Annotated in this window: 43 protein-coding genes, 1 tRNA gene and 2 pseudogenes (1 of these 46 running past the window's edge); 28 read left to right on the top strand and 18 right to left on the bottom strand. The window is 61.3% G+C overall.

The window, feature by feature from the left end:
• From ABD919_RS17315 to ABD919_RS17305, 3 genes are all read right to left on the bottom strand, one after another.
• Nucleotides 1–2,763, bottom strand: partial view of a T9SS type A sorting domain-containing protein gene (locus tag ABD919_RS17315; RefSeq protein WP_345237303.1) — the 5' portion only. Its footprint begins 1,068 nt before the window's first position; 2,763 of the gene's 3,831 nt are visible here — the first part of the coding sequence; the start codon lies at nt 2,761–2,763; its stop codon lies beyond the left edge, outside the window.
• Nucleotides 2,764–2,797: 34 nt separating this feature from the next.
• Nucleotides 2,798–4,630 (bottom strand): DUF4331 domain-containing protein, encoded by a 1,833-nt coding sequence (locus ABD919_RS17310; RefSeq protein ID WP_345237302.1) that lies wholly within the window; start codon nt 4,628–4,630, stop codon nt 2,798–2,800.
• Nucleotides 4,631–5,080: 450 nt separating this feature from the next.
• The gene (locus ABD919_RS17305; protein WP_345237301.1) at nt 5,081–6,685 is read right to left on the bottom strand and encodes a protein adenylyltransferase SelO; all 1,605 of its coding nucleotides are present in this window, start codon (nt 6,683–6,685) and stop codon (nt 5,081–5,083) included.
• 285 nt (nt 6,686–6,970) lie between these two features.
• Here ABD919_RS17305 and ABD919_RS17300 point away from each other — a divergent pair, with 285 nt between their 5' ends.
• The 8 genes and pseudogenes from ABD919_RS17300 to rplT all read left to right on the top strand — a co-directional run bounded on the left by ABD919_RS17300 (nt 6,971) and on the right by rplT (nt 17,407).
• Nucleotides 6,971–7,114, top strand: coding sequence for a hypothetical protein (locus tag ABD919_RS17300; RefSeq protein ID WP_345237300.1), 144 nt, complete (start codon nt 6,971–6,973; stop codon nt 7,112–7,114).
• A 1,298-nt stretch (nt 7,115–8,412) separates the two neighbouring features.
• Nucleotides 8,413–11,163: a DNA gyrase/topoisomerase IV subunit A gene (locus ABD919_RS17295; RefSeq protein WP_425556419.1), complete on the top strand. Its 2,751-nt coding sequence runs from the start codon at nt 8,413–8,415 to the stop codon at nt 11,161–11,163.
• 431 nt (nt 11,164–11,594) lie between these two features.
• Entirely contained in the window at nt 11,595–12,566 is a 972-nt protein-coding gene (locus ABD919_RS17290; RefSeq protein WP_345237299.1) for a tetratricopeptide repeat protein, read from the top strand.
• A 42-nt stretch (nt 12,567–12,608) separates the two neighbouring features.
• Nucleotides 12,609–13,772, top strand: coding sequence for a tetratricopeptide repeat protein (locus ABD919_RS17285; protein WP_345237298.1), 1,164 nt, complete (start codon nt 12,609–12,611; stop codon nt 13,770–13,772).
• 127 nt (nt 13,773–13,899) lie between these two features.
• On the top strand, nt 13,900–15,834 hold the full coding sequence (gene thrS, locus ABD919_RS17280) for a threonine--tRNA ligase (protein ID WP_345237297.1): 1,935 nt from the start codon (nt 13,900–13,902) through the stop codon (nt 15,832–15,834).
• A gap of 135 nt (nt 15,835–15,969) precedes the next feature.
• A pseudogene (infC, locus tag ABD919_RS17275) lies at nt 15,970–16,527 on the top strand (translation initiation factor IF-3); the annotation flags it as partial.
• 181 nt (nt 16,528–16,708) lie between these two features.
• Entirely contained in the window at nt 16,709–16,903 is a 195-nt protein-coding gene (gene rpmI, locus ABD919_RS17270; RefSeq protein WP_345237296.1) for a 50S ribosomal protein L35, read from the top strand.
• A gap of 159 nt (nt 16,904–17,062) precedes the next feature.
• Nucleotides 17,063–17,407, top strand: coding sequence for a 50S ribosomal protein L20 (gene rplT / locus ABD919_RS17265; RefSeq protein WP_331059409.1), 345 nt, complete (start codon nt 17,063–17,065; stop codon nt 17,405–17,407).
• Nucleotides 17,408–17,621: 214 nt separating this feature from the next.
• Here the strand turns inward: rplT and ABD919_RS17260 are convergent.
• Nucleotides 17,622–17,695: transfer RNA gene (locus tag ABD919_RS17260), tRNA-Met, on the bottom strand.
• 131 nt (nt 17,696–17,826) lie between these two features.
• Here ABD919_RS17260 and ABD919_RS17255 point away from each other — a divergent pair.
• From ABD919_RS17255 to ABD919_RS17215, 9 genes are all read left to right on the top strand, one after another.
• The gene (locus ABD919_RS17255) at nt 17,827–18,240 is read left to right on the top strand and encodes an START-like domain-containing protein (protein WP_345237294.1); all 414 of its coding nucleotides are present in this window, start codon (nt 17,827–17,829) and stop codon (nt 18,238–18,240) included.
• Nucleotides 18,241–18,427: 187 nt separating this feature from the next.
• Nucleotides 18,428–19,855 (top strand): LptF/LptG family permease, encoded by a 1,428-nt coding sequence (locus ABD919_RS17250; RefSeq protein ID WP_345237293.1) that lies wholly within the window; start codon nt 18,428–18,430, stop codon nt 19,853–19,855.
• 364 nt (nt 19,856–20,219) lie between these two features.
• Nucleotides 20,220–20,495, top strand: coding sequence for a 30S ribosomal protein S15 (gene rpsO, locus ABD919_RS17245; RefSeq protein WP_345237292.1), 276 nt, complete (start codon nt 20,220–20,222; stop codon nt 20,493–20,495).
• 203 nt (nt 20,496–20,698) lie between these two features.
• Nucleotides 20,699–22,870: a polyribonucleotide nucleotidyltransferase gene (pnp, locus tag ABD919_RS17240; RefSeq protein ID WP_345237290.1), complete on the top strand. Its 2,172-nt coding sequence runs from the start codon at nt 20,699–20,701 to the stop codon at nt 22,868–22,870.
• A gap of 113 nt (nt 22,871–22,983) precedes the next feature.
• A complete protein-coding gene (locus tag ABD919_RS17235; RefSeq protein WP_345237289.1) occupies nt 22,984–23,847 on the top strand; it encodes a sigma-70 family RNA polymerase sigma factor in 864 nt (287 codons plus the stop codon).
• Between the two features lie 281 nt (nt 23,848–24,128).
• Entirely contained in the window at nt 24,129–25,064 is a 936-nt protein-coding gene (gene trxB, locus ABD919_RS17230; protein WP_345237288.1) for a thioredoxin-disulfide reductase, read from the top strand.
• 156 nt (nt 25,065–25,220) lie between these two features.
• A complete protein-coding gene (locus ABD919_RS17225; RefSeq protein ID WP_345237287.1) occupies nt 25,221–26,330 on the top strand; it encodes a peptidoglycan DD-metalloendopeptidase family protein in 1,110 nt (369 codons plus the stop codon).
• A 122-nt stretch (nt 26,331–26,452) separates the two neighbouring features.
• Nucleotides 26,453–27,172 carry a bacillithiol biosynthesis deacetylase BshB1 gene (gene bshB1 / locus ABD919_RS17220; protein WP_345237286.1) on the top strand — a complete coding sequence of 240 codons (720 nt, stop codon included), beginning with the start codon at nt 26,453–26,455 and terminating at the stop codon, nt 27,170–27,172.
• 302 nt (nt 27,173–27,474) lie between these two features.
• Complete coding sequence (locus tag ABD919_RS17215) at nt 27,475–28,428, top strand: mechanosensitive ion channel family protein (protein WP_345237285.1); 954 nt, start codon at nt 27,475–27,477, stop codon at nt 28,426–28,428.
• Between the two features lie 88 nt (nt 28,429–28,516).
• Here the strand turns inward: ABD919_RS17215 and treF are convergent, their stop codons facing one another.
• The 3 genes from treF to ABD919_RS17200 form a co-directional block, all read right to left on the bottom strand.
• Nucleotides 28,517–30,061 (bottom strand): alpha,alpha-trehalase TreF, encoded by a 1,545-nt coding sequence (gene treF / locus ABD919_RS17210; RefSeq protein WP_345237283.1) that lies wholly within the window; start codon nt 30,059–30,061, stop codon nt 28,517–28,519.
• Between the two features lie 63 nt (nt 30,062–30,124).
• Nucleotides 30,125–31,456 (bottom strand): sensor histidine kinase, encoded by a 1,332-nt coding sequence (locus tag ABD919_RS17205; RefSeq protein WP_345237282.1) that lies wholly within the window; start codon nt 31,454–31,456, stop codon nt 30,125–30,127.
• Nucleotides 31,453–32,148 (bottom strand): response regulator transcription factor, encoded by a 696-nt coding sequence (locus tag ABD919_RS17200; RefSeq protein WP_345237281.1) that lies wholly within the window; start codon nt 32,146–32,148, stop codon nt 31,453–31,455. The genes ABD919_RS17205 and ABD919_RS17200 overlap by 4 nt, the downstream gene beginning before the upstream one ends.
• 300 nt (nt 32,149–32,448) lie before the next feature.
• Between ABD919_RS17200 and ABD919_RS17195 the strand changes: the two genes are divergently transcribed.
• The 5 genes from ABD919_RS17195 (at nt 32,449) to ABD919_RS17175 (ending at nt 39,532) form a co-directional block, all read left to right on the top strand.
• Entirely contained in the window at nt 32,449–33,540 is a 1,092-nt protein-coding gene (locus ABD919_RS17195) for an efflux RND transporter periplasmic adaptor subunit (protein ID WP_345237280.1), read from the top strand.
• 124 nt (nt 33,541–33,664) lie between these two features.
• Nucleotides 33,665–36,853 (top strand): efflux RND transporter permease subunit, encoded by a 3,189-nt coding sequence (locus ABD919_RS17190; protein ID WP_345237279.1) that lies wholly within the window; start codon nt 33,665–33,667, stop codon nt 36,851–36,853.
• On the top strand, nt 36,846–38,285 hold the full coding sequence (locus ABD919_RS17185) for a TolC family protein (RefSeq protein ID WP_345237278.1): 1,440 nt from the start codon (nt 36,846–36,848) through the stop codon (nt 38,283–38,285). Before ABD919_RS17190 ends, ABD919_RS17185 begins: the two co-directional genes overlap by 8 nt.
• Before the next feature lie 249 nt (nt 38,286–38,534).
• The gene (gene parS, locus ABD919_RS17180; protein ID WP_345237277.1) at nt 38,535–38,978 is read left to right on the top strand and encodes a type II RES/Xre toxin-antitoxin system antitoxin; all 444 of its coding nucleotides are present in this window, start codon (nt 38,535–38,537) and stop codon (nt 38,976–38,978) included.
• A 101-nt stretch (nt 38,979–39,079) separates the two neighbouring features.
• Nucleotides 39,080–39,532, top strand: a complete 453-nt coding sequence (locus ABD919_RS17175) for an RES family NAD+ phosphorylase (protein ID WP_345237276.1) — start codon at nt 39,080–39,082, stop codon at nt 39,530–39,532.
• Nucleotides 39,533–39,673: 141 nt separating this feature from the next.
• Here ABD919_RS17175 and ABD919_RS17170 read toward each other — a convergent pair whose 3' ends face one another.
• The 3 genes from ABD919_RS17170 to accC all read right to left on the bottom strand — a co-directional run bounded on the left by ABD919_RS17170 (nt 39,674) and on the right by accC (nt 45,956).
• Complete coding sequence (locus ABD919_RS17170; RefSeq protein ID WP_345237275.1) at nt 39,674–42,799, bottom strand: T9SS-dependent M36 family metallopeptidase; 3,126 nt, start codon at nt 42,797–42,799, stop codon at nt 39,674–39,676.
• A gap of 532 nt (nt 42,800–43,331) precedes the next feature.
• Nucleotides 43,332–43,799 (bottom strand): MlaD family protein, encoded by a 468-nt coding sequence (locus ABD919_RS17165; RefSeq protein WP_345237273.1) that lies wholly within the window; start codon nt 43,797–43,799, stop codon nt 43,332–43,334.
• Between the two features lie 645 nt (nt 43,800–44,444).
• Nucleotides 44,445–45,956, bottom strand: coding sequence for an acetyl-CoA carboxylase biotin carboxylase subunit (gene accC, locus ABD919_RS17160; protein ID WP_345237272.1), 1,512 nt, complete (start codon nt 45,954–45,956; stop codon nt 44,445–44,447).
• A 157-nt stretch (nt 45,957–46,113) separates the two neighbouring features.
• Here accC and ABD919_RS17155 point away from each other — a divergent pair, with 157 nt between their 5' ends.
• A complete protein-coding gene (locus tag ABD919_RS17155; RefSeq protein WP_345237271.1) occupies nt 46,114–46,440 on the top strand; it encodes a Tn3 family transposase in 327 nt (108 codons plus the stop codon).
• Here the strand turns inward: ABD919_RS17155 and ABD919_RS17150 are convergent.
• The 4 genes from ABD919_RS17150 to ABD919_RS17135 all read right to left on the bottom strand — a co-directional run bounded on the left by ABD919_RS17150 (nt 46,378) and on the right by ABD919_RS17135 (nt 48,544).
• The gene (locus ABD919_RS17150) at nt 46,378–46,689 is read right to left on the bottom strand and encodes a hypothetical protein (RefSeq protein WP_345237270.1); all 312 of its coding nucleotides are present in this window, start codon (nt 46,687–46,689) and stop codon (nt 46,378–46,380) included. The genes ABD919_RS17155 and ABD919_RS17150 overlap by 63 nt on opposite strands.
• A gap of 84 nt (nt 46,690–46,773) precedes the next feature.
• Entirely contained in the window at nt 46,774–46,983 is a 210-nt protein-coding gene (locus ABD919_RS17145) for a hypothetical protein (protein WP_345237269.1), read from the bottom strand.
• A 627-nt stretch (nt 46,984–47,610) separates the two neighbouring features.
• Nucleotides 47,611–47,790: a hypothetical protein gene (locus ABD919_RS17140; protein WP_345237268.1), complete on the bottom strand. Its 180-nt coding sequence runs from the start codon at nt 47,788–47,790 to the stop codon at nt 47,611–47,613.
• A 58-nt stretch (nt 47,791–47,848) separates the two neighbouring features.
• Nucleotides 47,849–48,544 (bottom strand): hypothetical protein, encoded by a 696-nt coding sequence (locus tag ABD919_RS17135; RefSeq protein ID WP_345237267.1) that lies wholly within the window; start codon nt 48,542–48,544, stop codon nt 47,849–47,851.
• A 245-nt stretch (nt 48,545–48,789) separates the two neighbouring features.
• On the opposite strand from ABD919_RS17135, the gene ABD919_RS17130 reads away from it, so the two are divergent.
• The 4 genes and pseudogenes from ABD919_RS17130 to ABD919_RS17115 form a co-directional block, all read left to right on the top strand.
• Entirely contained in the window at nt 48,790–49,062 is a 273-nt protein-coding gene (locus ABD919_RS17130; RefSeq protein ID WP_345237266.1) for a recombinase family protein, read from the top strand.
• Nucleotides 49,063–49,129: 67 nt separating this feature from the next.
• Nucleotides 49,130–50,101 (top strand): hypothetical protein, encoded by a 972-nt coding sequence (locus ABD919_RS17125; protein ID WP_345237265.1) that lies wholly within the window; start codon nt 49,130–49,132, stop codon nt 50,099–50,101.
• Nucleotides 50,102–50,638: 537 nt separating this feature from the next.
• The gene (locus tag ABD919_RS17120; protein ID WP_345237264.1) at nt 50,639–51,889 is read left to right on the top strand and encodes an aminotransferase class I/II-fold pyridoxal phosphate-dependent enzyme; all 1,251 of its coding nucleotides are present in this window, start codon (nt 50,639–50,641) and stop codon (nt 51,887–51,889) included.
• A 252-nt stretch (nt 51,890–52,141) separates the two neighbouring features.
• A pseudogene (locus tag ABD919_RS17115) lies at nt 52,142–52,312 on the top strand (histone H1); the annotation flags it as partial.
• Nucleotides 52,313–52,852: 540 nt separating this feature from the next.
• On the opposite strand, the gene ABD919_RS17110 reads toward ABD919_RS17115, so the two are convergent.
• Nucleotides 52,853–53,569, bottom strand: coding sequence for a hypothetical protein (locus ABD919_RS17110; RefSeq protein ID WP_345237263.1), 717 nt, complete (start codon nt 53,567–53,569; stop codon nt 52,853–52,855).
• Nucleotides 53,570–53,835: 266 nt separating this feature from the next.
• Nucleotides 53,836–55,146, bottom strand: coding sequence for a tyrosine--tRNA ligase (tyrS, locus tag ABD919_RS17105; RefSeq protein WP_345237262.1), 1,311 nt, complete (start codon nt 55,144–55,146; stop codon nt 53,836–53,838).
• A 192-nt stretch (nt 55,147–55,338) separates the two neighbouring features.
• Here tyrS and holA point away from each other — a divergent pair, with 192 nt between their 5' ends.
• Nucleotides 55,339–56,400 (top strand): DNA polymerase III subunit delta, encoded by a 1,062-nt coding sequence (gene holA, locus ABD919_RS17100; protein WP_345237261.1) that lies wholly within the window; start codon nt 55,339–55,341, stop codon nt 56,398–56,400.
• A gap of 137 nt (nt 56,401–56,537) precedes the next feature.
• Here holA and ABD919_RS17095 read toward each other — a convergent pair whose 3' ends face one another.
• Nucleotides 56,538–56,741, bottom strand: a complete 204-nt coding sequence (locus tag ABD919_RS17095) for a helix-turn-helix domain-containing protein (RefSeq protein ID WP_345237260.1) — start codon at nt 56,739–56,741, stop codon at nt 56,538–56,540.
• Nucleotides 56,742–56,744: 3 nt separating this feature from the next.
• On the bottom strand, nt 56,745–57,233 hold the full coding sequence (locus ABD919_RS17090) for a DUF2975 domain-containing protein (protein WP_345237259.1): 489 nt from the start codon (nt 57,231–57,233) through the stop codon (nt 56,745–56,747).
• Nucleotides 57,234–57,671 lie beyond the last annotated feature (438 nt).

Genomic DNA, 57,671 nt, shown 5'->3' with positions numbered 1-57,671 from the left:
GACCACCGCGCTGGCGTTGATGTTCACGGTGTAGCCGCTCAGCACACCCATCACGTCGGTGGCGGCGGGCACAAAGAAGCCTTTGTCAAAGTCAGACTGACCGGTGGCCACGCTGCTGGCAATGCGGGCCTCATCGTAGCCAAACACGTTGGGGAAGGGCGTCACCAGCGTGGGCGTGGGCGACGTGTTGTAGGCCTGGTTGAAAATCGGGCTGAAGCCCGGCGCGGCCAGGTCGCTGAAGGTGGTGCTTTGCACCGGCGAGCTGTAGTGGCGGTAGCCCGGCCCGGCATTGATGCTCGGGTCGATGGCGCGCTGCATCACGGCCGGGCCGCTTACCACGCCGTCGGTGTTCACCACCAGGGCCGTGCCCATGGTCGGCGTCGAGCGCAGGGTGAGCAGCTGGCTGGCGCTGGTAATCAGGTTGCCGCTGGTCAAAGCCAGGGTTTGGGCTACCGTCACGCCGCCGTTGTTGAGGGTGAGGCCGCCCCCGTTGTTCACGGTGAGGCTGCGCACCTGGGCGGGAAGGCCGGTGCCGCTGGTTTGGGCTTCGAGGCCGTTGTACTCAAAAATAGCATCGGCCGAGAAGGTGCGCGAGCCGGTCAGCTGCACCGCGCCCGTAGCGCCGGTAGCTGCAATGCCGTCGGAGTTGCACACGCGCAGGGTAGCGCCGGGCTGCAGCACGAAGCTGCCGGGGCCGGTGATGGGCAGGCAGTTGGTGGCCAGCACGCCACGGGTGTTCAGCACCCCGCCGGTTTGCACGGTCAGCGTGCCGTTCACTTGGATAGGCCCGTTAAACGACGCGATGCCGGTGCCGGTGATGGTGATGTTGTTGTAGGTGCCGGCATCTACGGGCATGTTGGTGCTCACCACCAGGTCGCGAATGGTAAGTACGTTGGTGGGGCCGCCGGCCGGGCCGGTGCCGCGCCAGGGCGTCTGTACGTAGGGGAAGGAAGTGCGGAACGTGGTGTCGTTGCGCTCCACGCCGGTGGTGAACGTTAGCTCGGCCAGCAGCTTGGGCGTAATAAGCGAGCTGCTGCCCGGCGCGAAGTCGTCGAAGGGCAAACCCACGGCGGCCAGCACCAGGCCACCCACTGCCTTCAGCTCAATCTGGTCCACGGCGTCTTCCAGGCGGCGGCCGTTGGGGAAGCCGTCCATGTTGGGAATGAACTCCAGGTTGGTGTTGGTGTTGAAGCGCGAGTCCGTAAGGCCCAGCACGGCGGCCTGCAGCAGGCCCTGGTTGCTGAAATCAGGCGAGTTACGCGGCGTGGTGGGCACGGCCATGTTCAGGCGCAGCATATCACCGCCGGGGTTGCTGCGGCCGGGGGCCGTCAGGGGCAGGAAGTTGTTGATGAACGGCTTGCCCTGCGAGAGCGGGTTCACGGCTGCGTTGCCGGCCGAGAGCGGGGTTTTGCCGGTGGCCAGCTGGTAAGGCGCCAGGTTGGGCACGCCGGTATGGAAAATGGGCTTGATGTCGGCCGAGCGGGGCTTGTCGGCCACCAGCAGGTAGGGGCCAAACAGGGTGGGGTCGAAGGCCGTGCCGGTTACCAGCGGGCTGCCTTCCAGCACCTGCAGGCCGTCGGCCTGGTTGCGGAAGTCGAAGCCCGCGGCCGGAATGCCCGGCTGCCCGTACAGCGACTTGGTTTGCATGCGCAGCGCGTTCAGCGCCGGCACTGCTTCCCCGAAGAAGGTCTGGCCCGCCGTTTTGGGCGCGGCCGGAGCTACGGGGTTGTTGTCGGCCGTGTAAAGGCCCAGCTCCGGGTTGGAGAGGTAGTCGTCGGTGATGGCCGCCTCGTTATAAGGAGTAGCGGCGTTCCAGGCGTCCTTGCTGCCCAGGGGGTTGATTACCTCGTTGGTGAGCGGCATGCCCAGGCGCGACACCTGTACCCAGCTGCCGCTGGCACCTTCGCCGCTAGCCGCGCTGAAGGTGCGCAGCTGCGGGCGGCTGGCCGAAGCCCACACGCCAATCACATAGTTCGGGTCCAGGATGTTGGCCGCGGCCGATACGGGCTGGTTGTTCTTCTGCAGCGTCTGAATCGGAATGCTCAGCGCGATGGAGTGCGTGTTTTTACGCCCCAGGCCATCGGTGGCATTGTTGGGCCGCAGGCCCGCCAGGTCGAAGATGGCGCCCAGGTCGGCAAAGAAAGGGTCGTCGGACGGGGCGCATAGTATGCGCTCGCCCCCGCCGCCGGAGGCGTTGGCAATGGCGTTGGTGCGCAGCGACTCGTAGTTGGGGGCGTTCAGGCCGGCGGCGCCCTCAATGGAGCGCGGGCCGATGTTGTTGGGCGGCACCACGCCGGCCGCTACAATGTTGCCGACGCTGATTCCGTCCACCAGCTTCTCACAGATGTAGCTGGTTTTCAGGTTTTGGGCTCCCAGGCGGATGTTGAAAAAGGTGGTCGGGTCTTCGTTGGTGCGGGTAAAGGTGAAGCGATAGGTGAGGTCGTCGACGTTGGTGCTGCCGTCGTTTTTCACGTGCACCTCATAGCGCACGTTTTCGCCAAAGGTGTAGTAGTTCGGCCCGCCCTGTGGCAGCTCAAATGGAATGTAGTTGGCGATGATGACCACGCGGCTGGCGTCGCTCGGGTCGCGGAAGGCGTAGAGGTCGGTGTTGTCGGCCAGCGGGTCCTGGGCGATAAGCGGGGCCTCGCGGTGCGAGGAGGCCTCCAGGGGCGTGTGGCGTACCTGGCTCCACATCGAGAGGCCAACCGCCGCCGCTGCCACGGCGGGCAGCATAAAATAGGTGCGTAAACGTTGGTTTGTCATGGTCTTCGGACGATTCTAAAGATGAGGAGAGGAGTTAGCGGCGCACGGAAAAGCCTTCCCAGGGCGTCTGCACATAAGGGAAGCCGGCCCGGAACGTGGTGTCGTTTTTCTCCACACCGGTGGCAAAGCTGAGCACGCGCCGCAGGCGAGGCGTCACCGGCGAGGTGCTGCTGGGCGTGTAGTCGTCGTACCACAGGCCGATAGCGGCGAGGGCGGCGCCACTCACGGCCTGCAGCTCAATTTTTACCACGTCGTCCTCCAGGCGGCGGCCGTTGGGGAAGCCGTCCATGTTGGGAATGGGCTGAATAGCGGTCGAAGCATTAAAGCGCGGGTCGGTGAGGCCGAGCACGGCCGCGGCCAGCAGTCCCTGGTTGCTGAAGTCGGGCGAGTTGCGCGGGGTGGCCGGCACGGCCATGTTCAGGCGCAGCATGTCGCCGCCCGGGTTAGAGCCGTTCAGGGGCAGGAAGTTGTTTACGAAAGGCTTGCCGGCCGCCAGGGGGTTGCCGTTTTTGCCGGTGGCCAGCTGGTAAGGGCGCAGGTTGGGCACGCCGGTATGGAAAATGGGCTTGATGTCGACCGAGCGGGGCTTGCCGGGCACCAGCAGGTAGGGGCCAAAGGCGCCGGGTGCCAGGGCGGTACCGGCCACGGCCGGGCTGTTGGCCAGGCCGGCCAGGCCGTCGGCCTGGTTGCGGAAGTCGAAGCCGGAGGCGGGCAGGCCGGGCTGCCCGGCCAGCGACTTGGTTTGGATGCGCAGGGCGGCCAGGGCCGGCACGGCCTCGCCGAAGTAAGTGGCCCCGGCTGGCTTGGGGGCGGCAGGCGGCACGGGGTTGTTATCGGCCATGTACAGGCCCAGCTCCGGGTTAGAGAGGTAGTCGTCGGTGATGGCGGCCTCCGCATAAGGAGTGGCACGGTTCCAGGCATCCTTGCCGCCAATGGGGTTAATCACCTCGTTGGTGAGCGGCATGCCCAGGCGCGACACCTGCACGTAGGTAGTGTTTACGCCAGTGGCCCCCCCGGTGGCGCTTAAGGTGCGCATGCTGGGGCGGCTGGCCGAGGCCCAAACCCCAATCACGTAGTTGGGGTCGAGAATGTTAGTGGCGGCCGACACCGGCTGCCCGTTTTTCTGCAGCGTCGCAATCGGAATACTCAGCGCGATGCTGTGCACGTTGTACTTGCTCAGCCCGTCGCGGTGGCCCTGGTTTACGCGGAAGCCGGCCAGGTCGAAGGCCGCGCCCAAGTCCACGAAGAAGGGGTCGTCGGAAGGGCCGCAGAATATCTGCTCGCCGCCCCCGCCGCCGGCGTTGGTTACCGCGCTCTGGCGCAGGTTGGTGTAAGACGGCGCATTCAGGCCGGCGGCGCCCTCAATAGAGCGCGGGCCGATGTGGTAAGGGGGCACCACGCCATTGGTAACAATGGCCGTGAAAGGCCCACCGGCTACGCTTTTCTCGCAGGTGTAGCGGGCTTTAATGTTTTCCTGACCCAGGCGGATATTAAAGAAAGTGCTGGGGTCTTCGTTGGTGCGGGTGAAGGTGAAGCGGTAGGTGAGGTCGTCGCCGGAGGTGGCGCTGTTATTTTTTACATGTACCTCATACCGGATGTTTTCCCCGAATGTGTAGTAGTTCGGCCCGCCCTGCGGCAACTGCATCGGAATATAATTGGCAATGAGCACCACCCGGTTGGGGTCGTTGGGCGCCACGAAGGCATACAGGTCGGTGTTGTCAGCCAGCGGGTCGTCGGCAATCAGCGGCGCTTCGCGGTGGCTGCTGGCTTCCAGAGGGGTGTAGCGGGCGGCGCTCCAGACGGAGAGCGCCGCAACCGTACCGGCCCCGATTAACCAGCGCATGGGTTTGCGGGTAACATTTTTCATAGGGAAAACGACAAATGAAAAGGGTGAAAAAATAGATTGGGCAACCAATGCTGACCCAAAACCCGCTGAAATACCGGGATTTCTGAACAGTATACACTAGGGGTACGACAGCCTTTCACTGTACGGATTTAGGGAAACCCTTATTTTTTTATTTCCATGGCCTGACTGCCACTTCAGCCGCATTACCGTCTTTTTCCTGCCCTGGCGGCAATTGCAAGTCTGCCCTGTCGGCGCAGGGAAGCCTTAGCGGGCGTGCGCATGATTTTCTAGATGGCGCTGAAACAAGGTGGGGAGCACCACTTCGCCCGCGCCATGCCCGTTCTATCGTCTCCGGGCTATATAAAATCTGCTAGCTGGTCGGCCCGCAAATGCGGAAGCCCCGTGGGGCGATGCTACCCAATGGGAGCACCGCCCCACGGGGCTTTCTGCTTTAAAGGGAATTCAACTGCCTCAGGAGCTGCAGGAAAGCGTGGCGCAGCCCGGCATATTCCAGGCCCAGTCGGGGCGCATAGCAGCCAGCTCCTCGTGCTCCGGCTGCTCGGCATAGGGAGTCTTCAGCACTTCCATCAGCCGGTGCAGGTAGCTCAGGTCGCCCGCTTCTGCCGCCTGAATCGCGGTTTGCGCGAGGTAGTTGCGCAGTACATACTTAGGGTTGGCCGCCAGCATGCCTTCACGAATGTCTTCCGGGCTGCGCGGCTCCAGGCGCAGGCGCTCCAGATACTGCGGCAGCCAGCCCAGCAGGGGCTTATGGGCGTCGGCCGCCGACGGGGCGTAGGTGGTTTTCGTTACCAGCTCCTGAAACGCGGCCTCGGGCTCGCCTCCGCTTGCCAGCAGGGCCGGTGCCGTATGGGAAAGCGTCCGGAAAAACTGCGTCATGTCCACTTCTGCCGCGGCCAGGGCCGGGTGCAAGGCTTCCAACAAGGCCGCATCGTCCTGGCCTTCCCGCGCGCTCAGCCCGAGCTTGCGGCGCATCATGTCGGCTTGCGTAGCGTTGAGCGTGGCGGCGTACTGCTCCAGGCCCTGGTTGAGCTCGGTTACTTCCGTCACCAGCGGGGCCAGGGCGCGGCCCAGCTGCATCAGGTTCCAGATGGCCACCCGGGGCTGCTGCCCAAAGGCGTAGCGGTGCTGCCCGAAGTCGGTGGTGTTGGGCGTCCAGCCCGGGTCGTAGGGTTCCAGCCAGCCATAAGGCCCGTAGTCGATGGTCAAACCCAGAATAGACATGTTGTCGGTGTTCATCACCCCGTGTACAAAGCCCACCGCCATCCAGTGCGCAATCATGACGGCGGTGCGGCGGCACACTTCCGTAAACCACTGCACGTACACGGCCGGGGAGGGTGCGCCCAGCTCGGGGTAGTGGTGGCGGATAACGTAGTCGGCCAGGTCCCTGAGGTTGTCGATTTCTCCAGCCGCCGTCATCATCTGGAAGTTGCCGAAGCGGATAAAAGTGGGCGCTACCCGGGCCACAACGGCGCCGGGCTCGGGCTGGGGGTTGCCGTTGTAAAACATGTCGCGCACCACCGTATCGCCGGTGCTGACCAGACTCAGGGCCCGGGTGGTGGGCACGCCCAGGTAGTGCATGGCCTCGCTGCAGAGAAACTCCCGCAGCGACGAGCGCAGCACGGCCCGCCCATCGGCCCGGCGCGAGTAGGGGGTGGGGCCGGCCCCCTTGAGCTGGATTTCCCAGCTCTGCCCATCGGCTGCGCTCACTTCGCCCAGCGAGATGGCCCGGCCGTCGCCCAGCTGCCCGGCCCAGTTGCCAAACTGGTGGCCACCGTAGCGGGCCGCAAAGGGCTTCATGCTGGGCGTTACCAGGTTGCCGGCCAGCACCTCTGCCTCGGGGCCCTGCTCCGGCGGGCGCGTCAGCCCCAGCAGGCGAGCCAGGTCGTCGGACCAGGCCAGCAAACGCGGCGCACGTACCGGGGTGGGCTCCACCCGCGAGTAGCAGTACCCGGGCACCTGCCGGGGCTGCAGGTTTACGGCCACCTCGCCGCGCAGCTCATCGACAAAGGAATTGGAGAAAGGAACTTGATGAATGGGTTGGGGAGTCACGGGCATAGCAGGAAGAAAGCCGCGGGTGGTAAAAGCGGGCAGATACAAGGCAAACGCGAATCAGAACGGCATGTTTCGGCGGGCTGCGCGTACGGGCAGCCCGGAAAATGGGCCGGGGCACGTCATCCGGGCAGCCGCCTCCGGCCCGCACCCGCGCCAGGCTTAACCGTAGCCGCCGGTAGCAGGCATCACATCAACATGCTATAACGCCGTATAGGCAAAGCTCCTTGCTTTGCGCCTCACTAGCCTTCCTCTGCAAAGCCAAGTAATTACACCCTCAACCTTGTTTCCATGAAGAGCAACTACCCACTCTGGGGCAAGCTGCTTTTGCTGCTGGCCCTGCTGGTAGCAGCCCGCCTATCCACGCAGTCCAAACCACCGGGGCTGCCTGGTATAAGCAGTGCCGGCGCCGGAGCTGCTTTAGTGCCCAAGTAGCAAGCGGCTCCGTTGGCGTTTTTGCCTGCCACCTGAACGTGCGAAAGCAGCCGCCCCGGGGAGCTGGTATCACATCATCATGCTATTGCAGCCGGCTGGGAGGAGAGGATATCTTTGCTTACCCTCCGCTTCTGACCAGACGACGTGCGAGGGGAGGTTGTTTCCGCGGCTTAAAGCCGGCGTACTCTGACCGTTGACGCAAGCCCTGGGCTTTTCTCACCTTTTCTGCTTTCCGCTTACCCGAGTACCGTTCGCCTGCTGCCTGCCCCCTTCAGTCAGCCTCGGCCCTGCCGATGACAGAAACCGGAAGCCCGGTCTGTGCTTTGCTCAGCAACCCAAGTGCCGGCCTCCGGCTTATCCTTGGCCCATCCGCTGCCCGCTACTCCGGCCTGCACTCCACCTGCAGGCGCTTATTTAAATTTTTAAATAAGAGAATACTACCGGATAGGTGATTTTCATAATTTGGCGGACCGGATTCCGTACTACTCTGCTGGCCCTGACAACAGCGCTGCAAAGTGGCTATTAATACCTGATAAGGGCATTTACGGCGCCTGGAGCTGTTACTTTTTTACCACGGGCTGGTAGTGGCCAGGAAATTAAACCAGCAAATATCCTATCCCTTGTGTAGAGTTTTCAGAAAAGTTGTGTATGTTTGACCCGCTGTCCAGGGGTAGACTGGCCAGCATATTCCACGGAAAAGCCCGCGCCTATGGTGCGGGCTTTTTTGGCTTCCGGCCCGGCCGCCAGCCAGCCCCTACCCCATAACTGCCGCCGCTGGTATAGAAATAGGATAAAAGCCAGCCCTACGCTTTGCACGGTAGCGCTTGTGGTGCGGGGGTAATGAGCGGGCGAAGACTATTAATTTTAGCTTGCATTATTCGCGAAAAATATCGAAATTTGGGCGTGATGCACAAATGATGAGCAGGGGAGGTGGGTTCCGGAAGTTGCGAAAGCTAATAATTTTGGGAACTTTTAGCTAACGCCGGCTCTTTTTAATCGTTGTGCTCCGCGCACTCTACGGTACTTTTGACGGCAACTCGGCCGATTTTTATTTTATTTCCCTCGTGGCTACTTCTGATTTTCCCACCCCAGATTCGACTACCCCTGAGTTCCTGCAGCCCGGCGATTCGCTTGATTTTGACCTGGGCACGGGTCCGGACCCGGCCGTGGACGCGGCCTTGCAGGTAGATGCGGAAAACCCGGTCGACATTGCTCCCCTGGTACCGGTGAACCTGTTTGGCGAGCCCGACCCGGAGGCCGTGCTGCCTGCCCTCGAGGCCCTGGCCGCCGACGGCGAGCTGCCGGTCGAGCAAGCGGAGGAGGAAGAGCCCAAGTTTGCCCCCGGCGAAACCATTCACGACGTGGCCACGGTGCGCGGCATGTACCAGAACTGGTTTCTGGACTATGCCTCCTACGTAATCCTGGAGCGGGCCGTGCCGGCCATTGAAGACGGCCTCAAGCCCGTGCAGCGCCGCATCCTGCACGCCATGAAGGAGATGGACGACGGCCGCTTCAACAAAGTGGCCAACGTGATTGGGCAGACCATGCAGTATCACCCCCACGGCGACGCCTCCATCGGCGATGCCATGGTGAACCTGGGGCAGAAAGACCTGCTCATCGAAACCCAGGGCAACTGGGGCGACATCCGCACCGGCGACGGCGCCGCCGCACCCCGCTACATCGAAGCCCGCCTGAGCAAGTTTGCCCTCGACGTGGTGTTCAACCCCGACACCACCGAGTGGCAGCTCAGCTATGACGGCCGCAAGCGCGAGCCGGTAACCCTGCCGGTAAAGTTTCCGCTGCTGCTGGCCCAGGGCATCGAAGGCATTGCCGTGGGTTTGAGCACCAAGATTATGCCCCACAACTTCCGCGAGCTGTGCAAGGCCAGTATCGACGTGCTGCGGGGCAAGGACATTCAGCTGTTTCCGGACTTCCCCACCGGCGGCCTCTGCGACGTCTCTAACTACAACGGCGGCTTGCGCGGCTCTAAAATCCGCCTGCGCGCTACCATCGAGAAGGTCGACAAAACCCTGCTGGTCATCCGCGACATTCCCTACGGCACCACCACCACGGCCGTGATGGAAAGCATCGTGAAGGCCTCGGAAGCCAACAAAATCAAGATTAAGAAGGTGGTCGACAACACGGCGGCCAACGTGGAAATTCAGGTGCAGCTGCCGCCCGGCATCTCGCCCGACCTCACCATGGACGCGCTGTACGCCTTCACCGACTGCGAAATCAGCATCTCGCCCAATACCTGCGTCATCATCGACGACAAGCCCCGCTTTGTGGGCGTGGAGGACATGCTGCGCCTGAGCACCCAGAAAACCGTGCGCCTGCTGCAGCGCGAGCTGGAAATCCGGCAGGAGGAGCTCTGGGAAAAATGGCACAACGCCTCGCTGGAAAAGATTTTCATCGAGAACCGCATCTACCGCAAGATTGAGGAGTGCGAAACCTGGCCCGACATCCTCGAAACCATCAGCACGGGCCTGAAGAAGTTCACCCGCGTGGAAGGGGAGAAGCCCAAGGCCAACGACACCCGCATTGTGCTGCGCCGCCCCATCACCGAGGACGACCTGACCCGCCTGACGGAAATCCGCATCAAGCGCATCTCCAAATACGACGGCTTCAAGGCCGACGAGTACCTGCAGAAGCTGGAAGCCGAGCTGGCCGAGGTGGCCGACCACCTGGCCCACCTCACGCGCTACGCCATCCACTACTTCGAGGGCCTGCTCAAGAAGTACGGCGCCGGCCGCGAGCGCAAAACCCAGCTCCGTACCTTCGACGTGGTGACGGCCCAGAAGGTGGCCATTGCCAACCAGAAGCTGTACGTGAACCGCCAGGACGGCTTTGTGGGCTACGGCCTGAAAAAGGACGAGAAAGCCGAGTTTGTGTGCGACTGCTCCGACCTCGACGACATCATCGCCATCAAGCGCGACGGCACGTTCTCGGTCACCAAGATTGCCGAGAAGACCTTCGTGGGCAAGGACATTCTTCACGTAGGGGTTTATAACAAGAACGATGACCGATTGGTATACAACATGGTATACCTCGACGGGGCTTCGGGCATCAGCTTCGCCAAACGCTTCCTGGTTACGGGCATTACCCGCGACAAAACCTACGACCTGACCAAAGGCACCAAGGGCACCAAAACCCTGTACCTGACGGCCAACCCCAACTCGGAGTCGGAAATTGTAAGCATTCAGCTGTCGGACAAAGCCCCGGCGCGGGTCAAGCAGTTCGACTTCGACTTTGCCGAGCTGGCCATCAAGGGCAAGGGCTCCATGGGCAACATCGTAACCAAGCAGCCCATTAAGAAAATCACCCAGAAAGCCGTGGGCGACTCCACCCTGGGCGGCCGCGAGGTATTCTTCGACTCGGTGGTGGGCCGCCTCAACCACGCCGGGCACGGCCGCTACCTGGGCACCTTCGACACCGAGCACCACGTGCTGGTGGTGTTCAAGGACGGCTCTTACGAGCTGACCCCGCCCGACCTGGCTATTCACTTCGACGTGCCCAACATCCTGCTCCTGCGCAAGCTCGAGGCCGACACCGTGCTCAGCGCGGTGCACATGGACGGTGAAACCAAGCTGCACTACGTGAAGCGCTTCCGCATCGAAACCAGCACCATTGGCAAGCGCTTCAGCTTTATCTGCGAAAGCAAAGGCTCCAAGCTGCTGGCCGTCACCTGCCACCCCGAGCCGCAGATTGAGGTGAAGCTGCAGCGTGACAAAAAGGCCGACAAGGAAACCGAGCAGATTCACCTGCACACCTTTATCGATGTGAAAGGGTGGAAGGCCATGGGCAACAAGCTCAACTTCTACAAAATCCACGCCCTGAGCCTGCTCACCGACGAGGGCCCCGAGCCCCAGCGCCGCGAAGTAGCCAAGCGCCGTGGGCCGGTTACCCTGCCCAAGCCCAATGGCAGCGGGCCGGCCACCGAAGCGCTGCCCGTAGCGGAGCCGAGCGGGCCGGTAGATGTGACGGCTGAAGAAGTGGCCCAAGCGCGGGAGTTGCTGAAACGGCCCAAGGCCCAGCTGGGCTTGTTTTAGTAGGCATGCCCACGGGCCCGAGCCCCTCATCCCGCTTTACCGGGCAGGGCGAGCCGATGATTAGGCTGATAAGGCCTTTATCGACTCGCCCTGCCCGGTTTTTGCGCAGGATAGTAGCAGTAACAGCAGTTGTTAGAAGCAAAAACAGGTTCTGATTCGACCATTACTGGTGTTACGCAGATAACCTGTGCCGCCTGACTGTGGACCTCTGGCCTACTACAGTAGAAAGATGCTACTGCCTTACCAGTCGTTGTAACGGCAAACCAAAGGCCGGCAAATAGCAGCCACGGGGCGCTGGCCCGGGCCCTCGTTTCCAACGGCGTAGCATCAGCTTTTAACTCACCGCTTTTCGAGCAGTACAGCAACCCAAAGTCCCCTCTAAAAACCGTAAAGCGGCAACTTCACGGCGGCAGCCGCGTTTCTTTGCTCTGATGAGTGCCCACAACTGGCTGATTACGGGGGTAAGACAATGCTGGCAGTACTGCCTGCTGCTTGGGCTGCTCCTGCTTTGGGTTGAGGGAGCTGCGCAGCCCCCGCCGCGGGAGCGGAGGGGAGGCAAGCCGAAAGCCAGCCGGCCCCGGCCTCCGGCTCCGGCCCGCGCCCCGCTTCGGGAGCAGGACCCGCCCACCATTCGGCAGGCCGTGACCGAGGCAACCAAGCTGGAGGCTGCCTTCAAAGATTCCGAAGCATTGTCCCAGTTTCAGGAAGTGCTGAAGCTGAGCCCGGGGCACTACTATTCGCTGTGGCAGGCCGCTGTGCTAAGTGTGCGCATTGGCGCCCGCTACAGCGACGAAACCCGCAAAAGCGCCTACTTCGATGCTGCCCGCGACTACGCCGACCGGGCCCTGCTGCTGCAGCCCGAGGGGGGGGAAAGTAATTACGCCGTGGCCCTGGCCCTGTTCAACCAGGCCACCCTGCGCAACGCCCGCGGTCGGCTCAAGGCTTACCGCGACCTACGCTCGCACGTGTACCTGGCCACCGAGCGCCGCCCCGACCTGCCCGATGCCTGGCAGCTGCTGGGCCGCTGGCAATACCGCGTGGCCCACTACAACCTGCTGGAGCGGGTGTTCAGCAAGCTGGCTCTGGGGGGCGTGCCGCAGGGTGGAAACAGCCGCGCAGCCATGGAGTCGCTGGAAAAAGCCCGACGGCTTGACCCGGGCCGGCTGCAGTTCTGCTACGACCTGGCCCGGATGTACAGCTACCAGGGACGCCGGCAAATGGCTATTGCCGTGCTGCGCGAAGCCGCCAGGATTCCGCCCATCACCAGCGACGACCTGGTGGTGAGCCGCCTCTGCCAGCAAATGCTGCCTCCCCTGGTGCGCAAAGACCTGCGCCGCCAAAAGCGCGAAGCCCGCCGACTGCCCCGGCCGGCTTCACCGCCCGATACCCTGGCCAACAAGTAGGACGGGGGCTGTAAGTTTGTGGTTTGACTTCCATTCCTGCTCATGCCCGGCCTGCTTTTTTACCGCCGTTACCTTCTGCTGACGCTGCTGGGCTGCGCGGCCTGCGACTCCACCCCCAATGAGCGGCCGGATACGTTTGTAAACCTGGCCACCGTGCAGAGCGGCCCCCGCGTACAGGCCGACGAGCTCGACGGGGCCATTCAGCGCCAGCCACGCAATACTGCGCTGCTGGCCCAGCGGGCCACCCTGCGCCTGGCGGCGGGCCAGCCCTCGGCGGCGCTGCGCGACGTGGCGGCGGCCCTGGAAATCGACGAAGACAATGGCAGCCTGTACTTTCTGCAGGCCCGGGCCCTGCGGGCCCTCAACCGCCTGCCCGAAGCCCTGGCCGCTGCCCGGCAGGCCGCTGCCCACAAGTTTGCGACACCCGAGCTGCCGCTGCTGATTGGCGAAACCCACCTCGCCGCCCGCAACTACACAGCCGCCCTCGACAACTTCGACCGTACCCTGCGCCTCGACCCCGACCAGGGCGCGGCCATGTTCTACAAGGGGCTGGCTTATGCCGCCACCGGCGACACGTCCATGGCCTTGCAATACCTGCAGGATGCCCATGCCCGCGAGCCGCGCCAGCCCGAGATACTGCACCAGCTGGCGTTTCTGCTCAATGCCTGGCGGGCTCCCAACGATGCCGCCCGCTACGCCCGGCTGGGCATGCGCCTGGATACGGCTTCCGGCCAGCTGCACTACGACTACGGCCGGCAATTCGAGCTGCGCACCCCACCGCGCCCCGATAGCGCCCTGTGGTACTACCGCCGCGCTTTGCAGCTCGACACCACCGTGTACCGGGCCGACTACCGCATCGCCCTGGCAACGGCCGCTTCGGGACAGCGCCCACCCGGCATTATTCCGCACCTGCGCCGGGCCCTGCGCCGCAACCCCCGCCTGCCCCAGGCGCGGGCCCTGCTGGCCGAAGCCCTCGAAGCCCAAGGCCGGCTGCCCGAGGCCCTGGCCCAGTACCGCCTGCTGGTGGCCGAAAACCCCGGCAACCAGCACTGGACTTTTAAAGTGTGGAAAGTAGGCGAGCAGGTGCAGCTGCTGCTGCCCGACAGCCTGCGCACCCGGCCCCGGTACTATTACCGGCGCCCGGCGGCACCCGCCCGGCCCGCGCCGGTGGAGCCGCTGGAGCCGCGGCGCCCGGAGGCCAAGTAAGCAGCAGCATGGGGCGGTCAGTGCGCCCGAATGGCCTTTTGTGGGCGGGGCATATAGAAAAAATTGCCCACCCTACGCGGCAGATGCTAACTTGCGCCTGCTTTGCGCCCATCGCAAAACCATTCTTATGCTCAATATTACCCTCCCCGACGGCTCCATTCGCCAGGTGGAAGCCGGCTCTACCGGTCATTCCCTGGCCGCCAGCATCAGCGAAGGCCTGGCCCGCAATGCCTTGGCCGTTCGCGTTAATGGCGAAGTGCGCGACCTGCACCGCCCCCTCACCGAAGACGCCAGCGTTGAAATCCTGACCTGGAACGACGAAGCCGGCAAAGCCACTTACTGGCACTCCTCGGCCCACCTCATGGCCGAAGCCCTGGAGGCCCTGTACCCGGGGGTGAAGCTGGCCATCGGCCCCGCCATCGAGAACGGATTTTACTACGACGTCGACCTGGGCGAAGGGCGCAGCATCTCCAGCGAAGACTTCCCCGAAATCGAGAAGAAGATGCTGGAGCTGGCCAAAAACAAAAGCCGCTTCGTTCGCCAGGAAGTATCCAAGGCCGATGCCATTGCCTACTTCCAGGAAAAGCAGGACCCCTACAAGCTGGAGCTGCTCGAAGGCCTGGAAGATGGCAGCATCACCTTCTATACCCAGGGTAGCTTCACCGACCTCTGCCGCGGGCCCCACATCCCCGACACGGGCACCATCAAGGCGGCCAAGCTCATGAACGTGGGCGGCGTGTTCTGGCGCGGCGACGCCAGCCGCCAGCAGCTTACCCGCGTGTACGGCATCACCTTCCCCAAGGCCAAAGACCTGAGCGAGTACCTCGAGCGCCTGGAGGAAGCCCGCCGCCGCGACCACCGCAAGCTGGGCAAGGAGCTCAAGCTGTTTACCTTCTCTGAGAAAGTAGGAGCGGGCCTGCCGCTGTGGCTGCCCAAGGGCACGGCCCTGCGCGAGCGCCTGGAGCAGTTCCTGCGCCGCGCCCAGGTGAAAGCCGGCTACCTGCCGGTGGTGACGCCCCACATCGGCGCCAAGGAGCTGTACGTGACCAGCGGCCACTACGAGAAGTACGGGGCCGACTCCTTCCAGCCCATTAAGACGCCTAACCCCGGCGAGGAATTCTTCCTCAAGCCGATGAACTGCCCCCACCACTGCGAAATCTACAAGAGCGAGCCCCGCAGCTACCGCGACCTGCCCGTGCGCCTGGCCGAGTTCGGCACGGTGTACCGCTACGAGCAGAGCGGCGAGCTGCACGGCCTGACCCGGGTGCGCGGCTTCACGCAGGACGATGCCCACATCTTCTGCCGCCCCGACCAGGTGAAGGAGGAGTTTACCAAGGTGATTGACATCGTGCTTTACGTGCTCAAGGCCCTGGACTTCCCCGACTTTACGGCCCAGATTTCGCTGCGCGACCCCGACAACAAAACCAAGTACATCGGCTCCGACGAAAACTGGGAGCGCGCCGAAACCGCCATCAAGGAGGCCGCGGCCGAAAAAGGCCTCAACACCGTGACCGAGCTGGGCGAAGCGGCCTTCTACGGCCCCAAGCTCGACTTCATGGTGCGCGACGCCATCGGCCGCCGCTGGCAGCTGGGCACCATTCAGGTCGACTACAACCTGCCCGAGCGCTTCGACCTGGAGTACGTGGCCTCCGACAACTCGCGGCAGCGCCCCGTGATGATTCACCGCGCCCCCTTTGGCTCGCTCGAGCGCTTCGTGGCCGTGCTCATCGAGCACTGCGGCGGCAACTTCCCGCTGTGGCTCACGCCCGAGCAGTTTATCGTGCTGCCCATCTCCGATAAGTTTATCGACTATGCCCAGCGGGTAAAAGCCACGCTGGAGCAGCACGATTTGCGCGGTACGGTAGATGCCCGCGACGAGCGTATCGGCCGCAAAATCCGGGACGCTGAAATGGGTAAAATTCCGTACCTGCTGGTGGTAGGGGAGAAGGAAGAGCAGGACAACATCATCAGCGTACGCAAGCACGGCGAGGGCGACCTGGGCTCCATGCCGCTGGAAGCGTTTGTGAAAAGCGTGCAAAGCCAGATGGTGGAAGCCATGTAATGCCACTTAAAAAGCAGTATTGCTTGTCTTTCCAAAAGAAAACACCGATATTTGCCCCCTGATTGCCAGGGCCTACCCTGGCAAAACCGCTTAGAATCTTATTTCCCGCCACTTTTTTAGCAGGAGGACCAAACCATAGCTACTCCGAATCGTCGGTACGTGCCCCGCCAGCAGGTGGAAGAGCCGTTCAAAATCAACCAGAAAATCACGGCCCGGGAGGTTCGCCTCGTGGGCGAGAACGTGGAGCAGGGCGTCTACCCGATTGACCAGGCCCGCCGCATGGCCCAGGAGCAAAACCTCGACCTGGTCGAGATTTCGCCCACGGCTACCCCGCCGGTCTGCCGGGTTATCGACTACTCGAAATTCAAGTACGAGCAGAAGAAAAAGACCCGGGAGCTGAAGGCCAAGCAAACCAAAGTCGTTATCAAGGAGATTCGCTTTGGTCCCAACACCGACGACCACGACTTTGCTTTCAAAGTGAAGCACGCCCAGGAGTTTCTGCGCGAAGGCGCGAAAATCAAGAGCTATGTGCATTTCGTGGGCCGCAGCATCGTGTTCAAGGAGCGCGGCGAAATCCTGCTGCTCAAGTTTGCCCAGGCCCTCGAAGACCTGGCCAAAGTGGAGCAGCTGCCCAAGCTCGAAGGCAAGCGCATGTTCCTGTACCTGGCACCCAAGGCCGCGGCAGTAACCAAGCCCGCCAGCAAGCCGGCTCCGGCCGGCGGCGACAAGGAAAAGAAGGCACCCAAGCCGGTAGAGGCCAAGGCCGCCGAAGCCGACGAAGAATAGACTTTACCCGGTTGTCGATGGCTGCCAACTTCTCTGGTTGTCAGCAATCAACAATTAACAATCAACAACCACCAATTAACCCACTACAATGCCGAAAATGAAGACGAAATCCGGTGCCAAGAAGCGCTTTGCGCTCACCGGAACGGGCAAGGTGAAGCGGAAGCACGCCTTCAAATCTCACATCCTGACCAAGAAGAGCACCAAGCGCAAGCGCGGCCTCACGCATACCGGCCTGGTAAGCACCGCCGATATGAACCGCGTGCAGCAGATGCTGGTGCTCTAGTCAATTAAAAATTATAAATTAAAAATTAAAAATGCCCGGACTGGCCTGGTTTAGCTTTAATTTTTAATTCTTCATTTTTAATTTTTAATTTTTTTCAAACCAGGCTTCCGGCCGCAAGACGCTAATCGACGTCGCCGGCTGCCAAAAACAACTCAGGTTATGCCAAGAAGTGTAAACCATGTGGCTTCGCGCCACCGCCGTAAGAAAATTATGCGTCTTGCCAAAGGCTATTATGGCCGTCGCAAGAACGTGTGGACCGTAGCCAAGAACGCCGTTGAAAAAGGCCTTCTCTACGCTTACCGCGACCGGAAAGTAAAGAAGCGCGAGTTCCGCGCCCTCTGGATTCAGCGCATCAACGCCGGTGCCCGCGAGCACGGCCTGTCGTACTCCCAGCTGATGGGCGGCCTGAAGAAGGCCGGCATTGAGCTCAACCGCAAAGTGCTGGCTGACCTCGCCCTGAACCACCCCGCTGCCTTCAAAGGCATCGTGGAGAAAGTAAAATAACGGCCTCCCCGGGCTACAAAACAGGAAAACGCTTGCCCGTGGGTATAGCGTTTTCTTGTTTTGTGCGGGTCGGAACGCGGGGGTATCGCACCCCGCCCAACTGGGTTGGTGCTCGGTAGCCGGTTTCGGCAAGCAAGAGCTTTTCCCGCAAGCGGAGTAAATCCGCCAAACGCAAAAAAACCGCTTCGGCACGGAGCCAAAACGGTTTTTGAAGTAGCGGGGACGAGAGTTGAACTCGTGACCTCAGGGTTATGAATCCTGTGCTCTAACCAACTGAGCTACCCCGCCGGGTTTTGTGGGTGCAAAGGTAACGCGAAAAAGGAACGCGCTGCAAGGTGTGAACCTAAAAAAACATTGTTTTTCTGCTTTCCTGCGGGGGCTGACCCCCTAGCCGGGTGGGCTTGCTTGATTCTGGACTTATGGCTTTACCTGATATTCAAACCAAAGCGCGTTTCGTGGTGGAATACCCCATCAATGCTTCGCCGAAAATTCTTTTTCCTTACCTGGCCACGGCATCGGGCCTGGCCCAGTGGTTTTGCGACGATGTGCGCTACGTGGAAGGCCAGCGCCTGAACTTTATCTGGGACCGGGAAAACCACTACGCCGAAATCTCGGGGCAGCGCCTGAACCGCGCCGTGCGCTTTGTGTTCCTCGACGAGCACCGCCAGCCGGTGGCCGATGCCAACTACCTCGAGTTTACCCTGGAGTCGTCGGAAGTAACCGATGAGGTGTTTCTGCGCGTGACGGACTATTCCCCGGTGCAGGATGCCGATGACCAGCAGGAAATGTGGGACGGGCTGGTGTACAAGCTGCGCGAGCAGGTAGGAGGGTAGGGGCAGGCCGTCGGTCCCCTGAGCCCGTCATTATCGTTGGTAGCGCGAACTTTGCGGCTGCGTGCCTGCTTTGGCAGGGCACCAGGCTAAAAAGTTGGCGCTACTGCATTTTTAGCGGCCTGGCTTCGTTATACCCAACGGCCGGGCATGCCGGCTGGCCTTTTGATTTTCGACTATACTGCATCCCATGTTTAAAAAGCTGGACAAGCTTATCCTGAAAGCTTTTGCGGGCCCGTTTCTGCTCACCTTCGCCGTGGTGCAGTTCGTGCTGCTCACGCACACCCTGCTGAAGTACCTCGACGATATCATTGGCAAAGACCTGGGCACGGGCGTGCTGCTGCAGCTGCTGTTTTACTTCAGCATCCTCATCGTACCCGTGTCGCTGCCCCTGGCCGTGCTGCTTTCCTCGCTCATGACCTACGGCAACCTGGGTGAGCACCACGAATTGACCGCCATCAAGGCTTCGGGCATTGCCCTGACACGCATTCTGCGTCCGGTGCTGCTGCTCACCACCGGGCTGGCCATCGGAGCATTCTGGTTTAATGAGAAAGTAGTGCCCAAGGCCAACCTCGAAGCCTACAGCCTGCTCTGGGATGTGCGGCAGCAGAAGCTGGCTCTTGACATCCGCGAAGGGGTGTTTTACAACGGCATCCCGGGCTACACCATTAAGGTAGACAAAAAGCTGGGCGAAAACGGCGACCGGCTGCAGGGCGTGATGATTTACGACCACACCCAGAAAAACGGCAACGCCACGGTAATGCTGGCCGACTCGGGCCGCATGTTTACCCGCTTCAACGGGCAGTACCTGGGCCTGGAGCTGTTCAAGGGCCATACCTACGTGGAACAGCCCGACGCCCGCGACCGGTCGGCGGCCAGCTTCATCCGCCAGGGCTTCGACCACAACGTGGTGACCTTCTCGCTGGCTTCTTTTGGCACGCAGCGTACGCCCCAGGAGCTGTTTAAGGCCAACCGCATGATGCTCAACATTACGCAGCTGCACCGCTCCACCGATTCTATTCAGCAGGCGCTGCTGAAGGAGCGCACCCTCGTGCCCCGGCAAAGCAATGCCTACTACTCTTACCAGCGCTTCGATACCCTGGGCCGCCGCGATGCCCAGAAAGTACAGGACTGGAAAGTGCCGGCCGCGAAGCTGCCTGTTCCAACCGCTAATATTTTGCAGCAAGCAGCCAACCGGGCCCGCAACATGCGCAGCTTCGCCAACAATACCGCCGAGCGCCTCACCAACCTGGCCAAGGACTCGGCCCTGTTCCGCATTGAGGTGTACCGCAAGTACACGCAGTCGGTGGCCGTGCTGCTCATGTTCCTGATTGGCGCACCCCTGGGGGCCATCATCAAAAAAGGCGGGCTTGGCGTCCCCATTCTGGTGGCCATTCTCTTCTTTATCATCTACTACGTGCTCAGCATCATGGGCGAGAAATACGGCAAGGAGTTCGTGATGCCGGCCGGCCTGGGCATGTGGCTGGCCAACATAGTGCTGCTGCCCTTCGGGCTGTTCTTTCTCTACCAGGCTTACAACGACTCCGGCCTGCTCGACCTGGACTTCTGGCGGCAGCTGCCCAGGCGCTTATTTACCCGCAAGCCGGCGGCCGGGTAAGGAGGTGAGGAAGTAATCAGGTGATGAGGTGAGGGAGGTGATGGGGTGATGAAGTGAAGAGGGAAAAAGAACGTCATGCTGAGCGCAAGCGAAGCATCTTGCCCGCAGCAGTAATCCATTTGATTGGGTTTACTCTCGTGGTAAAGATGCTTCGACTACGGCTGCGCCTCCGCTCAGCATGACAGTCCTTTACCTTATCACCTCCTCACCTCCTCACCTCCTCACCAAAATCATCACATCAAAAAATCAACTTCACTTTTTTCCTCATTAAAAATTCTTTACCTTTGCGGCACCCCAAGGTATGGGGTGCCCTTTTTTATTTTTTTCATCTTTAAATCCAAGACGGGGTAACACCTATCAACCGATGAAACTCACTACTGAAGCAAAACAGGCCATCTTCGAAAAGAACAGCCTGCAACACGTAAAAACTGACACCGGCTCGGCTGAGGCGCAAATTGGCCTCTTCACCCACCGCATCAACCACCTGACCGAGCACCTCAAGGTGAACAAGAAGGACCACAGCACCCGCCTGGGCCTGCTGAAGCTGGTAGGTAAGCGCCGTAGCATGCTAAACTACCTGCAGAATACGGAAATCAACCGTTACCGCGCAATTATTAAGGAGCTGGGCATCCGTAAGTAAGCCCAAAGCCTGAGAGTAGGGAGCCTTCCAACGAAGGTTCCCTACTCTTTTTTTATTCCTTTCGGTTTGGCTCCGGGGCCGTGGGAATGTTTTGCTGCTTTTTTGGAGTTCTTCCGCTGTTTTTAATTTGAGTAACGCCCGGTCTTATCCGTCTGCGTTTTTGGCTGCTCGCCCGCTGTCGCTTTTTCAAGCAAACCCCGCTGATGTCCCAACCCCAAGCCATTACCAAAACCCTGGCGCTGCCCGACGGCCGTCAGATTTCCATTGAAACCGGCAAGCTGGCCAAATTCGCCGACGGCGCCGTTGTGGTGCGCCTCGGCGACACCATGCTGCTCGCCACGGTTGTGTCGGCCCCGAGCCAGCGCGAAGGCATCGACTTCCTGCCGCTGTCGGTCGACTACCAGGAGAAGTTCGGCTCGGCCGGCAAGATTCCCGGGTCCTTTCAGCGCCGTGAAGGCCGCCTGTCGGACTACGAAATCCTGATTTGCCGCCTCGTCGACCGCATCCTGCGGCCGATGTTTCCCAAAGACTACCACTACGAGGTGCAGGTGATGATTTCGCTCATCTCCGCCGATAAAGAGGTGCAGCCCGACGCGCTGGCCGCCCTGGCCGCCTCGGCTGCCCTGGCCATCACCGACATTCCCTTCGCCGGTCCGATTTCGGAAGTGCGCGTGGCTCGTATCGACGGCCAGTTCCAGATTAACCCCAAGACTTCCGACCTGGCCCGCGCCGACATGGACCTCATCGTGGGGGCCACGATGGACTCGGTAGCCATGGTGGAAGGCGAGATGAAGGAAGTGAGCGAAGAAGAGATGGTAGCGGCCATTGCCTTCGCCCACGAAGCCATCAAGGCCCAGGTGCAGCTGCAGCTCGACCTGGCGGCTGCCGTAGGCCGCACGGCCGAGTCGCCGCTGCGCGAGTACCCCAAGTACGAAGAAAACCCCGAGCTGAAGCAGCGCATTCAGGACGCCATCTACCAGGGCGCCTACGACGTGGCCCGCTCGGGCAACACCAGCAAGGCCGGCCGCAAGGAAGGCTTCTCGCTGGTGAAAAAGGCATTCCTTGATAAGCTTGTAGAAGAGCAGCCGGAGCTGGACATGAAGATGTTCAGCCGCTACTATGGCTCGGCTGAGAAGAAGGCCATCCGCGACATGATGGTGAAGGAGCGTGTGCGCCTCGACGGCCGCCAGCTCACCGAAATCCGCCCCATCTGGTCGGAAATCAACTACCTGCCCGGCGCCCACGGCTCGGCCATCTTCACCCGCGGCGAAACCCAGAGCCTGACCACCGTCACGCTGGGCACCAAGCTCGACGAGCAGATTATCGACCAGCCCCTGAACAAGGGCTTCTCGAAGTTCATGCTGCACTACAACTTCCCCGGCTTCTCGACCGGTGAGGTGAAGCCCAACCGCGGCGCCGGCCGCCGCGAAATCGGCCACGGCAACCTGGCCGCCCGCTCGCTGAAGCAGGTGCTGCCCTCGGAAGAGGAGAACCCCTACACCATCCGCATCGTGTCGGACATCCTGGAGTCCAACGGCTCTTCGTCGATGGCTACCGTGTGCGCCGGCTCGCTGGCGCTGATGGACGCCGGCGTGAAAGTGCGCTCGGCCGTGGCTGGCATCGCCATGGGTCTGGTACAGGACAAGGAAACCGGTGAGTACGCCGTGCTGAGCGACATCCTCGGCGACGAGGACCACCTCGGCGACATGGACTTTAAAGTGACCGGCACCGAGAAAGGCATCTGCGCCTGCCAGATGGATATCAAAATCCAGGGCCTGAGCAGTGAGATTCTGACCGCCGCCCTGCACCAGGCCCGCGAAGGCCGCCTGCACATCCTGCGCGAGATGGCCAAGACCATCAACGCCCCGGCACCGGAGCTGAAGCCCCACACGCCGCGCTCGCACAAGATGCTCATCGACAAAGAATTCATCGGTGCCGTTATCGGGCCCGGCGGCAAGGTTATCCAGCAGATTCAGAAGGATACCAACGCCACGGTTATCATCGAGGAAAAGGACGAGAAAGGCCACGTAAGCATCTACGCCTCCAACCAGGAGGACATGCAGGGCGCCATCGACCGCATCCGGGCCATCGCGGCCCAGCCGGAAGTGGGCGAAACCTACAAAGGCAAGGTGCGCAGCATTCAGCCCTACGGTGCCTTCGTGGAAATCATGCCCGGCAAAGACGGCCTGCTCCACATCTCGGAGGTAACCCATGAGCGGATTGCCACGCTGGAAGGCGTGCTGGAAGTAGGGCAGGACATTGACGTGAAACTGGTTGAGATTGACAAGAAAACCGGCAAGTACCGGCTCTCGCGCAAGGTGCTTCTGCCCAAGCCCGAGCGGGCCGAAGCCAGCAACGGAACTTCCCAACAGTAAGGCGCGAACTTTCGTTAGGGAAGAGGTGTTGCCTTTCTCTGACTTCGTGCTGCCTCACTGGCTCCGCTTTTCTTGACATTTGAACCCAAAGACACCGTTATTAAACCTGCTCCATGAGACAGCTAAAAATCAGTAAGCAGATTACCAACCGCGAAAGCCAGTCGCTGGACAAATACCTCCAGGAGATTGGCAAAGTGGATTTGCTTACGCCCGACGAAGAGGTGACGCTGGCCCAGCGCATCCGCGAAGGCGACCAGCAGGCGCTGGAGAAGCTGACCAAGGCCAACCTGCGCTTCGTAGTGTCGGTAGCAAAGCAATACCAGAACCAGGGCCTCAGCCTGGGCGACCTCATCAACGAGGGCAACCTGGGCCTCATCAAGGCCGCCAAGCGCTTTGATGAAACCCGCGGCTTTAAGTTCATCTCCTACGCCGTGTGGTGGATTCGCCAGAGCATTCTGCAGGCCCTGGCCGAGCAGAGCCGCATCGTGCGCCTGCCCCTGAACCGCGTGGGCTCGCTCAATAAAATCAGCAAGTCGTTCTCGGAGCTGGAGCAGAAGTTTGAGCGCGAGCCTTCGCCGGAGGAAATTGCCGAAGTGCTGGAGCTGACGACCTCGGAAGTGGTGGACACCCTGAAAATCTCGGGCCGCCACGTATCCGTGGATGCGCCGTTCGTGCAGGGCGAAGAAAACCGCCTGCTCGACGTGCTCGAAAACGAGGACGAGGAAAGCCCCGACATGGCCCTGATGAACGACTCGCTCCGCAAGGAAGTGCAGCGCGCCCTGAGCACGCTCACCAAGCGCGAAGCCGACGTTATCACGCTGTACTTCGGGCTGAACGGCGAAGCCGCCCTCACCCTGGAGGAAATCGGCGAGAAGTTCAACCTGACCCGCGAGCGGGTGCGGCAGATTAAGGAAAAGGCCATCCGCCGCCTGCGCCACACCTCGCGCTCGAAGGCACTGAAGCCCTACCTGGGCTAATTCCTGCTTAGTTTTGTTATTAGAAAACCCCGACTGTAAGGTTGGGGTTTTTTAATAGCGTTGCTTTGCCTTTTTCAAGCAAGACGAACTAAAAAGAACGTCATGCTGAGCAATCCGCGCATCAAGCGGCGACGCAGCGAAGTCGAAGCATCTCTACCACAAGAGTAAACTCAAACAAAAGGATTACTGCTGCGGGCAAGATGCTTAGCCTTCGCTCAGCATGACGTTCTTATTGTTGCGAATAACTTAAAAATACGCAGGCGTCACCCTGCGCTTTCAAAATGCCTGAACACATCAAGTGCCTGATTATCGGCTCCGGCCCTGCCGGCTACACCGCCGCCATTTACGCCGCCCGCGCCAACATGAAACCCGTCATGTACATGGGCCTGCAGCCCGGTGGGCAGCTCACCATTACCAACGACGTGGAGAACTTCCCCGGCTACCCGGACGGGGTGATGGGCCCGGAGATGATGGAAGACCTGAAAAAGCAGGCCACCCGCTTCGGTACGGATATTCGCTACGGCATTGCCACGGCGGTAGACTTCTCGGGGCATCCGCACAAGGTCACGATTGACGAGAACATTGAGCTGACGGCCGATGCCGTCATCATTGCCACGGGCGCTTCGGCCAAGTGGCTGGGCCTGCCCTCGGAGGCCAAGCTGAACGGCTCGGGGGTATCGGCCTGCGCCGTGTGCGACGGCTTTTTCTACCGCGGGCAGGAGGTGGCCATTGTGGGCGCCGGTGATACCGCTGCCGAAGAAGCCACCTACCTCGCCAACCTGGCCACCAAAGTGACCATGATAGTGCGGAAAGGAGAGATGAAGGCTTCCAAAATCATGCAGCAGCGCGTACTTAATAACCCCAAGATTGAGGTGCTGTTCAATACTGTTACCGACGAGATTCTGGGCGAGCACGCCGTGGAAGGCGTACGCGTGAAAAACGTGCTGAGCAACGAGCTGCGCGAGATTCCGCTGACGGGATTCTTCGTGGCCATTGGCCATGAGCCCAACTCCAAGATTTTCCAGCCCTACCTGCACCACGACGAGCAGGGCTACCTGAAAACTGTGCCCGGCACCAGCAAAACCAACGTCGACGGCGTGTTTGCCTGCGGCGACGTGCAGGACTACACCTACCGGCAGGCCGTTACGGCCGCGGGCTCGGGCTGCATGGCCGCCCTGGACGCCGAGCGGTACCTGGCCGCGCTGGGTGTACATTAAAATCAGTGATTGATGATGAGAGGTTAATGATTAATGCCGTTCCAAGTCATCAGAACGGCATTAATCATTAACCTCTCATCATTAACCTCTAATCATTCATCACTAATTTGCGACTTCGTCCGGGCTGCACCGGGGGTTGACTTGCATTTTCTGCCTTTGCATTTCCTTCAAACAACTTATTGGCGGCCGGCACTGCTGCTCACGCTGCTGCTCCTGCTGCTGAGCGGGCATACGGCCCAGGCCCAGCGCCGCAAGCCGCCGCGCACCAAGGCCCGGTCTGGCAACACCAGCCGGAAGGACTTTTTTCGCATCAAGACGCCCACCATTCATTACGTGCGGCCGGATACAACCACGGTGATTGAAACCGAGGAGCTGCCCGACGACAACTCCGACGCGGCCAAGTCCATCTACTTCAACCCGGCCCGGGAGCTGAGCATCGTGAGCGAGGACACCACCACGCTGAACGAGGGCAGCCAGGAAATTGTGGAGATGTCGGAAGAAGTTCTTATCGACTCTTCCTGGATTAAGGTGGCCGGCTACTATGCCATCTGGGACACGCGCAACATCAACCCCTACCGGGTGGACGGGCGCCGCATCCGCGACACGCTGAACCTGAGGCTGGTGGACCCGCCCCGGGAGCGCTACGGCAAGATGCCGCTCACCAGTACGCCCACCACCTCGGGCTTTGGCTTCCGCGGCTACCGCTGGCACTACGGGGTGGACCTGGACCTGGAAACCGGTGACTCGGTGAAAGCCGTGTTCGATGGCGTGGTGCGCATCAGCAAGTACGACGGCAGCGGCTACGGGCATTACCTGCTGGTGCGCCACTACAATGGCCTGGAAACGCTGTACGGGCACCTGAGCAAGCCGCTGGTGGAGGTAGGTACCTTCGTAAAGGCGGGGCAGCTCATTGGCCGGGGCGGCAACTCGGGGCGCAGCACGGGCTCGCACCTGCACTTTGAGGTGCGCTACGAGGGCAACCCCATCAACCCTTACCAGGTGTATGACTTCCCGGACTACAAGCTGCGCAGCGACAACTTCACCATTACCTCGGAGCTGTTCAACTACTACAACCGGGCCTTGCGCCACCGGGGCGGAGGAGGCGAAGGACCCTCGCGGGCCCGGCGCACGGTAACCCATACCGTCAGGCGCGGGGACACCATATCGGAAATTGCCGAGAAGTACGGCGTGCGGCAAAGCACCCTGCGCAAGCTCAACCCCGGCCTCAAAACCTTGCAGCCAGGCAAGAAGGTGAGGATTAAGTAGTATCGCTGATTGCCGCTGATTATATTGATTGCGCTGATTTTTTCGGCTATGACATCAATAAAGCAGAAAGGGCACAGCAGGAATCAGAATCAGTGTAATCAACATAAGCAGCAAAATCAGTGATGAAACTGGACATCCTGGCCCTGGGCGCCCACCCCGACGACGTGGAGATGTCCTGCTCGGGCACTCTAGCCGCCGCAGTAGCCGCGGGTAAAAAAGTGGGCGTGGTCGACTTTACCCGGGGCGAGCTGGGTACCCGCGGCACGCCGGCCACGCGGTCCGCCGAAGCAGCCGAGGCCAGCCGGATTCTGCAGCTCAGCGCCCGCGAAAACCTGGGGCTGCCCGACGGCTTCTTTCGCAACGACCGGGAGCATCAGCTGCCGCTGATTGCAGCCATTCGTCGCTACCAGCCCGATGTGGTGCTCTGCAACGCCATTCACGACCGGCACCCCGACCACGGGCGGGCTGCGCAGCTGGCGTCCGACGCCTGCTTTCTGGCCGGCCTGCGCATGATTGAAACCCTGGACGCCGCCGGCCAGCCCCAGGCTTCCTGGCGCCCGCGCAATGTGTATCACTACATTCAGGACCGCGCCATTGCCCCGGCCTTCGTGGTCGACATTACGGCGCACTGGGCGACGAAGTGGGCCTCTATTCAGGCCTACGGCACCCAGTTCTTCAACCCCGATTTAGACGCGCCGCAGACCTACCTGTCCAGCCAGGAGTTTGGCAAGTTCATGGAAGCCCGCGCCCGCGAGTACGGCCACATGATAGGCGTGGAGTTTGGCGAAGGCTTTACCGTGCACCGGCCGGTGGGGGTGCGCGAAGTGACGGAGCTGCTGTAGCCAGTGCCTGTCGGCCCGCACCTGGAAAGTCCATAAGCATGCCCGGAGAATAAACAGCCCCATCAGCAGGCCATTCCAGCCTCCTGATGGGGCTGTTTGATGGGGGTGGCACTCTGCTTCCCGCTGTTGAGCTGCAGGTGGAGCAAACCCTTCTGTTTGGAGACGATGCCAAGGTTGAGTTTAACCTTTTGCCAGCCGGCTGGGTATAGACAGACCATGCTATGACCATCGCGCTCCACTTGGCTATTCCGCTTGTCGGGGTGTTAAGGCGGGGCTGACCAAGCTCTGTAACCCCCGTGCCTATGGATTTCTCGATTGCCTGGCAAAAGCTCAACCAGATTGGCCGTGACCTGATGGCGGCTCTGCCCAACGTAGCCTTTGGAATAGTTGCTTTTGTTCTGTTTATGCTACTGGCCCGGGGCGTGCGCGCCGGGGTGCAGCGCGTCACTCGCAAAAAGGGCAAACACCATAGCCTGTCGCTGCTGCTGAGCCGCCTGGCCTACGTGGCCATGCTGATTTTGGGCGTGCTGGTGGCCGTCACTATTATGCTGCCCGGCTTTACCCCGGCCAGCCTGGTCAGCGCCCTGGGCGTGGGCGGCATTGCCATTGGCTTTGCATTCAAGGACATCTTTCAGAACTTCCTGGCGGGCATCCTGCTGCTGCTCACCGAGCCGTTTAAAATTGAAGACCAGATAAAGTACAAGGACTTTGAGGGGACGGTGGAGTCTATTCAGACCCGCGCCACCACCATTAAAACCTACGACGGTCGCCGCGTGGTGATTCCCAACGCCGAGCTCTTTACCAACGCCGTAACCGTGAACACGGCGTATGAGATGCGCCGCCTGCAGTACGACATCGGCATCGGCTACGGCGACGACATTGCCCGGGCCCGCGAGCTGATGCTTGAAGCCATGCGCGGTGTGGAGGGCGTGCTGACCGACCCCGGCCCCGAGGTGCTGGTGGTGGAGCTGGCCGACAGCACCGTGAACCTGCGCGCCCGCTGGTGGGTGAACCCGCCCCGCCGCGCCGATGTGATGGATGCCCAGGACAAAGTGCTGGAAGCCGTGAAAAATAAGCTGACCGAAGCGGGCATCGACCTGCCCTTTCCCACCCAGCAAATTCTGTTTCACGACCAGACCGAGGTTACCGACGGTGACCGGCGCCGGCAGCGCGAAGGCTGGCCCGCCGGCCCCGGCGATGTGCCCGAAGCCCGCGCGTCGGTGCCGCCGCTCGCGCCCCAGCCGGTGGAGGAGTAAGCCGGGAAGGGCATGCACGCGGCGCCGGCCGCCGCGCCTGCCATGGCCCGGCCCGGGCCTTGCGCAGCAAGCCGGGGCCTGCTGCCCTCTACCGCTTCGGACGTGGTTCCTGCTCATTCAGCAGCTTGAGCAGCACGCCATTGGTCCAGCCGAAGCCGTCCTGCAGCGGGTATTCGCCGCCGCCGGCCGGGCGGCTCAGGTCCAATATGTTGTACTTCTCCAGCAGCTTGCCGGTTTGCTGAAACACGCGCAGGTTCAGGCGGGCCCAGCGGGCCGCTACCGTGTCGGCTAGCGCCGGCTGTTGGTAGCGGCGCAGGCCCACAATGGCCAGGTACTGCAGCGGGGCCCAGGCATTGGGCGCATCCCACTGCTGCCCGCTGCTGCGGGTGGTGGTAAGCAAGCCCCCCGGGGCTAGAAACTCCTGCCCCAGGCGGCGGGTGGCCAGGCGGGCCTGCTCAGGGGTGGCCACCCCGTACGTGAGCGGAAAAACCCCAGCCAGGGTACGCCGCGTTGCCTGTTGGCGGCGCCGCAGGTTGTAGTCGACGTACCAGCCGGCGCGCTTGTCCCAGCAGTAGCGCCGAATGGCCCAGGTACGGGCCTGGGCCCGGCGCTCGTAGTCGGCAGCCTCGCGGGCTTGCCCGGCCAGCCGGTGGGCGCGGGCCAGGGTTTGCTCCAGCACCAGCAGCAGGCAGTTCAAATCAACGGGTACCAGGTCGGTGGTGTGGATGCTGGCCAGCGTGCCCTCGGGCCCGAACCAGCGGGTGCTGAAGTCCCAGCCGGAGGCCGCCGCGGCCCGCACGTGGCGGTAGAACACCGGCGCCGGCTGGGTGCTGAGCCGTGCCGCTTCCACGTCTTCGCGGTACGACTCCTCCCGGGGCTGGTCGGAGTCGTCCCAGTAGCGGTTGAGCGTTTCCCCGCCGGGCATGCGTGCCACGCGGCGAGTGGCCTGCCCGGGCTTCAGCGAGTCGGCGCCGGCCATCCAGTAGCCATACTCGCGCTCCAGGGCCGGGCGGTAGCGGGCCAGCACGGCGGCCGAGTCGGCATTCTGGGTTAGCAGGCCCACCATCTGGGCGAAAAAAGGGGGCTGGGAGCGGGTGAGGTAATAGGTGCGGTTGCCATTTGGCACGAAGCCGCGCTCCCGGATAAGGTAGGCGAAGTTGTCGGCCATGGCCTGCAGCAGCGCCGTGCGCCCGGCCTCGCGCAGCCCCAGCATGGTGAAGTAGGAGTCCCAGTAGTACACCTCGCGGAAGCGGCCGCCTGGCACTACGTAAGGGTGGGGCAGGGGAAGCAGCGAGGAGTAGGGCGGGGCCGTGGCCTGGGCCGGGCGGCGCAGCACCGTCCAGAGCGTGTCGAGGTGGGCGCGGATGCCGCCGGCCACGTTGCTGCGGTAGCTGGCCGTGTCGGTGGGCGGCAGGTAGAAATAGCGCCGGGTAAAGGCCTTCAGGTCGAAGCCCGGCTGGTCTTTTTCCCGCTGGTAGGCTCCCAGTACCGTGGCCGGGGGCTCCTGGGGCAGCATATCCACGAAGGTTTTACCATCGGCATACACCTGGCCCAGCTGCACGGCTTCGAACAGCCCGGGGTAGAGCTGTCGCGGGGAGGGCTGGGCCTGGGCGCTCAGGCAGAGGGCAAGCAAACAACCGGGAAGGGTACTTCTCATGTTCTGCTTAACGGCGCACTCCCATGCGGGTTTGGTCCGTTAGCTTTCGGCGGGAAGCACCTGCTGCCAGCCCAGGGTGAAGGTGGTGCCCGTGTCGTCGGACGCTACCCGCAGCTGCAGGCCGTGGAAGTCGGCAATGGTGCTCACCAGCGCCAGGCCCAGCCCGTGCCCTTCGGTGCTGCCCGCGTGCACCCGCCGGAAGCGCTTGAACACCTGCGGCAGCTGCCCGGCCGGGATGGGCGGCCCCGTGTTGTGAATGCGCAGCTCGTAGTGCCCATCGGCTAGCGCCTCGCCCTGCAGGGTGATGCGGCCATTGGGCTCGTTGTACTTGGTGGCGTTGCTGAGCAGGTTGTAGAACAGCGTGAACAGCAGGGCGCGGTTGCCGTTGGGTACGGCCGGCGCGCCCTGCAGCTGTCGCTGTACGGTGAGGCCGCGGTCGAGCAGCCGGTCTTCGAGCTCCTCCAGGGCTTCGTCGAGCAGCCCGGCCACGGGCACCTGCTCGGTGCGCGGGTACTGGCCGTTTTCTACGCGGGAGATGAGCAGCAGGGTACGCAGGGTGGCCGTGAGGCGCTGCAGGGTTTTCTGCGAAGCCACCAGCTGCAGCTCCGCTTCCTCGGGCAGGTTTTCGGCCTGCAGCATGTTTTCGAAGCGGTTTTGCAGGATGGAAATGGGCGTGAGCAGCTCGTGCGAGGCGTTGGCGATAAACTCCCGCTCCTGCTCAAACACCGTCCGGATGGTTTCCAGCATCTGCTGAATGCTGTCGTCGAGGTACTGAAAGTCGGAAGTGCTGGTGTGCAGCGGCGGGAGCGGGGCCGCCGCCGGGCTGCGCACCGACCGCAGCCGGGCCACCATCTGGTCGAAGGGCCGCAGCAGCTGGCCGATAACACCCAGCTCAAGCAGCAGCGTGCTCAGCACGGCAATCAGCAGGGCGTAGCCGGCCAGGGTACGCAGCAGGCTGTGCACGTCTTCAATCGACTCGATGCTCTTGCCGATTTCGAGCACGTAGCTCCGGCCGTTTTGCCGCAGCTGGTGCCGCAGCACCCGGAAGTCGACCAGCCGGTCGTACTGCCGCCGCGGCAGGGTGGCCAGGGTGTCGTACTCCGTGGTGCCGGCCGCGGGCCGCAGCTCGATGTACTCGTCCTGCAGCAGGTCGTAGTGCACGTGGCCGTTTTCCAGGGCCCGCGGCAGAAACTCGGCCACGCCCACGGTGCTGATGCGCGCCTGCACGCGGCGCAGCTCCTTGTGCAGGGCCTGGTCGGTGTGGCTCAGGGCCAGGGCCTGCACCAGCCAGGGCAGCACGAGCAGCAGCAAAGCCGCCATCAGGGCCTTGGATAGGGTGCTGAGCAGCACCAGCTTCTGGCGCAGCCTCATGCCTCGGGCGTGCTGCGCAGGCGGTAGCCCACGCCGCGCACGGTCTCAAGCCAGTCGCCGGCCGCGTGGGCCGCCAGCTTGCGGCGCAGGTTTTTCACGTGCACGTCGATGAAGTTGGAGTCGCGCTCGTCGCTTTCGCTCAGCAGCGTGCCCCAGATGTGCTCGCTCAGCTGCAGGCGGGTGAGCACCTTGTGGCGGTGCAGCAGCAGGTAGTGCAGCAGGTCGAACTCCTTTTTGGTGATGAGCACGTCGGTATCGCCGTGGCGCAGGGTGCGGTCGCTCACATTCAGCGTGAAAGGGCCGAACTCGAGCACGTCCTGCCGCACGCCGTGCTTGAGCCGGGTGATGGCCTGCATGCGCGACACCAGCTCGAGCAGGGAGTAGGGCTTGGGCAGGTAGTCGTCGGCGCCCAGGTCCAGGCCCTTGATGCGGTCGTCGACGCTGCCGCGGGCGCTCAGGATAAGGATGGACGCCTGCTGGTTGCGCTCCCGGCGGGCATCGGCCAGCAGCTGCAGCCCGTCCTGGTCGGGCAGGCCCAGGTCGAGCAGCACGAAGTCGTACTCGTTGACGAACAGCTTTTCGGAAGCCTCGCGGCCGGTGCGGGCAAAGTCGCAATGGTACCGCTCGTTGTGCAGGTACAAACCCAGCTCGCGCGCCAGGGCGCGGTCGTCTTCTACAATCAATACATTCAAGGCCGCAGGGGTGGGAAAGGCAGGAGGGATGAGGAAACGAAATTAAGGGTCTAACTCAGGTTGCGAGCCGGGTTGCTGGCGCGGGGCAGCGCCCTCAGGGTACGGCCCCGCGCCAGCATCAGTCCCGCACGCAACCTGAGCTGAGCCAGTAGCGGCATTTCCTCATGAAATATTCATGGTAGTGGAGGGTGCTTTGCAGCCGAATTCGGGACCCTGCATGCGTTGCCCGCAGCACCAATAGGAGCAAGGCGCCCGCGCCGGCTTAGCCCCACAACCTCCATTTCTACCCACAAGGTTTTTATGAAACCAACATTCCCGTTCCTACTCGCCGGTTTTAGTGCCCTGTTTGGCAGTGCCGGCTGCTCGAAGCAGCACGAGGAAAAGGAAGAGCCCATCAAGTTTCTCGTCACCAGCCCGCTGCAGCAGGATACGACCATTACCAAGGATTACGTGGCCCAGATTCACGCTTTCCAGCACATCGAGCTGCGGGCGCTGGAAAAAGGATACCTGGAAAAGATATTCGTCGACGAAGGACAGCGGGTGGAGAAAGGGCAGCTCATGTTTCAGATTCTGCCCACGCTCTACCAGGCCGAGCTGAAAAAAGCCCAGGCCGAGGCCAGCTTCGTGAACATTGAGTACCAGAACACCAAGAAGCTGGCCGACGGCAACATCGTGTCGGGCAATGAGCTGGCTTTATCGCAGGCCAAGCTGGAAAAAGCCCGGGCCGAAGTAGCGCTGGCCCAGGCCCACCTGGGTTTCACCACCATCCGGGCCCCGTTCAGCGGCATCATGGACCACTTCCGGGCCCGGCTGGGCAGCCTCGTGGACGAAGGGGATTTGCTCACCACGCTGTCGGACAACCGCAAGATGTGGGTGTACTACAACGTGCCGGAGGCCGAGTACCTGGCCTACCAGGCCCACCACGCCGCCACCGACACCCCCATGCACGTGCAGCTGCGCATGGCCAACAACGAGGTGTTTGACTACCCTGGGGTGGTTCAAACCATTGAGGCCGACTTTAACAGTGAAACCGGCAACATCGCCTTCCGCGCCACCTTCCCCAACCCCAAAGGCCTGCTGCGTAACGGCGAAACCGGCTCGGTGCTGATGACCGTGCCGCTGCCCCACGCGCTGATTGTGCCGCAAAAGGCCACGTTCGAAGTGCTGGAGAAGAAGTTTATGTACGTCGTCGACAGCCGCAGCGTGGTGCACCAGCGCGAAGTGACGGTAGCCGCCGAAATGCCCGACCTCTACATCCTTTCCTCCGGCCTGAAAGCCGGCGAAAAAATTATGCTCGAAGGCATCCGCAAAGTGAAGGACGGCGACAAAATCAGCTTCACTTACCAGGACCCCAAGGCGGTTATCTCCCATCTGAAAACCTACTCGGAGTAGGGGCAGCCCCACCCCCGGCCCCTCCCCGGTGGGGAGGGGAGCCAGACGACACCCTCTCTGGGCTAGCTCCCCTCCCTTTTGGGGAGGGGCCGGGGGTGGGGTTTGCCGCCAAGCATTAATTCCTATGTTCTCAAAATTCCTTCGCCGGCCGGTTTTCGCCATCGTCATCTCGGTGGTCATCCTCTTCCTGGGCATGCTGGCCATCAATACCCTGCCTACCTCCCAGTTTCCGGAGATTTCGCCGCCCATGGTGATGGTGAGCACGGCCTACCCGGGCGCCAGCGCCAGGGTGCTCACCGAGTCGGTGCTCATCCCACTGGAGCAGGCCATCAACGGCGTGCCGGGCATGAAGTACATGACCTCCGACGCCGTGAGCGCCGGCGAGGCCAACATCCAGATTGTGTTCAACCTGGGCACCGACCCCGAGCAGGCCGTGGTGAACGTGAACACCCGCATTGCCCAGATTCTGAACCGTCTGCCGGTGCTGGTGCAGCGCGAGGGCGTGGTGGTGAACCGCGTGGTGCCTAACATGCTCATGTATGTGAACCTCTACAGCAAGGACAAGAATACCGACATGCGGTACCTCTTCAACTTTGCCGGGGTGAACATGCTGCCCGAAATCCAGCGCATAGCCGGCATCGGGCGGGCCAGCATTCTCGGCAGCCGGCAGTACGCCATGCGCGTGTGGCTCAAGCCCGACCGCATGCGGGCCTACAACATCTCCGTCGACGACGTGATGGAGGCCCTCAACGACCAGAGCGTGATTGGCTCGCCGGGCCGCATCGGCCGCTCCGACGGCAAGGAGGCCTCGGCGCTGGAGTACGTGCTGACTTACAAAGGCCGCTTTAACGACGTGGAGGAGTACAAGAACGTCATCATCAAGGCCAATGCCGAAGGGGAGACGCTGCGCCTCAAGGACGTGGCCACCGTGGAGCTGGGCTCGGAGTTCTACGACATCTACTCCAACCTCGACGGCTACCCCTCGGCGGCCATCATGCTCAAGCAAACCTACGGCTCGAACGCCGTGGAAGTCATTGCGCGGGTAAAGGCCAAGCTGGAAGAGCTGAAGCAGACCATGCCGCCGGGCATGGACTACAAAATCAGCTACGACGTGTCGAACTTCCTCGACGCCTCCATCGAAAATGTGATTCACACCCTGCGCGACGCCTTCATCCTGGTGGCGTTGGTGGTGTTCCTGTTCCTGGGCGACTGGCGCTCGACGCTTATTCCCATCCTGGCCGTGCCGGTGTCGCTGGTGGGAGCCTTCATGGCCATGCAGGCCTTTGGCATGACCATCAACATGATAACGCTCTTCGCCCTGGTGCTGGCCATCGGCATCGTGGTCGACGACGCCATTGTGGTGGTGGAGGCTGTGCACGCCAAGATGGAAGAAAAGCACCTCTCGCCCTACGGGGCGGTGCGCGAGGTGATTGGCGAAATCAGCGGCGCCATCATCGCCATCACCGTGCTGATGACGGCCGTGTTTGTGCCGGTGGCCTTCATGAGCGGCCCGGTGGGCATTTTCTACCGGCAGTTTTCCATCACCATGGCCTCGAGCATCGTCATCTCCGGCATCGTGGCCCTGACCCTGACGCCGGTGCTCTGCGCCATGATTCTGAAGAACACGCACGGGCGGCCCCGCCAGAAGTCGCCCATCAACCGGTTTATCGACTGGTTTAACCGCGGCTTCGAGCGCCTTACCGGGCGCTACACCAACATCCTGGGGAAGATTGTTGACCGCCGCCTGGTCACCTTTGGCCTGCTGCTGCTTTTTGGCGGCGGCATCTTCGGCCTCTCCACCACGCTGCCCGCGGGCTTTATTCCGGCCGAAGACCAGGGCATGCTCTACGCCATTATTCAAACCCCGCCGGGCTCCACGCTGGAGCGCACCAATGCCCTGTCGCAGCAGCTCTCCCGGCTGGCCAAGGAAGTGCCCGGGGTGGAAAGCATTTCCTCGCTGGCCGGCTACGAGGTGCTCACCGAAGGCCGCGGCTCCAACGCCGGCACCCTGCTGGTCGACCTCAAGCCCTGGGCCGAGCGCCAGCAGTCCATTCACGACATCGTGCTGGCCCTGGAAGAAAAAGCCAAGGAGATACCCGGGGCGACCATTGAGTTCTTCGAGCCGCCGGCAGTGCCCGGCTACGGCGCGGCGGGCGGCTTCCAGCTGCAGCTGCTCGACAAAACCAGCACCGGCGACTACAAGGCCCTGGAGCAGGTAAACGAGGAGTTTATGGCGGCCCTGAATAAGCGCCGGGAGCTCAGCGGCCTGTTCACCTTCTTCTCGGCCAACTACCCCCAGTACGAGCTGCAGATTGACAACCAGCTGGCCATGCAGAAGGGCGTGAGCATCGGCAACGCCATGAACAACCTGTCCATCATGATAGGCTCGACCTACGAGCTGGGCTTTATCAAGTACCAGCGCTTCTTCAAGGTGTTCGTGCAGGCTTCGCCCGAGTACCGCCGCCTGCCCAAGGATGTGCTGGACATGTGGGTGAAAAACGACAAAGGCGAGATGGTGCCCTACTCGGCCTTCATGAAAATCGTGAAAAGCCAGGGCGCCAACGAAATCAACCGCTACAACATGTACCCCACGGCGTCTATCCGCGGCGACGCGGCCCAGGGCTACAGCTCGGGCGAGGCCATCAAGGCGGTGCAGGAAGTGGCCGCCAAAACCCTGCCCCGGGGCTACGACATCGACTGGGGCGGCTTGTCGAAAGACGAGGTGAGCCGCGGCAACGAGGCCATCTACATTTTCCTGGTCGTGCTGGGCTTCGTGTACCTGGTGCTGGCTGCCCAGTACGAAAGCTTCCTGCTGCCGCTGGCCGTCATCTTCTCCCTGCCGGCGGGCATCTTCGGCTCTTTCCTGCTGCTCAAGGTGCTGGGCCTGGCCAACAACATCTACGCCCAGGTGGGCCTGGTGATGCTGGTGGGTTTGCTGGGCAAAAACGCCGTGCTCATCGTGGAATTCGCGGTACAGAAGCACGAGGAGGGCATGACGGTGCGCGAGGCCGCCATCGAAGGCGCCAAGGTGCGCTTCCGGCCCATTCTCATGACCTCGTTCGCCTTTATCGCCGGGCTGATTCCGTTGGTGCTGGCCCACGGGGCCGGGGCCATCGGCAACCGCACCATTGGCACCTCGGCCCTGGGCGGCATGCTGTTCGGCACAGTATTCGGCGTCGTCATCGTGCCCGGCCTGTACTACATCTTCGGCTCGCTGGCCGAAGGCCGCCAGCTTATCCGCGACGAGAACGAGCATCCCTTAACTGAGTTTGAACCGCACGTAACCATAGCAGAAGTTGAGTCACATGCTTAAGCAACGCCTCTACCAGGGCCTGGGCGCCGCCCTGCTCACGCTGGCCGTGGGCGCCTGCAAAACCCCCGCGCTGGTGCAGAAAACGGAAAGCCGCACCGTACCAGCCAGCTACGTGGGCAGCCCGGCGGACTCGGCCAGCTACGCCGGCCGGCTGCGCTGGCAGCAGCTCTTCACCGACCCCCACCTGGTGGCCCTGATTGACACTGCCCTGCAACACAACCAGGAGCTGAACATCACCCGGCAGGAAATCGACATTGCCCGGCAGGAGGTGCGCGCCCGCCAGGGCGAGTACCTGCCCACCGTGGGCCTGGGCCTGGCCACGGAGGTGGAGAAGGCCGGGCGCTACACCCTGCAGGGCGCCGTGGAGGAAAGCACCGAAATCAAGCCCGCCCAGCACATGCCCGAGCCCCTGTCCAATTTCCGGGTGGGTGCCGTGGCGGCCTGGGAGGTGGACGTCTGGCGCAAGCTGCGCAACGCTAAAAAAGCGGCGGCCCTGCGCTACCTGGCCTCGGTGGAGGGCCGCAACTTCGCGGTGACCAACCTGGTGGCCGAAATTGCCGGCTCCTACTACGAGCTGCTGGCCCTCGACAACCAGCTGCTCATCGTCCGGCAAAACATCGACCTGCAGAACAACGCGCTCAAGGCCATGCGCCTGCAGAAGGAAGCCGCCCGCGTTACTGAGCTGGCCGTGCGCCGCTTCGAGGCCCAGGTGCACCACACGCAGAGCCTGCAGTACGGCCTGCAGCAGCGCATCATTGAAACCGAGAACCGGCTGAACTTCCTGCTGGGGCGCTACCCGCAGCCCATTGCCCGCAACAGCGACGCCCTCAGCAGCCTGCTGCCCCAGGCCCTGCAGGCCGGAGTGCCCGCGCAGCTGCTGCAAAACCGGCCCGACATCCGGCAGGCCGAGCAAAACCTGGCGGCGGCCAAGCTCGACGTGCAGGTGGCCCGCGCCAACTTCTACCCGGCCCTGCGCATCACCGGGGCCGTCGGGGCCGCGGCCTTCCAGCCCGGCCTGCTGGCCAGCCTGCCCGAGTCGGCCCTGTGGTCGCTGGGCGGCGACCTGTTCGCGCCGCTCGTCAACCGCAACGGCATCAAGGCCCTGTACTACGGCGCCAACGCCCGCCAGACCCAGGCCGTGTACCACTACGAGCGCACCGTGCTGAATGCCTACCTCGAAGTAGCCAATCAGCTGGCCAGCATCAGCAACCTGGACAAGAGCTACGCCGAGCAGGCCCGGCAGGTACAGGCCCTCAACGAGTCGGTAACCATCTCCAACAGCCTCTTCAGCTCGGCCAGGGCCGACTACACGGAAGTGCTGCTCACCCAGCGCGAGGCCCTGGAATCGAAGGTTGACCTCGTTGAAACCAGGATGCAGCAATTGCAGGCCTCGGTAAGCGTATACCGCGCCCTGGGCGGCGGCTGGCGCTAAGTGCCTATCCCAAGGTAGAAAAAAGAACGGTCATGCTGAACGCAGTGAAGCATCGCTACCGCTTCGTTGAACGGCCCAGACGAAGCAGTAGAGATGCTTCACTGCGTTCAGCATGACGCCCTATTTGGATAGCCTCTAAGTGCCGGCTGCTGGCGCTAAGTGCCTGCTGCTGGCGCGAGGGAACGAAAAGAACCTTTTTCCGTTTATTCAGGAAAAACTTCCCATATTTGGGTCCTAATCCCTCCGCTCATGGTCACGACTGCCGTTCATTCGCCCGCACCTTTCCCGCCCGCCCTGGCCGGGTTCGAGCGCACCGTTACCGACTCCTTTGCCCTGGTGATGGAGGCCCGCAGCGGCGTACTGGCCAAAGCCGCCTTCGACGTGGCCGGCCTGCTGCTGCTCAGCGCCGACGAGCTGGCCGAGCTGCTGCACACCACCACCAAAACGCTGCGCACCTACCGCACGGCCCGCAAGCGCCTCAGCCCCGCCGCCAGCGAGCAGGTGCTCAAGCTGCTGGCCCTGGCCCGGCAGGGCGAGGAAGTATTCGGCAGCCCCGCCGCCTTCCGCCGCTGGCTGGAAAAGCCCGCCTACGGCCTCGACAACCAGCCCCCCCTGGCCCTGCTCGAAACCAGCGGCGGCATCGACCTGGTAGCCGACGAAGTAGCCCGCATCGCCTACGGGGATTTTGCGTGATTATAGTTGTCAGTTGTTCGTTGTCAGTTGTCAGCTTGTTCTAGCAAAGCAGCCATCAGAACGACCTGACAACTGACAACGAACAACTAACAACTAAGCAAGTGGAAGTCTACCGCATCTGCCTGGCCAAGTACGCTGGCGAGCTGGTGGCCTCGGGCAACCCCGGGCGCTGGAACCTGCGCGGGCAGATGGTGCTGTACGCGGCCGGCAGCCGCGCCCTGGCTTGCCTCGAAAACGTGGTGCACCGCAGCGGCGAAGGCCTCAACAGCCTGTTCAAAGTCGTCGTCATCCACATTCCGGATACGCTGGCAATAGAGGAGCTGCCCCTGGACCAGCTGCCGCCCGACTGGGCCTCGCCGCGCAGCTACGCCCAGTGCCAGCCCCTGGGCGCCGAGTGGTACGGCCGCCGCAGCGCCGCCGTGCTGCGCGTGCCCTCGTCCATCATCGCCTTCGAGCACAATTACGTGCTCAACACCCGCCACCCGGACTTCGGGCAGATTCGAATCACCGGCTGGGAGGATTTTGTGTTTGACCCGCGCATCAAAGGCGAGTAAGGCTGACTGCTGCTGAGAAGCTTTTGCAGAGCCCCTTGAGCAGACGCAGGCAGATAAGCTATTTGAGTAAGCTCTAAAAACAAAAACCGGGGCCGTGCCTTGGCACGACCCCGGTTGTAGCAGCCAGTGGCCTGCTTTTCCTTAGTTTCTGAATTGAACGCGGGTAAACTGGTTTTCCTGGCCCGTGACGAGGCGTACGATGTAGACGTCGCCGGTTAAGCGGCCTTTGTTGAACGGCAGGCTGAAGTGCTGGCCGGCGGCCCCGGAGCCTTCGCCCAGCACCGCTACCACCGTTCCCTGCATGTTCAGCACCTCCACGCGGTAGGTACCGGCCTCGCGCAGCGAGAAGGAGATGTCTGTCGATTCCACTGCGGGGTTCGGGGTGCTGATTAGCTTGTTTTCGGCGTGCTGCGCGGCAAACGAGTCATTCCCGGGAATAATATCGCAGTTCCCCAGCATATCGCCGTGGTTTATGTGGTTCTGCACATCGCTGGGGCTTAAGCACTTCGTGTCCTTGTCGCCGTGGCAAACCAGCACCTTGTCGTTGGCTGGGCCGCAGCGTACGTCAACCACGTTAATGATTACCGACTCCGAGGCGCTGCAGTTATTGCTGTTCACCGACGTTACCGTCAGGCTGTACGCGCCGGGTGCCGTAGGCGAGAAAAGCGGGTTGGCAATGTTCGCATTGCTCAGGCCCGCGGCGGGGCTCCAGGTATAGCGCACTGTGCCGGCACTGCTGCTGCTGGCCTGCAGCTGTACACTCTGCGGGCCGTAACCCAGGTAGATGGTGGTTACCGGGCCGTTGGTCCGCACGTTTGAAGTGGGCAGTACGGCAATGGTGGGGGCTGCGCAGGCGTAGACGGGGGGCAGGTCGAAGGCTTCCACCTGGTCGGTGCGGCTGGTGTTCAGGCCCTGCTGGGCACTGAAGCCCAGGCCGCGCCGGGCAAACACTTTCCAAATCAGCTGCTGGTTGGCTCCGCCGTAGTTGGCGCGGTCGGCGGCCAGAATGGCGTTGCGGGCATCCACAAAGCCGGGCTTGCACACCTGCAGCTTCAAGCCGTCGATAACCAGCTGCATGGCCATGTTATTGCCCGCGGTGCCGGTATACAGGTTGGCGTCGAAGCCATACTTGTCAACAAACGCCCAGGTCATGTCCCAGAGCATGGTGGCCCACACAAAGCCCACGCCGTGCGGCTGCGTGAGCACGGGGTTGTTGGTGGCGCCGTAGGTGTAGCTGTTCACCGCGAAATCGGTGCTGTAGGGCGAAGGACGGATGCCGCGGCCCGAGGTGGGCTGGTTCTGTACGTAGGTGCCGATGCCGCGGGGCTTGCTGCTGGTGTCGCCGGCTTTCATGGTCAGCATCAGGCCAAACCAGTCGCTCCAGCCTTCACCGCCCTGCTCCGCGTTGTTGAGGCAGCTTGAGTTGCCCGGGCCGCCGGTGAGGCGGGTGGAGATGCCGTGGCCGTACTCGTGCGCGATAATGCCGTTGTCGAAGTCGCCGTCCAGCTCGGGCAGGCCGCCGCTGTTCTTCAGTACCACGTCTACCTGTGCGGCCGCATCGAGCTGCTGGCGGATAAGGCGGCCGGCTTCCATGCTAATCATCACGGCCGGAATGGTAATGGCGGGCGTAGGATTGGTGGGCGTGCCGCCCATGGTGATGGGGTCGCCGGCAATGTTGTTGATGACGACTACCGCAACGGCGCCAGCCTGCTGGGCGTTCTGCACCTTGTCGGAGAACGAGCAGTTGCCGCGGTACACCACCGCGATGTTGCCGCTGATGGCGGCGGCGTTGGTGTAGGTGCCGCAGCCTTCCTCGCTGATGCCCGGGGAAGCCGGCGGCGTGGTTTGCGCCAGCACGAGCTTGCCCGCCAGGGGCGTAGCAGTAAGGGGCCGGCTAAAGGAAGCCTCGCGCGCTGCGTAGGTGCCGGCGATGCCGGCCGGCGCTGTTACGCGGAACATCTGGGGGTCGGGCAGGCCGCTCCACAAATACATCTGCATGCGCGGGGCCTGGCCGTCGATGGGCGTAGCAAAGTTGGCGTTGTTGCGGGTAGCCAGCACATTGCGGCTGTCCTGTGCCTCGGCCATTACCTGGTCGCCGCCCAGGCCCTGCAGCGGGTTGGGATTGGTAGTCTGGAAGTTGCCGCTCACTTCGTCGAAGCCGTACTTGTACCAGATGTCGTGCATGATGTTGTTCATGTAAAACAGGTTGGTCGTGGCGGCATCCCGGTAGGTTACCGGCTGCTTGGTGAAGTCAACCGGGAAGTCGAAAAGCATGGAGGGGCCGGCATCGGGGCTGGAGCCGGGCGCGGGCACGTTGAGGTTGTCGGGGTCTTCGTAGGCATACACGTTGTTGCCGCGGGTGATGGAGAACGTGGTGCCGGGCAGGATGCTGTTCCAGCCCATGGGCGAAGCGGCGGCATCGGCCACCGAGGTGCTTACAAACGTGCGAGCCCCGTGCGAAGGCGTTTCAGTAGGAACGGCAAACACATTAAAGGCATTGGTGGTAGGGTTGGCAGCAACCGAGGAGAAGGAGAACGGGGCCGCTTCGGCGGAAGAGTGCAGGGCATGGCCGCCGGGGCCATCGTTTTCGAAGTTGCACTCCACCACCAGGTTGTCTTTGTCGAGTACGGCGCCCGTGCCGGCGTCAATCCGCACATTCCACCAGTTCCGCGCATCGAGCTCGTAGATGGAAACTTCCCAGGCCAGGGCCAGCCCGCCGCTGGCCAACGGCTGGTACACCAGCCGTGCCGAAATAGGGCGCAAAGAAATGCCGCCCGTAGTAAACGTGGCGGCGCGGCTGTTGCCCCGGCTTTGGGCAGTGATTTCAAGGGGAGCTTTCAGGGAAAGCTTAAGGTACTTGGCAACTTCGGCTACGGCCGAGAGGGCGTCGAGCTTGGGCTCTTTGGTCTTTGCTTTTTTCGCAATGTCCGTCTGAAAGCGGTTACCCAGGCTGATGAGCTGGCCGTCTTTGGCCACGTTGACATTGGTGAGGGCGCCGAAGATTTCAATGCCCTGGTAGCGCTGCTGAATGTAGTAGTGCTTCAGGCCGTTTTTCTTACTCGCGCTCTGGCTGCTCAGCACCACATCGGCGAGGTCTTCGTTGGAAAGCTGCAGTGCCTTCTGGCTTTTCCGGATGTGCTCAAGCGCGACCTGGGGCACTTGTTCCTTTTCAGAGCTGCCAGTGCTTTGGCTGTAAGCAGCCAGGTTGCCAGCCAGCAACCCCGCGACGAGCAAAGCCCGGGTTGCCTTAAGTATTATTCTTCTCATTACTTAATTGTAAAAAGTGGGGAATAAGATAGTTGATGACCAGTGAGTGAATCATACTCCATAAGTACGCAGTAAAGAGTGGCAATGGTTTTAAATATTTCAAAAAATGTCCGCATTTTCTGAGCAAAAAGACAATCAATCTGCAGATAATTGTAAACAATGAAAAATTATTGACGGTATTTAGGAATAAATGAAAACTGATTTACTTGGCTTGGTTTTTAAATGGGTTTCTTCCGTTGCTTTTGCAGTCAGCGAATCAGTTATTTAGCCGCAGTAGGGCATTTTGAAGCTGAGTTATCAGTGGAAGCCTTAATCAGCAGAATCCAGCCTTACACAAAGGCCGAGTGAATTAGAGCCGACAGATATCGAAGCGTTTTCACCAGAAAAAAAGCCCGACTGACTAAGCCGGGCTTTTTTTCTTGGATAGTCTCACCGTATCAGGAAAGACCCGGGCCTCACCACATTCATCTGGTATAAATGCCAAGGGCTTCGCCAGATGCGGTTAAGCCTGCACTGCTGCTCCGGAACCTTCTCAGCGTTTAACTTTTTGATTGGCTGAGTGCCGAATGGCTGAGTCAAGGTGTAGCAAAGCGGCCCGGATGTGACCTGCCGTAATAGAGTCGGGCAGTTGAAATGCGGGCTTGCTGTATTCCACCACGACCGTGTCGCGCCTGGTCAGATAAGGTGGGCCGGAAAAATTCAGAACCCGAATCGAGGCCTCACCCAGCAGCGTAGGCTGGTAAAGCTCAAGGGTGGCTTTTCGTGAAAGACGAAAGGTATCGGCCATTTCGATAGACGCTATCAAATCGCCGCCTGGGTTGAGCGCGAGCTGTCCTATCTGGCCTATCTGGAACCCATTGGCCCGTAGCGGTGCCTCCAGCTTGACTCCTGCGGCCTGACTTGCCTTAATAATGCAGGTAAAGTTGTTATCACCTGAACGTTCCTGACAGGAGGCCAGTAACATAAGGCCAAGTATCCAGGACAAGGAACGGGTTTTCATGTCAGAGATTTTGCAGCACGGCTGCTGGCCCGCGTCTGCAAGGTATGCCAACTGGTTTCGCGTCGTAGTTGCACACGCTGGAATGAAGCGACGGAAATAGGCGCCGCGTCGCGGGTGACGCAGTGCTGGGAAGCACGTGTTGCAGATGCATTATTATGCTTGAGGAAATAGAAGGAGGACCAGGCTCTTCCTAAATCAAAACAAAGGTTCTGGCTACTTTCAAAGTATTCTTGGGCAAGTAATACGTAGTAGTGTCAGTACTGAACTTGGTTGGGCTTTTGGCGCGGTTGATAGCAATCCAGTGAGGATATACTGCTCGGATGACAATTAAGTCACCCCGATGCAAACGCCTAGCGAAGCTTGCTTTGCTGCTGTCCCCTAGATGCTTATATAAAACGGCATGAGTTGCTAGCTCATGAATATGGATGTTTGCTGAACCGCTGAGTATTTGGGTGGTACTTGGCTGTAAAGCCGGGGAAGTCACCTATGGGTTCAGGTGCTCCTGCTTGACTCCCTGTGCGAAGGTCGATATAGGAATTAAGGCAAGAAGTGCTGTGAAAAGAGGCATCATGGTACAGGTAGTGTCTAAGTCACATGCAGCCTCTTTTCTCAAGGTGGACACAAGCTTGCGCTATTAGTGCGCAACTACCGCACCCCCAGCCGGTTCTTACGCCAGCCGGAGCCAACCGCGTTATCAGCAGTGCCCGTGGCAGTGGCCACTTTGGGCTTCTTGGTTTCCAGCAGCAAGGCGCCGAGGGCGGCGGCTACTTTCGCCGTGGCCTCATCCGGAGCGGCGGGCTTCAGTACGTCGGGCGAGAAGTGGTCCTTGATGAAGTTGGTGTCGAAGTCGCCGCTCACGAAGGCGGGGTGGGTGAGGACGTAGCGCCCGAAGGCCAGCGTGGTCTCGATGCCGGTAATCTGGTATTCCTCAATAGCACGCAGCATGCGGTTGATGGCATCCTGACGCGTGTCGCCGTAGGTCACCAGCTTGGCAATCATGGGGTCGTAGTAAATCGGAATGTCCATGCCCTGCTCGAAGCCGTCGTCGACGCGCACGCCGGGGCCCTGGGGGCGCACGTAGGTCGTGAGCGTGCCGATGTCGGGCAGGAAGTTGTTCTGCGGGTCTTCGGCGTACACGCGCAGCTCCAGGGCGTGGCCGGTGATGGTCAGGTCTTCCTGCTTGAAGGCCAGGGGCAGGCCCTGGGCCACCTTAATCTGCTCCTTTACCAGGTCCAGCCCGGTAATCTGCTCCGTGACGGGGTGTTCCACCTGCAGGCGGGTGTTCATCTCCAGGAAGTAGAAGTTGCGCTGGTCGTCGAGCAGAAACTCCACGGTGCCGGCGCCGGTGTAGTCGCAGGCCCGGGCCACGTCCACGGCGCAGCGGCCCATCTCGGCGCGCAGCTCGGGCGTGAGCACCGAGGATGGGGCTTCCTCAATCACCTTCTGGTGGCGGCGCTGAATGCTGCACTCGCGCTCGAACAGGTGCACGATGTTGCCGTGCTCGTCGCCCAGCACCTGAATCTCGATGTGGCGCGGGCCGGTCACGAACTTCTCGATGAAAACTGCCCCATCACCAAAGGCCGATACGGCCTCGTTGATGGCCAGCTGCATCTGCTCCTCGAACTCCTCGAGGTTGTACACCAGGCGCATGCCCTTGCCGCCGCCGCCGGCCGATGCCTTAATCAGGATGGGAAAGCCCACCTGCTCGGCAATGCGCTTGGCTTCTTCCACGTCGGAAATGGCCTCGGCCGTGCCCGGCACCAGCGGGATGTTGTAGGCCTGCACGGCCTGCTTGGCCGAGAGCTTGTCGCCCATAATGTTCATGGCCTCGGGCGAGGGGCCCACGAAGATGAGACCGGCTTCCTTTACCATGCGGGCAAACTCGGCATTCTCGGAGAGGAAGCCGTAGCCGGGGTGAATGGCGTCGACGCCGAGCTGCTGGCAAACCTCCAGGATTTTGTCGCCGCGCAGGTAGCTGTCTTTGGAGGCGGGCGGGCCTACGCACACGGCCTCGTCGGCGTAGCGCACGTGCAGGGCGTTGCGGTCGGCTTCGGAGTAGATGGCCACGGTTTGCAAACCCATTTCCTTGGCCGAGCGCAGCACGCGCAGGGCAATTTCGCCGCGGTTGGCTACCAGGAGTTTGGAGATTTTCTTCATTGAAAAACAGAAAGCGGGCGCCATGGCGCCGGATAGGTGGGAGCGGGCGAAGATACAAGGGCCGTGGGACTGCCGCTAATCCTGCCACAGCTGCCGGCCGCCGCGGGTGTGCCAGCCGTCGGCGGTGCGCTGCAGCAGGGGGTGGTTGTTATAGCCCGTGACCACTCATCGGCAGCTGGGACAAACCCTGCTGCCCGACGCGCGCCTAGCCCCCGAGCGCATTGCCCGCCACTGGAACGAGGTGCTGCGGCTGGTGGTAACCCTCAAGCTGCGCCACAGCGAGGCCTCTCGCCTGTTCGGCCGCCTGAATGCCTATGCCCGCCAGCACCCGCTCTACCGAGCCCTGAAGGAGCTGGGCCGGCTGGTCAAAACCGAATTCCTGCTGCGCTACGTCGACCAGGTGGAGCTGCGCCAGCGCATGCTACTCAAACGAAGCTACCCATTCGTCAAAATTTGGGCGGCTCTCCAGCGCCACCAAGATTAGTGTTACAGGGTCGGAGGCGGCTTGTAAGCCGAAGGTTTCCTGAAGCCAGTACAAGTAGTTGGCACGGCCATCTACTTCTGCCTCCACATCTGCCTCTCCCTTTTTCCAATAGTACTCCACCCTTTCAGGGCCTATTTTAGCCCGGGCATCCGAAAAGCGTGATGGAGCTTCCTGGTGGTCGAGTTGCGCATCCAGCACGGCAATAATCAACCCGACGCCATAAGGCAGCAGGGTAAGAAAGTCGGCCATAGATTTAGCAACTACCCCGTTCGGAATCCCATCACTGCTCATCCAAGCCACCACGGGTGTGGTGTCCGGGCCAGAATCGGTGCACTAGAGCACCGCAAGTGATTGGTCCCGGCCTTGCCCCACTGCTGTGAGTTCGTTTACCTCAGGCCGGCGCGGCAATCCGCGAAAGTAGCCGGCAATGGCGTCTTTGGGGTCCCGCGTTGGCTCAAAATCAGCAAAAGCCAGCGGTCCGTTCTTTAGATACTCGCCAAAAGCAGCAAAAACCGCTTCATGGTTGGACGGGAGAATACTCATGCGAAACAGTGAATGGAGAATATCTACTATTCGACCCGATAATACGAACTGGGCTGATTTTACCCTCGCTTCGCCTATGGTTGTAGTAGGTTATCGAATGGTTCGCTCTGAATTTCCTGTTCGCCTTGCAGAATACGAGCCGTGACCCGGGCGCACTATAAAGCGGCTCTTTCCGGGGCCCCGAAGTAAGTTTAAGGGCCATTTTCAGAGTAGCGACTTTAGGCTGGTGGTCGGGCGTGAGCTGGTCATCTTTGATTCCAACCATACTGGTGTATTTTCCCGTTAGCCCTTCCCACCGGTACAACAATTCCAAGCGCCTGTCAATGACGTCTTGATGCTCATTGCCCAGCAAATCGGCAAGCTTTTCCGACAAGCCAGTATTCAGCAGTAATAATGCCTGTTGAGCGTCCCCGGCTACTTTGGAATCGGGAGCTACTTGCTTCAGGATATCGTAATAGGGCGCGCAGTTGCCGAGGAGTTGCTCGATTAGCGTAACAAGTGCCGGTTTTTTAGCCTTATTAGCGGGCCTTTGGGCTTTGCTGTCCCGGGCAAAACCGAGCGGGTTTCCAACTTGGTCCGTACTCCAAAAAACTGCTTGATTCTATTACTGGGGGCGTCAACCGTGTGCTATACCTCGCCGACGACCTGGCCGGCGCGGGTCTGGAGCTTGCCCCACAGGGCCTTGTCAATAACCAGGTCGAGGACGTTGTTCACGGCCTTTTCGACCGGGGCCTGCACTTTCTTTAGGCCGGTCTGAATGGCGCCTGAGATGCCGTCCAGGTTCAGCCACTTGGCCAGAAAACTCAAGGCCAGGGGCAGCAGGCGCGCCAGCGGGATTTCACCGCCTGTGCCGACGCGCTTACGGCTACACCTGAGGCTGGGCCGAGAGCTTGACCAGGTCGTAGTGGGCCACGAAGGCGTCCAGGTCCCAGTCGGGATTCTGCTGGGCCAGCAGCGGCAGGTCCTCCCCGATGGAGTTGCTGGCCAGCGAGTCGGGCTGCAGGCGGAAAGGGCGGGCCTGCCCGGCGGGGCTGACCAGCTCGAGCAGCAGCAACTGCCAGTTCAGAAAGCCCCAGGTGAACTGCAGCAGCGAAATGTAGCCCTGCAAGTCCAGGTCCAGCGCCACCGGGTCCCGGTCACTCTCGTCGTAGTAGTACAGCTCGGGGCTGCGCCGCTCGTCGTGAATCAAGCCCACGCAGGCGTCGGGCTTGAACCGGTCCACGGGTCGGAAGTGGTGCACGGCGGGCGGGTCCTCGGGCAGCACCAGGAAGTCATCCGGGTGCAGCGGGCCGTAGACCTGCTCCACCGGCAGCAGGTTGATGCTGCCCTCCAGCCGCACGCCCCCCCGCGCCCGCCAATCGACCCGGAGTCCACCAGTGTGCTGCCCATACAATAACACGACCTCGGGCACACCATCCGCCCGAAAGGCGGCCAGCTTCTTTTTCGTCAGGGTATGTGGGCCTATATGCAGCAGGATGTCCATGTGCTCCTCGAGCGCGCCGTACACCGCAAAGGAAACCCGGCGCATGTGCCATTCAACAAACGGGGGAGTGTATATCATACTGCCAGCAGAAAGGAAGGAACACGAAAATAAGGTTTAAGACGGGCATTACGAGTACTTGATGCGTTTAGCGTCGCGGGCATCTTCCGCAGCCTTTTTGTCTTGGGTCACGTTCAGGGAGTTTCCCTTGATAAAGTCCTGCAGCTGTGAATACCGGCGTATTCTCAGTGGCGGGGTTTGACTACGTCCAGCAATGACATCCACTAATAGCTTAGTGGTGTGGTGGGAGAGGCCTGTGACGGCTCATGTTCAACCTGTTTGCCTCGCTGGCCGAATTCGAGCGCGACATCATCCGCGAGCGCACCAAGGCTGGGCTGACGGCGGCCCGGGCGCGGGGTTGTCAAGGTGGCCGGCCCAGGGGGCTGTCTAAGGAAGCCCTCTCCAAAGCCTGGGCGGCCAAACCCATTACCTGCAGCAAGACAAAACCGTGGCTGAAATCGGCCGGTTGCTCGGCGTCGGACGCGCCACCATTTACCGCTACCTTGCCTACCTGGGCGTACCGACTGGTGGCAGTCTGACATCAACTGAGGCTTAGCGTAATTTTTCGCCCCGTTGTAACGAGAACCCCTTCACAGACGCTGGTCCATGCTCCGCTTCCCCCAATTCTGCTTTCTGCTGCTCGGGCTGCAAGCCGGTTGCGGCGACGCTGCGCAACGGCCGCCGGCTGGCCCGGCCGCGCCCGTGGCCGAAGCTCCGCCCGCCGCACCGGCGCGGAAAGATTCGGTGCCGATACCCTATGGCCCGCCGGCGGTTATTGCCAAAATGGACCCGAACTATCGCTATTCGGACGGTGACGTGGCCTTCTCTGATACCATTGATAAGCAGATAGCCCAGGCCGCTCTGCCGCCCGGCCCGCAGGCGTGGGAGCGGTGCGAGTTCATCCGCTACACCACGAACGACCGCCTCGACGAAACCGAGTGCTGTAACGACTGGACGCCCTGGATTACCGAATTCTGCGCCCTGGGGGAGTTTTTACCCTGGGGGGAAGACTCGGACACCACCGGCGGCCGGTACCCGCGGCCGGTGTCGCTGCCCAACGCGGCGGGCCGGCAGCTGTTCCTGGCCCAAAGCGCCGAGTATGGGTTCGGCCCGATTGTGCTGCTGGAGTTTCGGGGGGGCCGCTACCGGGCCCGGGTGCTGGGCCAGCACAGTGCGTTTGGGGGCATCCGGCACCGGCTGTACCGCCCGGCCGGCGCCGAACTGCTGGTTCTCGAAAACACCTACGGCCACATGGGCGCGGGTCGGGGCTCTAGCGGGCAGGCCGTCAGGTGGCTGCAGGTGTACGACCTGCGGCAGGATAAGTGGCTGTTCAGCGCCCTCGTCGGCCAGACCGAGGAATACCACGGCTATACCACCGACGACGGCCGCGAAGTACCCGGCCGCTACCTCGAAGCCAGCTGCTCCTACGCACTACGCGACCAGGGCCGAACCATCGTGCTCGGCCGTTACCGGCCGGATACCGACGAGGCCCCGGATGAAAGCGCTGTGGTCCACCCCTTGCCGGCGGGCACCTACCGCCTCGTGGCGGGCCGCTACCGGCGCGTCGGTGGTCACTAGCAGCTTGCCTTAAGCCATTCTCACCCAGTCAAGAAGTTGTGACTTTCTGAACCTCGCCCAAAACGGCTTTTGGGTCTCCCGCTGCTACGAGAAGGCCAGCCAGGCACCAGCGTCATGTTGCGTAGCGGCTGGGCGTACCCATTGCCGACCGCGCCGCCGCCTACCAGCCAAAGCTGCCTATACGGTATGCAAGGCACAACTCTCTATACCGATGCGAGACAACGGTTGACCGCCCCCGCCGGCTAAACCCGGGCAGGGCGGAGCCGGAGGTTTTCCCCTATTTGTTTAACAACACCCAAAGGACTGCCGCGGTCTGGGTTTAGACTTGGGCGCATAACTTGGCGAGGCAACTGCAGCCGGAAATTAAAAGCGGCCCCGCTCCGTAACCTCCCGGCCGCATTCCCTGTTAAGAAGCCCAAATTATGCACATCGGCAGGCCGGGGCTACCTTTGTAGCCTAGCTGGTTTAATTTGGCCCGGGCCAAGATTGGATTGGCTTGCCCCTCGCCATCACATCACCCTTATTTAACGTTTTTCAGTGGATATTTTCGACCGGATTTCGGCCAACCGCGGCCCGCTGGGCTCACACTCACACTATGCCCACGGCTACTTCACTTTCCCCAAGCTGGAAGGGGAGATTAAGCCCCGCATGATTTTCCGCGGCAAAGAGGTGCTCACCTGGAGCCTGAACAACTACCTGGGCCTGGCGAACCACCCCGAAGTGCGCCGCGCCGATGCCGAAGCCGCCGCCGAGTACGGCATGGCCCTGCCCATGGGCGCCCGCATGATGAGCGGCAACTCCACCCTGCACGAGCAGCTGGAAAACGAGCTGGCCGAGTTTGTAATGAAGCCCGACGCCACCCTGCTCAACTTCGGCTACCAGGGCGTGGTGAGCATTATCGACGCGCTGGTGGGCCGGCACGACGTGATTGTGTACGACGCCGAGTCGCACGCCTGCATCATCGACGGGGTGCGCCTGCACGCCGGCAAGCGCTTCGTGTACCAGCACAACGACATGGCCAGCCTGGAAAAGCAGCTCGAGCGCGCCAAGCGCATCGTGGACGAAACCGGCGGCGGCATCCTGGTGATTACCGAGGGCGTGTTCGGCATGTCGGGTAACCAGGGCGACCTGCGCGGCGTGGTTGCGCTCAAGCAGAAGTACGACTTCCGCCTGTTCGTCGACGACGCCCACGGCTTCGGCACCATGGGCGCTACCGGGGCCGGAACCGGCGAAGAACAGGGTATTCAGGACGACATCGACCTTTATTTTTCGACCTTCGCCAAGAGTATGGCCAGCATCGGCGCGTTCGTGGCCGGGCCGGAAAGCGTAATTGACTATTTGCGCTACAACATGCGCAGCCAGATTTTCGCCAAGTCGCTGCCCATGCCCCTGGTGGTGGGGGCGCTAAAGCGGTTGGAGCTGCTGCGCACCCAGCCCGAGCTCAAGGATAACCTGTGGACCATCGTACACGCCCTGCAGAACGGCCTGCGTGAAAAAGGCTTCAACATCGGTACTACCAGCTCCTGCGTGACGCCGGTGCTGCTGAACGGCGAAATCCCCGATGCCACTGCCCTGACCTTCGATTTGCGTGAGAATCACAGCATTTTCTGCTCTATTGTGGTGTATCCGGTGGTGCCCAAAGGCGTGATTATGCTGCGCCTCATTCCCACCGCCGTGCATACGCTGGGCGACGTTCAGGAAACGATTGCGGCCTTTGAGGCGGTGTCGGCCAAGCTCGACAAAGGCCTGTACAGCAAAGCGGCGCAAACCGCTCCTACGGCCGCCTAAGGCACTTCATTTACCGCATCGCGCCGGCTTCCATAAGGAGGCCGGCGCTTTTGTTTTTGTACATTTCTAAGCTAAGTGGTTTGGCATGGGATTTTAAAAAAGCCGTTTCCGCAACAAAAAATGCCCTCTAAAGGTAGGAGAAGGGGTTTTGAATTTTTTTTCGAAAACTTGCTTGCATTTGAAATCCCTGTATATTAGGGCCGGATTAACACCAAACCCAACTCTTTTTTTCACCCCAAACCCCTCCATTTTATGAACCCATTTGCTGAACTGAAGGACCTCGTTATGTCGCTGGAAGACGACTTTGAGAAGTTCTTCACCAAAAACAATGCTGCCGCCGGTACCCGTGTACGTAAAGGCATGCAGCAGCTGAAGACCATGGCGCAGACGCACCGCACCAACGTGCAGAACATGAAGAACGCTGCTGCCGGTGGTAGCGGTGCCGATGCCGGCGCTGCCAAGGCCGCTCCTGCTAAGAAAGCTGCTCCGGCTGCCAAGAAGGCTGCTCCGGCTAAGAAGAAGTAAGACTGAAACACGGATTCACGCGGACTCTTCGGTTTACGTGGTTTTTGTTGACTCGCCTTCGGACAAATAAAAAGGCCCCGCTGCAACAGTTGCAGCGGGGCCTTTTTGCTCTGCCAGTGCCAGGCTCCACACGGGCTTTCCAGCAGGTTTCCTAGCTAGAAGTGACCACCCATACGCTGAGCTCGGTGAACAGGTGCAGTAAGAGGTAGGCCACTGCGACGCGCCCGGCGACCAACAGCGAGATGCTGCGCGGCGCGCCGCCCACAAACCGCCGCCGGCCGCCGAAGAAGGAAAGTCTGGCCAGGGCCAGCACAGACCCGACGGATAGGTAGGAGGTCCTGATTGGTTATAGTACCGGGAGTCGCGTTTGCCCCCAATTCACGGCATGGCAGAATAGGCGGAGCACCCATCTGAACGAAGCTCTTGCCGCCGTAGGACTCAGGAGCGAAATATGTCCTTCACCTTTTCCACGCTCTGGTCGAGCAGGTCGGGGCCGATGGTGACGTGGTCGGTATCGGTGGTGTCGGTGGTGGGCAGCTGAAACTGCAGTACTTCGGCATAAGGAGCGGGGCGGTTGAGGACGTAAGCCGCGGTTTGCTCGGAATATTTCTCCCGGGCCTGCTCGGCCGTCAGGCGGCCCTGGACAATTTCGTGCATCATGTTTAACGCCAGAATGTTTGCTGCTTCCATGTCGCAGCGGGCCGACACTTCCCCTTTGGTGCGCTCCACAATCACGCTGCCATCGAAGCGGGCCAGCTCGGAGGCCTTGTCCGGCGGTACCTGGTAGTCGATGAAGTTTTCGATGACGTCGGAGTGGGGCTGGGGAAAGTTGTGGGGTATCTCGTCGCGGTACACGATGGTGCGCTTCCAGGGCAGGTTGTTGTACCAAATCAGGCGGCTGGGCAGGGCCTCGTTGGGCAGGCCGTACTTGGCAATGGTTTGCTCGGCCGACTTTTTCGACATGGCGGGCCAGCTTTCGGTGTAGGCCTTTACCATCTCCGTGCTGGCCATGGTGTGGGTGGCATGCTCGCCCTTCTCACCGGCCGTCTGGGTTTTGATGGCGCTCATCATGCCGGTAGCGGCCGTGGCCAGTCGCTCGGAGGTAGGGAGGTCGCTGGGGCGCATCTGGTTGGGATTAGGGTCGTTCGGATTCATAAGGCGTACGTTATGGATGTGATAAGCTGGTGAAAAGCCCGGACTCCCCGGGTAGTTTAGTACTGCCTTGCGAGGTCCAGGGTTAAGGCTCAGCTTAAGTAATATAGCCCCAGCAAGGAAAAATGGGGCTTGGAGCAAACCAGAAAAGGGGCACAAAAGCAGAGGGCAAGCCGCATAGCTGGCTTGCCCTCTGCTTTTGTGCCCCCGGGCCGCTGCCAGCCCAACGCATGGGTTAGCCACTCAGGAAGCGGGTAACGGCTGGCTGCTTACATCAGCTCTACCAGGAAGTAGTTTTTCTTGCCCTTCTGCACCACCAGAAACCTCCCGCAGAGCGGTGTTATTTCAGCTACTGCGGTATCGGGGGCCGCCACCTTCTCGCGGTTGATGCTCACGCCACCGTTCTGAATGAGCTTGCGGGCCTCGCCCTTGGAGGGCAGAATCTGCTTGCCGGTAGCGTCGGAGAGCAGCGTGGCGGCGTCGATGGTGGCCAGCTCGGCGCGGGACACGGGCAGGCGGGGCACGCCGGCGAATACGTCGAGCAGCGTGGCTTCGTCCAGCGTTGCCAGGTCGCCGCCGCCGAACAGCACCTGCGAGGCGCTGATGGCCGCTTCGGCCGCCGCGCCGCCGTGCACGCGAGCCGTTACGTCGCGGGCCAAAGCTTTCTGCAGGGCGCGCTGGTGGGGGGCCTGGGCGTGCTCGGCTTCGAGGGCCTCAATTTCGGCCTGGCTCAGCAGCGTGAACACGCGGATGAGGCGTTTAACATCGTCGTCGGCGGAATTAAGGAAAAACTGGTAGAACTGGTAGGGCGAGGTCATGCTGGCCTCGAGCCACACCGTGCCGGTTTCGCTTTTGCCGTACTTGGTGCCGTCGGCCTTGGTGATGAGCTGCCCGGTGAGGGCGTAAGCTTTGGCCTCGCCGCCTTCGGCGCTGCCCATGCGGCGAATCAGCTCGGTGCCGGTGGTGATGTTGCCCCACTGGTCGGAGGCCCCCATCTGCAGGGTGCAGCCCAGGCTGCGGTGCAGGTGCACGAAGTCGTAGCCCTGCAGCAGCTGGTAGCTGAACTCGGTGTAGCTGATGCCGTCGGCTCCGCTGTCCTCGTTGCCGCTGATGCGGCGCTTCACCGAGTCCTTGGCCATCATGTAATTGACGGTGAGGTGCTTGCCTACCTCGCGCAGAAACTGCAGGAAGCCGAATTCCTTAAACCAGTCGTAGTTGTTCACCACCAGGGCGCCGGTGGGGCCTTCCGAGAAGTCGAGGAACTTCTCGAGCTGGGCCCGGATGCCGGCCTGGTTGCGGCGCAGCGTGTCTTCATCGAGCAGGTTGCGCTCGGCCGACTTGCCGCTGGGGTCGCCAATCATGCCGGTGGCGCCGCCCACCAGGGCCACGGGCCGGTGCCCGGCGCGCTGCAGGTGCACCAGCAGCATAATGGTGGCCAGGTTGCCGATGTGCAGGGAGGCCGCGGTGGGGTCGAAGCCGATGTAACCGGTAACGGGCGCGTTCTGCTGCAGGTGCTCGTCGGTGCCGGGCATCATGTCGTGAAACATGCCGCGCCAGCGGAGTTCTTCAATCAGGTTCAATGGGTGAATGGGTGAATGGGTGAATGAGCGAATGGCTTGAGAATTTGAGCTCTATTCAAAATTGCCTGGTGAACGAGCAAATGAATTGAACTGTCGTTCCAGGGAAAAAGCACCCCAAAGGTACTAGGCGGCTTTACCTTTGTGGCACGACAGGGATGAATCCACCCATTCACCCATTCACCCATTCAACCATTGACTATCGAGTCCGACGCCCTCCTCAAACAGCTGCAGCAGCGGCAGTTTCACCCCGTGTATTTCCTGCAAGGGGAGGAGCCCTACTACATCGACGTGGTGGCCGAGCGCATCGAGCAGACGGCCCTGGCCGAGCACGAGCGCAGCTTCAACCAGGTAATACTGTACGGCAAGGACGTGGACGTAACGGCCATCCTGGGCCAGGCCAAGCGCTTTCCCATGATGGCCGAGCGCTCGGTGGTCATCGTAAAAGAGGCGCAGTCTATTCCGGACCTGGAGCAGGAAAAAAGCTGGCCCTTCCTGGAAGCCTACCTGAAAAACCCGCTGCCCAGCACCGTGCTGGTATTTTGCTACAAGCACAAAACCCTCGACAGCCGCAAGAAGCTGGGCAAGCTGCTGGCCGGCAAGGACGCGCCGGGCGCCGTGCTCATGACCAGCAAGCGGGTGTACGACAACGCCGTGCCACCCTGGCTGACGGCCTACGTGCGCTCGAAAGGGCAGCAGATTACGGGGCAGGCCACCGCCATGCTGGCCGAGTACATCGGCGCCGACCTGGGCCGGCTGGCCAACGAAGTCGACAAGCTGCTGCTCAACCTCAAAGCCGGGCAGGCCATCGACGAGGGGCTGGTGCAGCGCATGGTGGGCATCAGCAAAGACTACAACATCTTCGAGCTGCAGAAGGCCCTGGTGCAGCGCGACGTGCTCAAGGCCAACCGCATCCTGGGCTACTTCGCCGCCAACCCCAAGGCCAACCCGCTGATTCCGAACCTAACCCTGCTGTTCGGCTTTTTCAGCAAGCTGCTGGTGCTGCACCAGGCCGGTCCCAACCCGTCGGACGGCGTATTCAAGAGCCTGGGCATTGCCAACAGCTTTGCCCAGAAAGAGTACCAGCAGGCCCTGCGCGCCTACCCGGTGGAGCGGGTGGTCGACATCATTCATTTGATAAGAAGAGCCGACGCCCAGAGCAAGGGCATCGAAAGCGGCAGCATGGACGAGGGCGAAATCCTGCGCGAGCTGGTGTGGCTGATTCTGCACCCGGTGCCGGCGGGGGTGATGGGGTAATATGACAACAGCGCAGGCTGAGGAGCCCACGCTGCTGCGTTAAGGTAAGACTAAGGAAAGCTGCTGAGCTGAAAAGCGAGTTTCAGCTTTCGCTACTCGCTTGAATGTGTATGGCCCTTGAAGGCTGCTACGCCGTATTAGGGCCCTACTTCCAGAATATCGCCGGGCTGACAGTTCAGGGCCTGGCAAATGGCTTCGAGGGTGCTGAAGCGGATGGCCTTGGCCTTTCCGGTTTTCAGAATAGAGAGGTTGGATACCGTCACGTCGACCTTGGCGGCCAGCTCGTTGAGCGACATTTTGCGCCTGGCCATCATCACATCCAGGTTTACAATTACGGGCATGGCTCAGACGGTTAAGTCGTTTTCGGCCTGGAACTCGACCCCGCGCCGAAAAACGTGCGCGATGGTGAAGATGACGCCGGCCAGAAACAGCCACTCGCCGGTGCCGTCCAGCGGCTGCAGTTCTACGCCCCGGTGCTGCACCCACTTCCCGTAGCTCGTGATGAGGAGGGCCAGCACCGCCGCTTCCAGGGCCACGTGGCCGATGCGCGTGACCAGCAGCGCCACCTCGGTGTTGAAAGGGCGGTCAAGGTCAAAGCGCGTGACAATTTTAATCATCAGGTAAGCCATGTAAGCTTTGAGAGCTGATAAGGCTATCACCAGCGACACATATGGGATGTACAGGCGGGTATCATATTGATAAAGCGCGGACAAATCCAGTCCTCCAGGCAGGCGGCTGGCACTGCTGGTGAAGAGGCTGACTAGCGTCGACAAAAGCAGGGCGCCGGTGTTGATGCACAAGCCAATGAAAACCACCCAGAACAGTACTCGCATGCTGGCCAGAAGAAATTTGGGGCTCGGTTCCATAGGAATAAGGATTAGAAGGTGAAAGAATGAGGCAAATGTATAAGCTGTTTATCGATAAACAATAAAAATTAACTCGGTTTCGATAATTATTAACCGAATTATAAATAAGAGGAGAGGCTTAGACAGCCGGAATTCGAATGCGGAAAAAGACATCTTTCCGTACAAAATGAAACCTCCCGCTTTCGTTGAAAAGTGGGCGGTTTCACTTAGAGGTATAATGGACAAGTAAAATCTATAAAGAGCATACAGGGGAAACTCACCAGAAGAAGTAGTGATTGCCCAATACGCAGTTTAATCAACTTCATCTTCTGTCAGGCCAAGATGAGGTGGTCGGGTAATCATGGACAGAATAGGGTCTTATCTTTCGAATGTCATGAAAGACAGTCCCCACCCTGCCAAACGTCG

The organism is Hymenobacter saemangeumensis (assembly GCF_039541835.1).
GTDB classification, from domain to species: Bacteria; Bacteroidota; Bacteroidia; order Cytophagales; family Hymenobacteraceae; genus Hymenobacter; species Hymenobacter saemangeumensis.
Note: the sequence above shows the minus strand (reverse complement) of the source record. Positions and strands in the feature narration are given on the sequence as shown.

What these genes read in the sequence shown, in the direction of transcription:
- ABD919_RS17310 (WP_345237302.1), bottom strand. Translation starts at nt 4,630, where the DNA reads ATGAAAAATGTTACCCGCAAACCCATGCGCTGGTTAATCGGGGCCGGT.
- ABD919_RS17305 (WP_345237301.1), bottom strand. Translation starts at nt 6,685, where the DNA reads ATGCCCGTGACTCCCCAACCCATTCATCAAGTTCCTTTCTCCAATTCC.
- ABD919_RS17300 (WP_345237300.1), top strand. Translation starts at nt 6,971, where the DNA reads ATGAAGAGCAACTACCCACTCTGGGGCAAGCTGCTTTTGCTGCTGGCC.
- ABD919_RS17290 (WP_345237299.1), top strand. Translation starts at nt 11,595, where the DNA reads ATGAGTGCCCACAACTGGCTGATTACGGGGGTAAGACAATGCTGGCAG.
- ABD919_RS17285 (WP_345237298.1), top strand. Translation starts at nt 12,609, where the DNA reads ATGCCCGGCCTGCTTTTTTACCGCCGTTACCTTCTGCTGACGCTGCTG.
- thrS (WP_345237297.1), top strand. Translation starts at nt 13,900, where the DNA reads ATGCTCAATATTACCCTCCCCGACGGCTCCATTCGCCAGGTGGAAGCC.
- rpmI (WP_345237296.1), top strand. Translation starts at nt 16,709, where the DNA reads ATGCCGAAAATGAAGACGAAATCCGGTGCCAAGAAGCGCTTTGCGCTC.
- rplT (WP_331059409.1), top strand. Translation starts at nt 17,063, where the DNA reads ATGCCAAGAAGTGTAAACCATGTGGCTTCGCGCCACCGCCGTAAGAAA.
- ABD919_RS17255 (WP_345237294.1), top strand. Translation starts at nt 17,827, where the DNA reads ATGGCTTTACCTGATATTCAAACCAAAGCGCGTTTCGTGGTGGAATAC.
- ABD919_RS17250 (WP_345237293.1), top strand. Translation starts at nt 18,428, where the DNA reads ATGTTTAAAAAGCTGGACAAGCTTATCCTGAAAGCTTTTGCGGGCCCG.
- rpsO (WP_345237292.1), top strand. Translation starts at nt 20,220, where the DNA reads ATGAAACTCACTACTGAAGCAAAACAGGCCATCTTCGAAAAGAACAGC.
- pnp (WP_345237290.1), top strand. Translation starts at nt 20,699, where the DNA reads ATGTCCCAACCCCAAGCCATTACCAAAACCCTGGCGCTGCCCGACGGC.
- ABD919_RS17235 (WP_345237289.1), top strand. Translation starts at nt 22,984, where the DNA reads ATGAGACAGCTAAAAATCAGTAAGCAGATTACCAACCGCGAAAGCCAG.
- trxB (WP_345237288.1), top strand. Translation starts at nt 24,129, where the DNA reads ATGCCTGAACACATCAAGTGCCTGATTATCGGCTCCGGCCCTGCCGGC.
- bshB1 (WP_345237286.1), top strand. Translation starts at nt 26,453, where the DNA reads ATGAAACTGGACATCCTGGCCCTGGGCGCCCACCCCGACGACGTGGAG.
- ABD919_RS17215 (WP_345237285.1), top strand. Translation starts at nt 27,475, where the DNA reads ATGGATTTCTCGATTGCCTGGCAAAAGCTCAACCAGATTGGCCGTGAC.
- ABD919_RS17205 (WP_345237282.1), bottom strand. Translation starts at nt 31,456, where the DNA reads ATGAGGCTGCGCCAGAAGCTGGTGCTGCTCAGCACCCTATCCAAGGCC.
- ABD919_RS17195 (WP_345237280.1), top strand. Translation starts at nt 32,449, where the DNA reads ATGAAACCAACATTCCCGTTCCTACTCGCCGGTTTTAGTGCCCTGTTT.
- ABD919_RS17190 (WP_345237279.1), top strand. Translation starts at nt 33,665, where the DNA reads ATGTTCTCAAAATTCCTTCGCCGGCCGGTTTTCGCCATCGTCATCTCG.
- ABD919_RS17185 (WP_345237278.1), top strand. Translation starts at nt 36,846, where the DNA reads ATGCTTAAGCAACGCCTCTACCAGGGCCTGGGCGCCGCCCTGCTCACG.
- parS (WP_345237277.1), top strand. Translation starts at nt 38,535, where the DNA reads ATGGTCACGACTGCCGTTCATTCGCCCGCACCTTTCCCGCCCGCCCTG.
- ABD919_RS17170 (WP_345237275.1), bottom strand. Translation starts at nt 42,799, where the DNA reads ATGAGAAGAATAATACTTAAGGCAACCCGGGCTTTGCTCGTCGCGGGG.
- ABD919_RS17165 (WP_345237273.1), bottom strand. Translation starts at nt 43,799, where the DNA reads ATGAAAACCCGTTCCTTGTCCTGGATACTTGGCCTTATGTTACTGGCC.
- accC (WP_345237272.1), bottom strand. Translation starts at nt 45,956, where the DNA reads ATGAAGAAAATCTCCAAACTCCTGGTAGCCAACCGCGGCGAAATTGCC.
- ABD919_RS17150 (WP_345237270.1), bottom strand. Translation starts at nt 46,689, where the DNA reads ATGGCCGACTTTCTTACCCTGCTGCCTTATGGCGTCGGGTTGATTATT.
- ABD919_RS17145 (WP_345237269.1), bottom strand. Translation starts at nt 46,983, where the DNA reads ATGAGTATTCTCCCGTCCAACCATGAAGCGGTTTTTGCTGCTTTTGGC.
- ABD919_RS17135 (WP_345237267.1), bottom strand. Translation starts at nt 48,544, where the DNA reads ATGATATACACTCCCCCGTTTGTTGAATGGCACATGCGCCGGGTTTCC.
- ABD919_RS17130 (WP_345237266.1), top strand. Translation starts at nt 48,790, where the DNA reads ATGTTCAACCTGTTTGCCTCGCTGGCCGAATTCGAGCGCGACATCATC.
- ABD919_RS17125 (WP_345237265.1), top strand. Translation starts at nt 49,130, where the DNA reads ATGCTCCGCTTCCCCCAATTCTGCTTTCTGCTGCTCGGGCTGCAAGCC.
- ABD919_RS17110 (WP_345237263.1), bottom strand. Translation starts at nt 53,569, where the DNA reads ATGAATCCGAACGACCCTAATCCCAACCAGATGCGCCCCAGCGACCTC.
- ABD919_RS17095 (WP_345237260.1), bottom strand. Translation starts at nt 56,741, where the DNA reads ATGCCCGTAATTGTAAACCTGGATGTGATGATGGCCAGGCGCAAAATG.
- ABD919_RS17090 (WP_345237259.1), bottom strand. Translation starts at nt 57,233, where the DNA reads ATGCGAGTACTGTTCTGGGTGGTTTTCATTGGCTTGTGCATCAACACC.